47 protein-coding genes, 3 tRNA genes and 1 pseudogene (2 of these 51 running past the window's edge) are annotated in these 56,414 nt (G+C 69.3%); 16 read left to right on the top strand and 35 right to left on the bottom strand.

Translation table 11 applies throughout. The features are described from left to right. On the bottom strand, positions 1–513 hold the 5' portion of the coding sequence (locus tag F0P95_RS14645) for a class I SAM-dependent DNA methyltransferase (protein ID WP_182334840.1). 84 nt of this gene lie to the left of the window's left edge; only the first 513 of its 597 coding nucleotides appear in the window; the start codon lies at positions 511–513; its stop codon lies off the left edge, out of view. Positions 514–575: 62 nt separating this feature from the next. On the opposite strand from F0P95_RS14645, the gene F0P95_RS14640 reads away from it, so the two are divergent. After that, positions 576–1,031 carry a CopD family protein gene (locus tag F0P95_RS14640; protein WP_182334839.1) on the top strand — a complete coding sequence of 152 codons (456 nt, stop codon included), beginning with the start codon at positions 576–578 and terminating at the stop codon, positions 1,029–1,031. Between the two features lie 96 nt (positions 1,032–1,127). Here F0P95_RS14640 and F0P95_RS14635 read toward each other — a convergent pair whose 3' ends face one another. The 17 genes from F0P95_RS14635 to rpsB form a co-directional block, all read right to left on the bottom strand. Next, entirely contained in the window at positions 1,128–2,087 is a 960-nt protein-coding gene (locus tag F0P95_RS14635) for an acetyl-CoA carboxylase carboxyltransferase subunit alpha (RefSeq protein ID WP_054666848.1), read from the bottom strand. Between the two features lie 76 nt (positions 2,088–2,163). Then, complete coding sequence (dnaE, locus tag F0P95_RS14630) at positions 2,164–5,751, bottom strand: DNA polymerase III subunit alpha (protein WP_182334838.1); 3,588 nt, start codon at positions 5,749–5,751, stop codon at positions 2,164–2,166. Positions 5,752–5,840: 89 nt separating this feature from the next. Next, entirely contained in the window at positions 5,841–6,482 is a 642-nt protein-coding gene (locus F0P95_RS14625) for a ribonuclease HII (protein WP_182334837.1), read from the bottom strand. Then, entirely contained in the window at positions 6,479–7,723 is a 1,245-nt protein-coding gene (lpxB, locus tag F0P95_RS14620; RefSeq protein ID WP_182334836.1) for a lipid-A-disaccharide synthase, read from the bottom strand. The genes F0P95_RS14625 and lpxB overlap by 4 nt, the downstream gene beginning before the upstream one ends. Continuing rightward, entirely contained in the window at positions 7,720–8,511 is a 792-nt protein-coding gene (lpxA, locus tag F0P95_RS14615) for an acyl-ACP--UDP-N-acetylglucosamine O-acyltransferase (RefSeq protein WP_182334835.1), read from the bottom strand. Before lpxA ends, lpxB begins: the two co-directional genes overlap by 4 nt. 19 nt (positions 8,512–8,530) lie before the next feature. Continuing rightward, complete coding sequence (gene fabZ, locus F0P95_RS14610) at positions 8,531–8,989, bottom strand: 3-hydroxyacyl-ACP dehydratase FabZ (RefSeq protein ID WP_054666837.1); 459 nt, start codon at positions 8,987–8,989, stop codon at positions 8,531–8,533. Beyond that, on the bottom strand, positions 8,986–10,008 hold the full coding sequence (gene lpxD / locus F0P95_RS14605) for a UDP-3-O-(3-hydroxymyristoyl)glucosamine N-acyltransferase (RefSeq protein ID WP_182334834.1): 1,023 nt from the start codon (positions 10,006–10,008) through the stop codon (positions 8,986–8,988). The genes fabZ and lpxD overlap by 4 nt, the downstream gene beginning before the upstream one ends. A gap of 221 nt (positions 10,009–10,229) precedes the next feature. Beyond that, positions 10,230–12,695, bottom strand: coding sequence for an outer membrane protein assembly factor BamA (gene bamA / locus F0P95_RS14600; RefSeq protein WP_182334833.1), 2,466 nt, complete (start codon positions 12,693–12,695; stop codon positions 10,230–10,232). Positions 12,696–12,766: 71 nt separating this feature from the next. After that, positions 12,767–14,125, bottom strand: a complete 1,359-nt coding sequence (rseP, locus tag F0P95_RS14595) for an RIP metalloprotease RseP (protein ID WP_182334832.1) — start codon at positions 14,123–14,125, stop codon at positions 12,767–12,769. 26 nt (positions 14,126–14,151) lie between these two features. Then, positions 14,152–15,366, bottom strand: coding sequence for a 1-deoxy-D-xylulose-5-phosphate reductoisomerase (locus F0P95_RS14590; protein ID WP_182334831.1), 1,215 nt, complete (start codon positions 15,364–15,366; stop codon positions 14,152–14,154). A 1-nt stretch (position 15,367) separates the two neighbouring features. Next, positions 15,368–16,189, bottom strand: coding sequence for a phosphatidate cytidylyltransferase (locus F0P95_RS14585; RefSeq protein WP_182334830.1), 822 nt, complete (start codon positions 16,187–16,189; stop codon positions 15,368–15,370). Further along, a complete protein-coding gene (gene uppS / locus F0P95_RS14580; protein ID WP_182334829.1) occupies positions 16,186–16,935 on the bottom strand; it encodes a polyprenyl diphosphate synthase in 750 nt (249 codons plus the stop codon). The genes F0P95_RS14585 and uppS overlap by 4 nt, the downstream gene beginning before the upstream one ends. A gap of 27 nt (positions 16,936–16,962) precedes the next feature. Continuing rightward, positions 16,963–17,520 carry a ribosome recycling factor gene (gene frr, locus F0P95_RS14575; protein ID WP_182334828.1) on the bottom strand — a complete coding sequence of 186 codons (558 nt, stop codon included), beginning with the start codon at positions 17,518–17,520 and terminating at the stop codon, positions 16,963–16,965. Between the two features lie 162 nt (positions 17,521–17,682). Then, positions 17,683–18,411, bottom strand: a complete 729-nt coding sequence (pyrH, locus tag F0P95_RS14570; protein ID WP_182334827.1) for a UMP kinase — start codon at positions 18,409–18,411, stop codon at positions 17,683–17,685. A 109-nt stretch (positions 18,412–18,520) separates the two neighbouring features. Then, a complete protein-coding gene (locus tag F0P95_RS14565) occupies positions 18,521–20,026 on the bottom strand; it encodes a GGDEF domain-containing protein (protein WP_182334826.1) in 1,506 nt (501 codons plus the stop codon). Positions 20,027–20,207: 181 nt separating this feature from the next. After that, positions 20,208–21,089 carry a translation elongation factor Ts gene (gene tsf / locus F0P95_RS14560; protein ID WP_182334825.1) on the bottom strand — a complete coding sequence of 294 codons (882 nt, stop codon included), beginning with the start codon at positions 21,087–21,089 and terminating at the stop codon, positions 20,208–20,210. A 132-nt stretch (positions 21,090–21,221) separates the two neighbouring features. Further along, entirely contained in the window at positions 21,222–22,028 is an 807-nt protein-coding gene (rpsB, locus tag F0P95_RS14555; RefSeq protein ID WP_054666816.1) for a 30S ribosomal protein S2, read from the bottom strand. 324 nt (positions 22,029–22,352) lie between these two features. Between rpsB and map the strand changes: the two genes are divergently transcribed. From map to F0P95_RS14520, 7 genes and pseudogenes are all read left to right on the top strand, one after another. Further along, a complete protein-coding gene (map, locus tag F0P95_RS14550) occupies positions 22,353–23,144 on the top strand; it encodes a type I methionyl aminopeptidase (RefSeq protein ID WP_054666814.1) in 792 nt (263 codons plus the stop codon). Beyond that, a pseudogene (locus F0P95_RS14545) lies at positions 23,141–25,790 on the top strand ([protein-PII] uridylyltransferase). The gene map and the pseudogene F0P95_RS14545 overlap by 4 nt, the downstream one beginning before the upstream one ends. Beyond that, positions 25,790–26,836, top strand: coding sequence for a 2,3,4,5-tetrahydropyridine-2,6-dicarboxylate N-succinyltransferase (dapD, locus tag F0P95_RS14540; RefSeq protein ID WP_182334824.1), 1,047 nt, complete (start codon positions 25,790–25,792; stop codon positions 26,834–26,836). The pseudogene F0P95_RS14545 and the gene dapD overlap by 1 nt, the downstream one beginning before the upstream one ends. A gap of 46 nt (positions 26,837–26,882) precedes the next feature. Next, a complete protein-coding gene (locus F0P95_RS14535) occupies positions 26,883–27,239 on the top strand; it encodes an arsenate reductase (protein ID WP_182334823.1) in 357 nt (118 codons plus the stop codon). 13 nt (positions 27,240–27,252) lie between these two features. After that, a complete protein-coding gene (gene dapE / locus F0P95_RS14530) occupies positions 27,253–28,380 on the top strand; it encodes a succinyl-diaminopimelate desuccinylase (RefSeq protein WP_182334822.1) in 1,128 nt (375 codons plus the stop codon). Between the two features lie 336 nt (positions 28,381–28,716). Continuing rightward, the gene (gene asnB / locus F0P95_RS14525) at positions 28,717–30,402 is read left to right on the top strand and encodes an asparagine synthase B (RefSeq protein WP_182334821.1); all 1,686 of its coding nucleotides are present in this window, start codon (positions 28,717–28,719) and stop codon (positions 30,400–30,402) included. Between the two features lie 155 nt (positions 30,403–30,557). After that, positions 30,558–30,983, top strand: a complete 426-nt coding sequence (locus tag F0P95_RS14520; protein ID WP_182334820.1) for a RidA family protein — start codon at positions 30,558–30,560, stop codon at positions 30,981–30,983. 39 nt (positions 30,984–31,022) lie between these two features. Here F0P95_RS14520 and F0P95_RS14515 read toward each other — a convergent pair whose 3' ends face one another. Then, positions 31,023–33,449 (bottom strand): penicillin acylase family protein, encoded by a 2,427-nt coding sequence (locus tag F0P95_RS14515; RefSeq protein ID WP_182334819.1) that lies wholly within the window; start codon positions 33,447–33,449, stop codon positions 31,023–31,025. A 143-nt stretch (positions 33,450–33,592) separates the two neighbouring features. Here F0P95_RS14515 and F0P95_RS14510 point away from each other — a divergent pair, with 143 nt between their 5' ends. Next, the gene (locus F0P95_RS14510; protein WP_182334818.1) at positions 33,593–34,081 is read left to right on the top strand and encodes a ferritin-like domain-containing protein; all 489 of its coding nucleotides are present in this window, start codon (positions 33,593–33,595) and stop codon (positions 34,079–34,081) included. A 70-nt stretch (positions 34,082–34,151) separates the two neighbouring features. Here F0P95_RS14510 and F0P95_RS14505 read toward each other — a convergent pair whose 3' ends face one another. From F0P95_RS14505 to parC, 3 genes are all read right to left on the bottom strand, one after another. Beyond that, positions 34,152–34,811 (bottom strand): thiopurine S-methyltransferase, encoded by a 660-nt coding sequence (locus tag F0P95_RS14505; protein WP_182334817.1) that lies wholly within the window; start codon positions 34,809–34,811, stop codon positions 34,152–34,154. Between the two features lie 11 nt (positions 34,812–34,822). Continuing rightward, complete coding sequence (locus F0P95_RS14500) at positions 34,823–35,074, bottom strand: hypothetical protein (protein WP_182334816.1); 252 nt, start codon at positions 35,072–35,074, stop codon at positions 34,823–34,825. A gap of 353 nt (positions 35,075–35,427) precedes the next feature. Next, positions 35,428–37,671: a DNA topoisomerase IV subunit A gene (gene parC / locus F0P95_RS14495; protein WP_056931477.1), complete on the bottom strand. Its 2,244-nt coding sequence runs from the start codon at positions 37,669–37,671 to the stop codon at positions 35,428–35,430. Between the two features lie 207 nt (positions 37,672–37,878). On the opposite strand from parC, the gene F0P95_RS14490 reads away from it, so the two are divergent. Genes F0P95_RS14490 through F0P95_RS14475 form a run of 4 tightly spaced genes read left to right on the top strand, consistent with a single transcriptional unit; the run spans position 37,879 to position 42,581 of the window. Further along, positions 37,879–38,322, top strand: a complete 444-nt coding sequence (locus tag F0P95_RS14490) for a MarR family winged helix-turn-helix transcriptional regulator (protein ID WP_182334815.1) — start codon at positions 37,879–37,881, stop codon at positions 38,320–38,322. Further along, positions 38,319–39,821 (top strand): efflux transporter outer membrane subunit, encoded by a 1,503-nt coding sequence (locus tag F0P95_RS14485; RefSeq protein ID WP_182334814.1) that lies wholly within the window; start codon positions 38,319–38,321, stop codon positions 39,819–39,821. The genes F0P95_RS14490 and F0P95_RS14485 overlap by 4 nt, the downstream gene beginning before the upstream one ends. A gap of 10 nt (positions 39,822–39,831) precedes the next feature. Then, a complete protein-coding gene (locus F0P95_RS14480) occupies positions 39,832–41,010 on the top strand; it encodes an HlyD/EmrA/EmrK family protein (RefSeq protein WP_182334813.1) in 1,179 nt (392 codons plus the stop codon). Positions 41,011–41,021: 11 nt separating this feature from the next. Beyond that, positions 41,022–42,581, top strand: a complete 1,560-nt coding sequence (locus F0P95_RS14475; RefSeq protein WP_182334812.1) for a DHA2 family efflux MFS transporter permease subunit — start codon at positions 41,022–41,024, stop codon at positions 42,579–42,581. Between the two features lie 137 nt (positions 42,582–42,718). Here F0P95_RS14475 and F0P95_RS14470 read toward each other — a convergent pair. The 3 genes from F0P95_RS14470 to F0P95_RS14460 all read right to left on the bottom strand — a co-directional run bounded on the left by F0P95_RS14470 (position 42,719) and on the right by F0P95_RS14460 (position 43,452). After that, positions 42,719–42,803, bottom strand: a tRNA-Leu gene (locus tag F0P95_RS14470). A gap of 278 nt (positions 42,804–43,081) precedes the next feature. After that, positions 43,082–43,166 (bottom strand) — tRNA-Leu (locus F0P95_RS14465). Positions 43,167–43,367: 201 nt separating this feature from the next. Further along, a tRNA-Leu gene (locus F0P95_RS14460) sits at positions 43,368–43,452 on the bottom strand. 115 nt (positions 43,453–43,567) lie between these two features. On the opposite strand from F0P95_RS14460, the gene rnr reads away from it, so the two are divergent. After that, a complete protein-coding gene (rnr, locus tag F0P95_RS14455) occupies positions 43,568–46,021 on the top strand; it encodes a ribonuclease R (RefSeq protein WP_182334811.1) in 2,454 nt (817 codons plus the stop codon). Positions 46,022–46,084: 63 nt separating this feature from the next. Here rnr and F0P95_RS14450 read toward each other — a convergent pair whose 3' ends face one another. Next, on the bottom strand, positions 46,085–46,585 hold the full coding sequence (locus F0P95_RS14450; protein WP_182334810.1) for an RcnB family protein: 501 nt from the start codon (positions 46,583–46,585) through the stop codon (positions 46,085–46,087). A gap of 218 nt (positions 46,586–46,803) precedes the next feature. Between F0P95_RS14450 and rlmB the strand changes: the two genes are divergently transcribed. Further along, positions 46,804–47,547: a 23S rRNA (guanosine(2251)-2'-O)-methyltransferase RlmB gene (gene rlmB / locus F0P95_RS14445; RefSeq protein ID WP_054666779.1), complete on the top strand. Its 744-nt coding sequence runs from the start codon at positions 46,804–46,806 to the stop codon at positions 47,545–47,547. 62 nt (positions 47,548–47,609) lie between these two features. Here the strand turns inward: rlmB and phoU are convergent, their stop codons facing one another. The 6 genes from phoU to pstS (F0P95_RS14415) form a co-directional block, all read right to left on the bottom strand. Then, a complete protein-coding gene (gene phoU, locus F0P95_RS14440) occupies positions 47,610–48,320 on the bottom strand; it encodes a phosphate signaling complex protein PhoU (protein ID WP_182334809.1) in 711 nt (236 codons plus the stop codon). A 193-nt stretch (positions 48,321–48,513) separates the two neighbouring features. Then, the gene (gene pstB, locus F0P95_RS14435; RefSeq protein WP_054668727.1) at positions 48,514–49,344 is read right to left on the bottom strand and encodes a phosphate ABC transporter ATP-binding protein PstB; all 831 of its coding nucleotides are present in this window, start codon (positions 49,342–49,344) and stop codon (positions 48,514–48,516) included. A 34-nt stretch (positions 49,345–49,378) separates the two neighbouring features. After that, positions 49,379–50,251: a phosphate ABC transporter permease PstA gene (gene pstA / locus F0P95_RS14430; protein ID WP_054666772.1), complete on the bottom strand. Its 873-nt coding sequence runs from the start codon at positions 50,249–50,251 to the stop codon at positions 49,379–49,381. Then, a complete protein-coding gene (pstC, locus tag F0P95_RS14425; protein WP_182334808.1) occupies positions 50,251–51,219 on the bottom strand; it encodes a phosphate ABC transporter permease subunit PstC in 969 nt (322 codons plus the stop codon). The genes pstA and pstC overlap by 1 nt, the downstream gene beginning before the upstream one ends. An 89-nt stretch (positions 51,220–51,308) precedes the next feature. Continuing rightward, positions 51,309–52,394: a phosphate ABC transporter substrate-binding protein PstS gene (pstS, locus tag F0P95_RS14420; protein ID WP_182334807.1), complete on the bottom strand. Its 1,086-nt coding sequence runs from the start codon at positions 52,392–52,394 to the stop codon at positions 51,309–51,311. A 181-nt stretch (positions 52,395–52,575) separates the two neighbouring features. Further along, positions 52,576–53,589: a phosphate ABC transporter substrate-binding protein PstS gene (pstS, locus tag F0P95_RS14415; RefSeq protein ID WP_054666765.1), complete on the bottom strand. Its 1,014-nt coding sequence runs from the start codon at positions 53,587–53,589 to the stop codon at positions 52,576–52,578. Between the two features lie 257 nt (positions 53,590–53,846). On the opposite strand from pstS (F0P95_RS14415), the gene F0P95_RS14410 reads away from it, so the two are divergent. Continuing rightward, complete coding sequence (locus tag F0P95_RS14410; protein ID WP_182334806.1) at positions 53,847–55,100, top strand: porin; 1,254 nt, start codon at positions 53,847–53,849, stop codon at positions 55,098–55,100. Positions 55,101–55,232: 132 nt separating this feature from the next. Here F0P95_RS14410 and nth read toward each other — a convergent pair whose 3' ends face one another. The 3 genes from nth to F0P95_RS14395 form a co-directional block, all read right to left on the bottom strand. Continuing rightward, complete coding sequence (gene nth / locus F0P95_RS14405; protein WP_182334805.1) at positions 55,233–55,868, bottom strand: endonuclease III; 636 nt, start codon at positions 55,866–55,868, stop codon at positions 55,233–55,235. 149 nt (positions 55,869–56,017) lie between these two features. Further along, positions 56,018–56,368 carry a hypothetical protein gene (locus F0P95_RS14400; RefSeq protein ID WP_182334804.1) on the bottom strand — a complete coding sequence of 117 codons (351 nt, stop codon included), beginning with the start codon at positions 56,366–56,368 and terminating at the stop codon, positions 56,018–56,020. 11 nt (positions 56,369–56,379) lie between these two features. Continuing rightward, positions 56,380–56,414, bottom strand: the final stretch of a protein-coding gene (locus tag F0P95_RS14395; RefSeq protein ID WP_182334803.1) for an enoyl-CoA hydratase/isomerase family protein. It continues 748 nt past the right edge of the window; only the last 35 of its 783 coding nucleotides appear in the window; its start codon lies beyond the right edge, outside the window — the gene reads right to left on this strand; it ends in the stop codon at positions 56,380–56,382.

Raw genomic sequence — 56,414 nt, 5'->3', positions numbered from 1 at the left:
CTGCGCCAGCTGGCGGCGGTACCAACGCGCCGGGCGCGACTGGAATCCCTGGTGATCGCCATGGAACGCGTCCTCGGCGGCGAAGGTTTCCAGGAACGCCACGCCGCCGCACAGCTCGGCCAGCCCGGGCAGGCCCTGGCGCAGTTCGCGGCTGGGCACGTAGTGCATGACGTCGGCGCAGACCAGCAGGTCGACCGGCGCGCACGGGCGCAGCCATTGGAAATCGCCGAAGCGCGCCAGGTGCAGGTTGCGGGTGCGGCCGTAGCGCTGCACGGCGTATTCGCTGCCATCGAAGCCCATGTACTGCAGCTTCGGCCGCAGCTTGAGCAGCGGCGCACGCCACGCGCCTTCGCCGCAGCCGATGTCGAGCACGCTGCGGATCGGACGCTCCAGGTAGTACTCGGCGGTGGCCACGGCCAGGTGCACCTTGCGTGCCAGCCGCGCCGGCCCGCCGATGTCGCCGCGGCGGTACCAATGGTTGAAATAGGCGGCGTCGTATTGCTTTTCCTGCATGTGCGTGTCGGCGGCGGATGGGCGAAAATGCGGCCATCCTACGCCGCCGATGGAGCCAGTGCATGCAGTCGTATTTCTGGGTGAAGACCTTCCACATCGTGTTCGTGGTGGCGTGGATGGCCGCGGTGTTCTACCTGCCGCGGATCCTGGTCAACATCGCCGAGGCGGCCGGGCAGGCGCAGGTCGGGCAGCGCCTGCAGCTGATGGGCCGGCGCCTGTACCGTTTCGGCCACGTCATGTTCGGCCTGGCCTTCGTACTCGGCCTGGTGCTGTGGCTGGGCTACCGGGTGCTGCCGGACTTCCCGACCATGGTCGCCCCCGGCGCCGCCGGCTGGCTGCATGCCAAGCTCGGCCTGGTCGTGCTGCTGCTGGTGTATTTCATCTTCACCGGGCGCTGGCTCAAGGGCGTGGACAGCGGCCGCGCGCTGCCGTCGTCGCGCGCGCTGCGCTGGTTCAACGAGCTGCCGCTGGTGCTGTTCATCGCCATCGTCTACCTGGTGCTGGCCAAGCCGTTCTGACCCGCCTGCCGGCATGCGCACCGCACTGGAAACGGAAACGGAAACGAAAAAGGCCGGCGGATGCCGGCCTCTTTCCAGTGCCATACCGCAGCAGGCTCAGGCGGCCTCGTAGGCGCCATAGCCGCGCAGTCGCGCATAGCGCCTGGCCAGCAGCTCGTCGACCGGCAGCTTTTCCAGCGCGTCCAGTTCGTTGAGCAGGACCGCCTTCAGGCGCCGGCCCATCTGCTTCGGGTTGCGGTGGGCGCCGCCGATCGGCTCGCGCACGAGCTTGTCGATCAGGCCCAGCTGCTTCAGCCGCGGCGCGGTCATGCCCAGCTGCTCGGCCGCTTCCTTGTTCTTGCCGGCGTCCTTCCACAGGATCGAGGCGCAGCCTTCCGGGCTGATGGTCGAATAGACGCTGTATTCCAGCATCACCGTGCGGTCGCCCACGCCCAGCGCCAGCGCGCCGCCGGAGCCGCCCTCGCCGATCACGGTGCAGATGACCGGCACCTTGAGCTCGGCCATTTCCATCAGGTTGCGGGCGATGGCCTCGGACTGGCCGCGCTCCTCGGCGTCGATGCCCGGCCAGGCGCCGGCGGTGTCGATCAGGGTCAGTACCGGCAGCCCGAAGCGCTCGGCCATCTTCATCAGGCGCAGCGCCTTGCGGTAGCCCTCGGGCTTGGGCATGCCGAAGTTGCGCTTGATCTTTTCCTTGGTGTCGCGGCCCTTCTGGTGGCCGATCAGCATCACCGGGCGGCCGCCGATGCGGGCCAGCCCGCCGACGATGGCCTTGTCGTCGGCGAAGGCACGGTCGCCGGCCAGCTCCTGGAATTCGTCGCAGAAGATGCCGATGTAATCCATGGTGTAGGGGCGCGAGGGGTGGCGCGCGACCTGCAGCACCTGCCAGGAGGAGAGGTTGCGGAAGATCTGCGCGGTACGCAGGCGCAGCTTGTCCTCCAGCGCCCGGACCTCGGCCTCGACATTGACCGCCGGGCCGGCGCTGGCGCTGCGCAGCTCCTGGATCTTGGCTTCCAGATCGGCGATGGGCTGCTCGAAGTCGAGGTAATTCGGGTTCATCGGAAACCGTCTTGAATGAAAGTGGGGAAGTGTAGCCGAACGCGTCGGGCGCACCCGTACGCGGCCGTCCGGACCTTCAGCTGGCCCAGGGCGGGCTGTAGGCGAGCTTGACGCGGCGTACCGCCGGGTCCTCGCGCAGGGCGTCGAGCAGTTGCGTGCTGACCCGCACCGCACCGGCGCCGCCGAGGTCGAGCATGCCGGCGACACCGCCGTCCCTGCCCTTCAGCAGCAGGTCCAGGCGGATCGGCGTGCGTCCGGGGCGATGCGTGGCCAGCAGCGGCTCGATGCGCTGCCAGATGGGGCCGCCGCGGCCGTCCACGCGCAGCGACAGGCGCACCGCGTGGTCGGCGCACAGCTGCTCGAAATCCCAGCACTGGCGGATGCGCAGCGCATAGCCGCCGTTGAATTCGTCCTCGCGCAGGCCGCCCTTGACCACCAGGATGCGGTCCTTGGTCATCAGGTGGCCGAATTCGGCCAGGCCATCGGAGAAGGCGCTGCACTCGACCCGGCCCTTGCCGTCCTCCAGCTGCACGAACACCTGGCTGTCGCCCTTGCGGCGCATGCCCACGACCATGCCGGCCAAGATCACCTGCGCTTCCTGGCGCCAGCCGCGCTTTTCGCCGTCGCGCGGCGGCGGTGCCGGGGCCACCAGTTTGTCCAGCGCGCCCAGGTCGGTGCCGACCAGTTCCTTGACGTCGTCGGCATACGGGTCGAACGGATGGCCGCTGAGGTAGAAGCCCAGCGTCTCGCGCTCGCCGCCCAGCAGCTGCGCCACCGGCCATTCGCGGCTTTCCGGCAGGTCCAGCTGCGCGGCGGCGTTGACCGGGTCGGGCGCGCCGAACAGCGAGTTCTGGCCCGATGCCTTCTCGCGCGCCATCTGGTCGGTGGCCTTGAGCACCTCGGGCAACTGCAGCATCAGCGAAGCGCGGTTGCGGCCGAGGCCGTCGAGCGCGCCGCACTGGATCATCGCCTCCAGGGTGCGCCGGTTGAGCTTGGCCGATTCCACCCGCGCGCAGAAATCCAGCAGCGAGCCATACTCGCCGCCGCGCAGGCGCTCGGCCACCACCGCTTCGCAGGCGCCCTGGCCGACGCCCTTGATCGCGCCCAGTCCGTAACGGATGGTGTCGGCGGAGGACGCCTCGAACATGTAGGCCGATTCGTTGACCCGTGGCGGCTCCACGCGCAGGCCGAGGTTGCGTACCTCGGCCAGGAAGCCGACCACCTTGTCGGTGTTGTCCATGTCCGAGGACAGCGTCGCGGCCATGAACTCGGCCGGGTAGTGGCGCTTGAGCCAGGCGGTCTGGTAGCTGACCAGGGCGTAGGCGGCGGCGTGCGACTTGTTGAAGCCGTAGCCGGCGAACTTCTCCATGAGGTCGAAGATCTCGTCGGCCTTGGGGCCGTCGACGCCGCCCTTGGCCGCGCCTTCGCGGAAGATCTCGCGGTGCTTGGCCATCTCCGCCGGCACCTTCTTGCCCATCGCGCGGCGCAGCAGGTCGGCGCCGCCCAGCGAGTAACCGCCGACGATCTGCGCCATCTGCATCACCTGCTCCTGGTACACCATGATGCCGTAGGTGTCCTTCAGGATGGCTTCGGTGCGTGGATCGGGATAGATGATCTCTTCCTGGCCGTGCTTGCGCGCGTTGAACGAGGGAATCAGGTCCATCGGGCCGGGGCGGTACAGCGACACCAGCGCGATCAGGTCCTCGAAGCGGTCCGGGCGCGCGTCCTTCAGCAGCCGGCGCATGCCCGAGGATTCGAACTGGAACACCGCGCCGGTGTTGCCGTTGGCGAAGATGTCCTTGTAGGTGGGCGCGTCGTCGAGCGGGATCGCGGCGATGTCCACCGGCGGGATGCCGGCGCGTTCGTGGCGCCGGTTGATCGCCTTCACCGCCCAGTCGATGATGGTCAGCGTGCGCAGGCCGAGGAAGTCGAACTTCACCAGGCCCACTTCCTCCACGTCGTTCTTGTCGAACTGGGTGACCGGGTTCTTGCCCAGGCTGCCTTCGTCGTGTTCGGCGTACAGCGGGCAGAACTCGGACAGCGGCTCGGGCCCGATCACCACGCCGCCGGCGTGCTTGCCGGCGTTGCGGGTCAGGTCTTCCAGCTGCAGCGCCAGGTCGATCAGGTCGCGGACGTCGTCCTCGCTCTGGTAGCGCTGGATCAGCTCGGCCGAGGCCATTTCCGAATCCGGTCCTTCCTTGCCCTTGCCCAGCGCGTCCTTCAGGCCGATGCCGAGGATGTTGGGGATCAGCTTGGACACGCCGTCGACCAGGCCGTACGGGAAGCCGAGCACGCGCCCGGAATCGCGCACCACCGCCTTGGCCGCCATGGTGCCGTAGGTGATGATCTGGCTGACCCGCTCGCGGCCGTACTTGCGCGCGACGTAGTCGATCACCTCGTCGCGGCGGTCCATGCAGAAGTCGATGTCGAAGTCGGGCATCGACACACGTTCCGGGTTGAGGAAGCGCTCGAACAGCAGGTTGTACGGCAGCGGGTCCAGGTCGGTGATCTTCAGCGCCCACGCCACCAGCGAGCCGGCGCCCGAGCCGCGGCCCGGGCCGATCGGGATGCCCTGGTTCTTTCCCCACTGGATGAAGTCGGCCACGATCAGGAAGTAGCCGGGGAAGCCCATCTTGATGATGGTGTCGAGCTCGAATTCGAGCCGCTCGAAATAGTCCTCGCGGGTCATGCCCGGCGCCAGCGGGTTCTTCTGCAGGCGTTCTTCCAGGCCTTCGCGCGACTGCTTCTGGATCCAGGTGTCCAGGGTCTCGTCGTCGGGCACCGGGTAGTTGGGCAGGAAGTAGGTACCCAGCCGCATTTCGACGTTGCAGCGCTGCGCCAGCGCCAGCGTGTTGTCGATGGCGTCGGGGATGTCGGCGAACAGCTCGCACATCTGTTGCGGCGACTTCAGGTACTGCTCGCGGCTGTACTCGCGCGGGCGCTTGGGGTCGTCGAGCACGCGGCCGGTGGAGATGCACACCCGCGCCTCGTGCGCGTCGAAGTCCTGCGGCGACAGGAAGCGCACGTCGTTGCTGGCGATCACCGGCAGGCCGCGCTGGCCGGCGGCCATCAGCGCGAACTGGTTGAACGCTTCCTCGCCGTCGCGGCCGGTGCGGGTCAGCTCCAGGTGCAGGCCATCGCCGAACACGCGCTGCCAGTCGGCCAGCTGCTGTTCGGCCAGGTCATGGCGGCCTTCGCCGGCCAGGCGCCCGGCCAGGCTCTGGCGCCCGGCCAGCGCGAACAGGTTGTGGCAGCCGTCCTTCAGCCATTGCGGGTGGACGGCAACGCCGCCCTCGGGGCGATGGCCTTCCAGCCAGGCACGGCTGAGCAGGCGCGACAGGCTCAGGTAGCCGTCGCGGTCGCGGCACAACAGGGTCATGCGCCACGGGTCGTGGCCATCCTCGGCGATCAGCACATCGGCACCGGCGATGGGCTTGATGCCCACGCCTTCGGCGGCCTTGTAGAACTTCACCAGCGCGAACATGTTGTTCAGGTCGGTGACCGCAAGCGCCGGCGCCTGCATTTCCACCGAACGGCTGAGGAGGTTGGCCTGCTTGGCCTTCTTCGGGTCGGCCTGGTCCGGCTTGGCCGGGACGCGGATGGTGGAGTCCACCATCGAGAATTCGGTGTGGACGTGGAGGTGGACGAAGCGGGGAGTGCTCATGCCGGATCACTGCGGTGAAAGGGCAGGGTAGCGGCGGGGGCGGGAGCGGACAAGGCTTGACGGGCGGCGAATGCGCCCGCGGGCAGGGGTTACGCCAGGGCCAGGGCGTCGCGGACCGGCGCGAAACTGCGCCGGTGCTCGGGGCAGGGGCCGTGCGCGCGCAGCGCGGCCAGGTGGGCCGGGGTGCCGTAGCCCTTGTGCTGGTCGAAGCCGTATTCGGGATGGCGCAGGTGCAGGTCCAGCATGTAGCGGTCGCGGCTGACCTTGGCCAGGATCGAGGCGGCCATGATCGCGCGGTCGATGGCGTCGCCGCCGACCAGCGCTTCGGCCGGGCACGGCAGGCCCTTGGGCACCTTGTTGCCGTCGATGCGCGCGAACTGGGCCACATGGGCCACGCCCTGCACGGCCCGGCGCATGCCCTGCATGGTGGCCTGGAAGATGTTGATGTCGTCGATCTCGGCCACGTCCACCAGCACGATGCTGTGGGCCAGGGCGCGCTCGACGATACGCTCGAAGAGCTGTTCGCGGCGCGCGGCGGTGAGCGCCTTGGAGTCGTCCAGGCCGTTGATGCGCGGCCGCTGCGGGTCGAACACCACCGCGGCCACCGCCACCGGGCCGGCCAGCGGGCCGCGTCCGGCCTCGTCCACGCCGGCGGTCAGGCGCGGGCCCTGGCGGGCGGCCAGCAGGCCGTCGTCGAACAGGGCCAGCGTTGCGGCCGGGGGCCGGCTCATGCGGGTCGCGCCAGCAGCGACGCCACCGCGTCGGCGGCGCGGGCCGAGGCGTCCTGGCGCAACTGCAGGTGCAGGCGCCGGTAGTCGTCCTGCAACCCGGGCACGTGGCCGGGGTGCTGGAACCACCGCAGTACGGCCGCGGCCAGCCGGTCCGGCGTGCAGTCGTGCTGGATCAGTTCCGGCGCCAGGTCGCGCCCGGCCAGCACGTTGGGCAGGGCGTAGCGGTCGACCTTGACCAGTTTCAGCGCGCGGGCGATGCGGTAGGTCAGTTCCGACACGCGGTAGCCGACCACCATCGGCCGCTTGACCAGCATGGTCTCCAGGGTGGCGGTGCCCGACGCCAGCAGCACCACGTCGGCGGCGGTCAGCGCGTCGCGGGCCTGGCCATCGAGCACGTGCAGGCGCGCGGCCGGCAGCGCCGAGGCGGCGATCTGCTGGTCGAGCAGCTGCCGGCAGCGGGCATTGGCCGCCGGTACCACGATATGCAGCCCGGGCATGCGCTCGGCCACCTGCCAGGCGGCCTCGAAGAACGCCGGGCCAAGCCGGCCGACCTCGCCCAGGCGGCTGCCCGGCAACACCGCCAGCACCGGCGCGGTGGCCGGCAGCGCCAGCCGGGTGCGTGCATCGGCACGGTCGCTGTCCAGCGCGATCGCATCGGCCATGGGGTGGCCGACGAAGCGCGCGTCGACGCCATGGCGCGCGTAGATCGGCGGCTCCATCGGGAACAGGCACAGCACCATGTCGGCGCTGCCGCCGATCTTCTCGGCACGCTTCTCGCGCCAGGCCCAGACCGAGGGGCTGACGTAGTGCATGGTGCGGATGCCGCGCTGCTTGAGCCAGCGTTCGACGCCAAGGTTGAAATCGGGCGCGTCGATGCCGATGAACACGTCCGGGCGCCAGTCGAGCACGCGCTCGCGGAACGCGCGGCGCAGTTTCAGCAGGCGCGGCAGGTGGCGCAGGATCTCGGCCAGGCCCATCAACGCCAGCTCGCTGGCATCGAACCAGGTCTGGCAGCCGGCGCCGCGCATGGCGTCACCGCCGATACCGGCGAATTCGGCGTCGGGGAAACGCTGGCGCAGTTCGGCGATCAGGCCGGCGCCGAGCTGGTCGCCGGAGGTTTCCCCGGCCACCAGCGCGATGCGCGGGCCACGGCCCACGCGCGCGGTGGTGATGGCCGCCGCGCCGCCGCCGCCGTCCCCGGGCCCTGCGTACCCGTTCACGGTGCTGCCTTCGGCACTCATCGCTGCAGCGGACGGTCCGCGTGTTCGATGAAGTCCAGCATCTGCCGCACGTCGTCGCTGTCCCGGGCCTGTTCGGCCAGCTGCTGCTTGGCCTCGGCCAGCGGAATGCCGGCCACGTACAGGGTGCGGTAGGCGCGCTTGATGGCGCCGATGCGCGCGGGGTCGAAGCCGCGGCGCTTGAGGCCTTCGCTGTTGATGCCGCGCGGACGGCCGTGGCCGTCGATGCCGACCATGGTGAACGGCGGGATGTCCCCGGTCACCAGCGCACCCATGCCGAGGAAGGCGTGGTCGCCGATGCGGCAGAACTGGTGGGCACCGGCGAAGCCGCTGATGATCACCCAGTTGCCGACGCTGACGTGGCCGGCCAGGGTGGTGTTGTTGGAGAACACGCAGTGGTCGGCGACATCGCAGTCGTGGGCGACATGGGTGTAGGCCAGCAGCCAGTTGTCGTTGCCGATGCGGGTGACGCCGCCGCCGCCGCCGGTGCCGCGGTTGACGGTGACGAACTCGCGGAACACGTTGCGGTCGCCGATCACCAGTTCGGTGCGCTCGCCGGCGTATTTCTTGTCCTGCGGCTCGCCGCCGATGGCGGCGTGGCCGATGAAGCGGTTGTCGCGGCCGATGCGGGTCGGGCCGTGGATGCTGCAATGGGGGCCGACCACGGTACCGGCGCCGATCTCGACGTCGGCGCCGATCAGGCTGAACGCGCCCACGCGGACGTCGTCGGCCAGCCGTGCCGACGGATCGATGACCGCGGTGGGGTGGATCAGGGGGGCGCTGTCATTCATGCGCGGGCTCCGGTCGGGATCATTCGCGGGTGCCGGCGCACAGCACCTCGGCATGCGCCACCACTTCGCCGTCCACCTTGGCCTCGCCGTAATAGACGGCCATGTTGCGGATCACGCGCTTGACCTGCACGTGCAGCTCCAGCACGTCGCCGGGCACCACCTGCTTCATGAAGCGCACGTTGTCCACCTTGACCAGGTAGAACAGTTTGGACTGTGCGTCACGGCCCAGGCTCAGCTGGGTCAGCACGCCGCCGGCCTGCGCCAGCGCCTCGATGATCAGCACGCCCGGCATGATCGGCTGGGAAGGGAAGTGTCCCTGGAAGAACGGCTCGTTGATGGTGACGTTCTTGTGCGCGACGATCGTCCTTGCCTCGGTATCCAGCGCGACCACCTTGTCCACCAGCAGGAACGGGTAGCGGTGCGGGATCAGCGTGCGGATCGTGTTGACGTCGATGGGCAACGGCAGCGGTGAGTTCATTCCTTCTCCTTGCTCACAGCCAGGACCCGGCGCGCCAGGCTGTCCAGCTGCTTGAAGCGCGCGGCGTTCTTGCGCCACGTGCGGTTGTCGGTCAATGGGGTGCCGGACGAGTACTCGCCCGGTTCGGTAATGGAGTTGCGCACCACCGACTTGCCGGTGACGACGACGTGGTCGCAGATTTCCAGGTGCCCGACCACGCCGACCGCGCCGCCGAGCAGGCAGTAGCGGCCGATCCGGGCGCTGCCGGCGATGCCGGTGCAGCCGGCGATCGCGCTGTGCGCGCCGATATGGCAGTTGTGGGCGATCTGCACCAGGTTGTCCAGGCGCACGTCTTCTTCCAGTACGGTGTCTTCCAGCGCGCCGCGGTCCACGCAGGTGTTGGCGCCGATCTCGCAGTCGTCGCCGATGTGCACGCCACCCAGCTGCGGCACCTTGATCCAGTGGCCGGCATCCATCGCCAGGCCGAAGCCGTCGGCACCGAGCACGGCGCCGGGATGGATGCGCACGCGCTTGCCGAGGCGGACCCGGGTGACCAGGGTGACGCGGGCGATCAGCTCGCAGCCGGTATCCAGCGAGCAGTCCTCGCCGATGATGCTGCCGGCGCCGATGATGCAGTTCTCGCCGACCACGCTGCGCGCGCCGATGCTGACGAACGGGCCGACGTGGGCGCTGGCGGCCACCTGCGCGGACGGGTCGATCACCGCGCTGGGATGGATGCCGGGCTCGCGCAGCGGCACCGTCTCGAACAGCGCGCCGATCTTGGCGAAGGTGGTGTAGGGGTCCTTGGCGACCAGGGCGGTGCCGGGGGCGGCCTCGGCGTCATCGGCGCGCAGGACGACGATGGCCGCCCTGCTCTCGGCCAGCTGTGCGCGGTAGCGCGGATTGGCCAGGAAAGTCAGCTGCCCGGGGCCGGCATGGGCCAGCGTGGCCACGCCGTGGATGACGGTGGACGGGTCGCCGTGCACCTGCAGCCCGAAGCGGTCGGCGAGGTCCTGTGCGGTATGGGTCGGAGTATTCACGCCGGGAGTTTAGCGTCTGGAAGTGGCGCGGTCATGCGGCGGCAGCCAAGAGCCCGCGTGGGTGCGGGCAGCGGCCGGACCGTTCTGGAGGAAAGCCCCCTTTGGTGAAAGGAGGCACGCCGAAGGCGGGGGGAATCGGAAGGCAGGGGCGCGACCCATCGGTCCGCCATGGCGGACCGATGGGTACCCGGGACATTGCCCCGGGGTGCGCGGGCAGTTCGTCAGAACTGCCCGCCGAAGGTGAACTGCAGGCGCTCGATCTCGTCGCCTTCCTTCTTCTTGAGCGGGAAGGCGTAGCTGATCGAGATCGGGCCGACCGGGGCGCGCCACAGCAGGGCGACACCGGCCGAGGCGCGCAGTTCGCCCGCATCGAAGTTGTCGGTTCCGTTGTAGACGTTGCCGAAGTCGAGGAACGCCGACACGCGCGCCGAGGGGCTGTCGAACAGCTTCGGGAAGTACGCCTCGACCGAGCCGACCGTCTTCAGCGAGCCGCCCAGCGGCTGGCCGCGATAGTAGCCGCCGATGATCTCCGAGCGCGGGCCCAGGGTGTTGTCGCGGAAGCCACGCACCGAGTTGGTGCCGCCGGCGTAGAAGTTCTCGAAGAACGGCAGCCCCGACGCCTTCACCTGGCGGTGCTTGGCGGTGGGGTTGGTGGCGCAGTCCACCACTTCGGTGGTGGCCGGCGTGCCCGGCACTGCGGGGGTGTCGCCATCGGCCGGGGTGCCGGGGACCGCAGGCGTCTCGAACCAGCAGATATCGCGCACCTTGTCGTTGCCGTACGAGTCGCCGTAGCCGAACTCGACGCGGGTGTTGATCACCAGCGACGGCATGATCGGCCAGTATTTGGAGATCTGGTAGCTGATCTTGTAATACTCGGCGGTGGACCCGGGCAGCGTGGCTTCCAGGCCCAGGCGCTGGTAGGTGCCGCGGGTCGGCATGAAGTACTCGTTGCGGGTGTCGCGCGCCCAGCCCAGCTCGGTACGCCAGGAGTGGAACGTGCGCGTGCCCATCGCATCGATGTAGTCGATGATCGACTGCGGGGTGTAGGACGGGTACGTGGTGATCTGGTTGCTGTCGATGCCGAACATCAGCGAGAAGCTGTCGTTCTCGGTGATCGGCACGCCGAAGATCATCTGCGCCGAGCCGTTGGTGCTGTTGTACTGGGCGGTGTTGAAGTCCGAGTAGTCCAGCTCGCGCCAGGACAGGTTGTAGCCCAGCGAGACGCCGTCGTCGGTGAAGTACGGGTTCATGTAGGAGAAGCCGTAGCGCTGCAGGTAGCTGCTGCGCGAGGCCTCGACCGACACGCGGTTGCCGCCGCCCAGGAAGTTGTTCTGCGACAGCTGCACCGAGGTGGTCATGCCGTAGGACTGCGAATAGCCCAGGCCGAACACGAAGCTGCCGGAGGTGGTCTCCTTGACGTTGTAGACCACGTCGACCTGGTCGTTGCTGCCGGTGACCGGCGAGGTCTCGACGTCGACCGATTCGAAATAGCCCAGGCGCTGCAGGCGGATCTTGGAGCGGTCGATGGCGGCCTGCGAATACCAGGCGTTCTCGAACTGGCGCATCTCGCGGCGCAGCACCTCGTCGGCGGTGCGGGTATTGCCCTTGAACACGACGCGGCGTACCGACACGCGCGGCCCCGGCACCACCTGCATGTTGACCGCCACCGTGCGTTCGGCGCGGTTGCTGGTCGGGATCGGGTTGACCTTGGCGAAGGCGTAGCCGACGTTGGACAGGGTATTGGTGATCGCGTTGGCGCTGAACTCCAGCAGGCCGCGCGAGAACGTGTCGCCGGCCTTCTGGAACACCATGCGCTCGACATCTTCCTGCGGCAGGATGGTGTCGCCGGTGACCTTGATCTCGGAAATCTTGTACTGCTCGCCCTCGGTCACCCCGGCGGTGATGAACATGTCGCGCTTGTCGGGGCTGATCGAGACCTGGGTGGAATCGACGCTGAAATCGACGTAGCCGCGGTCCAGGTACCAGGAGTTGAGCTTCTCCAGGTCGCCGGACAGCTTTTCCTTGGAGTACTGGTCGTCGCGGCGGTACCACGAAGCCCAGTTGTGCTCCTTCGATTCCCAGGTATCGAGGATGTCCGCGGACTCGAACTTCTCGGTGCCGACCAGGTTGACGTGGCGGATCTTGGCCGCCTTGCCTTCCTTGACCGCGATGGCCACGTCCACGCGGTTGCGGTCCAGCGGGCTCACCGTGGGGGTGATCTCGACGTTGTACTTGCCGCGGTCGTTGTACTGGCGGCGCAGCTCCTGGGTCACGCGGTCCAGGCTCAGGCGGTCGAAGGTGCCGCCCTCGCTCAGGCCGATGTCGGACAGGCCCTTGAGCAGCTGCTCGCTCTTGATGTCCTTGTTGCCGGTGACCGTGAGCTTGTTGATCGCCGGGCGCTCCTTGACCGTGACCACCAGGATGTCGCCCTGGCGGTCCAGCTGCACGTCCTCGAAGAAGCCGGTCTTGTACAGGGCGCGGATGGTCTCGCCGACCTTGGCGTCGTCGACGCGGTCGCCGCGTTCCACCGGCAGGTAGGTGAAGACGGTGCCGGAAGAGATGCGCTGCAGGCCGTCCACGCGGATGTCGCTGGCGGTGAAAGGCTCGGCTGCCTGTGCGAGCGCGGGCGCGGCCAGACCGGCGGCGAGGGCGAGGGCAAGCAGGCGGCGATTGGGAAGTCGCGTCATGTCACGTCCGGTTGGAGTCGATTTCATTGTTGCGTGGGTGCCGGCGTATGACGACGTCAGCGGGAAAAAGTTCATCGCGGAAACAGCCCGAGGATGTCGTTGTAGAACGCCAGCCCCATCAGCCCGGCCAGCAGCGCCAGGCCGACATATTGCCCGGCGGCCATGGCGCGTTCGCTCAGTGGGCTCCCCTTGAGCAACTCGATAAGGTAATACAGCAGGTGACCGCCGTCCAAGATCGGGATCGGCAGCAGGTTGATGATGCACAGGCTCAGCGACAGCAGGGCCAGGAAGTACAGGAACCAGTCCACCCCGCGCTCGGCCGAGGCATTGGCGACGCGGGCGATGGTGATCGGGCCGGAAATGTTCTTGACCGAGGCGTGGCCGGTCAGCATCCGCCGCATCATGCCCAGCGAGTCGCTGGCCAGGCGGCCGCTCTCGCGCAGCGCGGCCGGCAGTGCCGCCAGCGGTCCGTACTGCTGGCGCGCGTCGTAGGCCGGCGCCTGGCCGCTGACGAAGCCCACGCCGAGCAGCCAGCGGCCGTCGCCGGCCCCGCCCGGCGCCTTGCGCGGGAGCACTTCCAGGGCCAGGCGCTGGCCGTCGCGCTCGACCTCGATCATGCCCGGGCCACCGCGCTCGCCCAGCTGCTGCACCAGCGGCGCGACCTGGTCGGCGCTTTCCACGCGCTGGCCGTCGACGGCCAGGATCAGGTCGCCGCGCTGCAGGTGGCCGCTGGCGGCGGAGTCTTCGGCGACCGAGTCGACCTGCGCCGGCTGCAGCTGGAACCGCCAGCCCAGGCCGGCCTGCGCCGGTACCGTGCGTTCGTCGAATCCGGCCGGCAGGGTGGACAGCGGCAGTACCCGGGTACGCGGGGTGTCCAGCGCGTCGAGCACCCGTACGCGGGCATCCTGGCGGTCCATGGCGGCGGTGGTCAGGGCCATGCTGGCCTCGGCCCAGGTCGCGACCGCGCGGCCGTCGATGTCGATGATGCGGTCGCCGGCCTCGAGTCCGGCGGCGGCGGCCATGCCGGTGCTGCGGCCGAGCGTGGCCGAGTAGTCCTGGCGGCCGATCACGAACATCGCCCACAGCAGGGCGATGCACAGCAGCAGGTTGGCGGCCGGTCCGGCGGCCACGATCGCGATGCGCTGCCACACGCTCTTGTTGTTGAAGGCCACGGCGCGCTCGCCGGCCGGCACTTCGACCTCGCGCTCGTCGAGCATCTTCACGTAGCCACCCAGGGGGATGGCGGCGATGACGAATTCGGTGCCGTTGCGGTTGCGGCGGCTCCACAGCGGGCGGCCGAAGCCGACCGAGAAGCGCAGCACCTTCACCCCGCAGCGCCGGGCGACCCAGTAATGGCCGAATTCGTGGAAGGTCACCAGCACGCCGAGGCTGACGATCATCCACCACACGGAACCGAGGAAGTCAGCCATGGGCGCGGCTCGGTTGGAAGACGGGGTCAGGCATGGGGCAGGCGGGCGATGGCGGTGGAGGTGACCTGGCGGGACCGTGCGTCGGCCGCCAGCAGGGCGTCCAGTGTATCGGCAGCCATGTGAGGCAGTGTGGACAGCGCGTGTTCCACCAGCGCGGGAATCGACAGGAAGCCTATGCGGCCCTGAAGAAAGGCTGAAACGGCAACTTCGTTGGCGGCGTTCAGGATCGCCGGGGCGCTGCCGCCGGCCTCCATGGCCTGCCAGGCCAGGCGCAGGCAGGGGAAGGCGTCCAGGTCGGGCGCCTCGAAATCGAGCCGGCCCTGGGCCAGCAGGTCGAGCCCGGCCACGCCCGATTCGACGCGCCGCGGCCAGCCCAGGCCCACCGCCAGGGTGGTGCGCATGTCCGGCAGGCCAAGCTGGGCCAGGGTGGAGCCGTCGATGAACTCGACCAGCGAGTGCACCAGGCTCTGCGGGTGCACCAGCACGTCGATGCGCGCACCCGGCACGCCGAACAGGTGGTGGGCCTCGATCACCTCCAGGCCCTTGTTCATCAGCGTGGCCGAATCGACCGAGATCTTCGGCCCCATCGACCACTTCGGGTGCGCCACCGCCTGCGCCGGGGTCACCGCCTCCAGTTCGGCGCGGCTGCGGCCGCGGAACGGGCCGCCGGACGCGGTGAGCAGGATGCGCCGCACGCCTGCACCCTCGACGCTGGCGTCGCGCGAGCGCAGGCACTGGAAGATGGCGTTGTGTTCGCTGTCGATCGGGATGATGTCCGCGCCGGCCGCTGCCGCTTCGCGGGTCAGCAGTTCGCCGGCCAGCACCAGCGATTCCTTGTTGGCCAGCAGCAGGCGCTTGCCGGCGCGGGCGGCGGCGAGCGTCGAGGACAGCCCGGCCGCGCCGACGATGGCGGCCACCACGGTGTCGCAGGCGTCGCCGGCGGCAAGCGCATCGATGGCCGCGGCGCCGGCGTGGGCCGCGGTCGCCAGGCCGGCATCGCGCAACCCGTCGCGCAGGCGCTCGTACAGTGCCGGATCGGCGATGGCGGCGTGCTCGGGGCGGTGGCTCCGGCACAGCGCGATCAGCGCGTCGACGTTGTTGCCGGCGGCCAGCACGCTGGCGCGCATCTGCCCCGGGTGGCGGGCGATGACGTCCAGTGCCGAACTGCCGATCGAGCCGGTGGCGCCCAGGATCGCGACCCGTCGCGGGCCGGCCTGGTGGGGAAGCGGGTTGGCGGACATGTCAGAAGCCGAAGATTTCCTTGCCCAGCGCGAACACCGGCAGTGCGGCCAGTACGCCGTCGATGCGGTCGAGCACGCCGCCATGGCCCGGGATCAGGCTGCCCGAATCCTTGAATCCGGCGTGGCGCTTGAGCAGGCTTTCGAACAGGTCGCCGAGCACCGAGGCCAGCACCGTGACCGCGGCCACCAGCAGCAGCCAGCCGATGGCGCCGGGCTGCACGCCGGCCAGCCAGCCGAAGCCGACGGCAACGACCAGGCCGGCAACCAGCCCGCCCAGCAGGCCCTCGATGGTCTTGTTCGGGCTCACCCGCGGCGCCAGCTTGTGCCGGCCGAACGCGCGCCCGGCGAAGTACGCGCCCGAATCGGCGGCCCATACCACCGCCAGCGCGGTCAGCAGCCAGCGGTTGCCGTGCGGCTCGCCGGCATGGATCAGCACCAGCGCCGCCCAGGCCGGGACCACCGCCAGGGTGCCCGCGGCCAGCTTGAGCATGCGCGCGGCGCTTTCCTCGTGCGCACCGAAGTCGAAGAAGCGCAGCCACAGCAGCGCCAGCAGCCAGAAGCCGACCCCGACCAGCGAGGCCAGCTGGAACAGCACCAGGCTGCCGGCCGACGCCCATACCAGCAGCACCATCAGCAGCAGGTTCAGCACCAGCAGCACGGTACGCGGCAGCCCGTCCACGCCGGCCATCCGGAACCATTCCCACAGGCCGGTCAGGAACACCAGCGCGGCGGCGGCGGCCAGCCATTGCGGGGGCAGCAGCAGGATCGCGCAGATGGCCGTCGGGGCCATGATCAGCGCGGCGATGACTCGGGTCTTGGTCATGGGGAAACGGTCTCCGGGGCCGCCGCGGCGACCTGTGCGCTGGTCAATCCATAGCGGCGTTCGCGCCGCGCGTAGTCGTCCAGGGCCTGCTGCAGGACGCCGGCGTCGACATCCGGCCACAGCACGTCGGTGAACCACAGTTCGGTATACGCCAACTGCCACAGCAGGAAATTGCTGATGCGGGTATCGCCGCCGGTGCGTATGAACAGGTCCGGCGGCGGCAGGTCGGTGAGCGCGACATGGCGGCCGATCAGGTCTTCGTCGATCTGTTCGGGCCGCAGGGTGCCGGCGGCGACCTGCTCGGCGAGCAGCCGCGCGGCATGGGCGATGTCCTGGCGGCCGCCATAGCTGGCGGCCACGCTCAGGGTCATGGCGCCGTTGCCGGCGGTGCGCTGTTCGGCCCGCTGCATGCGCTGGACGATGCCGGCGGCAAAGCGCGAACGTTCGCCGATGAAGCGCACGCGCACGCCGCGGCGGTCGAGTTCATCCACCTCGCGGTCGAGCGCGCCGAGGAACAGCTTCATCAGTGCATCCACTTCTTCCTGCGGCCGCCCCCAGTTCTCGCTGGAGAACGCGAACAGCGTGAGCGCGGCGATGCCGCGCTCCAGGCAGAAGTCGATGGTGCGGTTGACCGCGCGCGCGCCGGCGCGGTGGCCGATCATGCGCGGGCGGCGCCGCTGCTGCGCCCAGCGGCCGTTGCCATCCATGATGATGGCAACGTGCGCGGGCAAGCCGGGTGCTGGCATGCCGTTGGGCATGGCGGACGGCACCGGTCAGACTGCCATCAGTTCCTGTTCCTTGAGCTTGACCACTTCGTCGACGTCCTTGATCGCCTTGTCGGTCAGCTTCTGGATCTCGTCCTGCGCGCGGCGGTCCTCGTCCTCGGTGATCGCCTTGTCCTTGAGCAGCCTGGCCACTTCCTGGTTGGCGTCGCGGCGGACGTTGCGGATGGCGACCTTGCTGTCCTCGCCTTCCTTGCTGACGGTCTTGGCCAGCTCCTTGCGGCGCTCCTCGGTCAGCGGCGGCAGGTTGAGGCGGATGGTGGTGCCCACCGTGGTCGGGGTCAGGCCCAGGTCGGAAGCGTAGATGGACTTCTCCACTTCCTTGATCATGCTCTTGTCGAACAGGGTGATGACCAGGGAGCGGCCTTCGGAGACGCTGATGCTGGCCACCTGGTTCAGCGGCGTGTCGGTGCCGTAGGCCTTGACCTTGATGCCGTCCAGCAGGGCCGGCGACGCGCGGCCGGTACGGATGGTGGTGAGGGTGTGGCGCAGAGCGTCGATGCTCTTGGCCATGCGCGCCTGCGCATCTTGCTTGATGTCGTTGATCATCGCCGGAATCCTGGATGTTTCTGGAACCGGCCGATTATAGGCGAACAGCCCTGCTGGCCGGGCGGGAATCGTGAAGCGGGGCGCGGCCGATCCCCGCGCGCCCGGTGCGTGGCGCCGCGCGCGGCGGCCGCCGCCGGCATGGCCCGCAGCGCGGGCCGGGGGTCAGTGGGCGTCGCGGCCGTGCACCAGGGTGCCGATGTTCTCGCCGCGCAGGATCTTCAGCAGTTCCCCGGGCTGGCCCATGTCGAACACGCGCAGCGGCAGGTCGCTGTCGCGGGCCAGGGCGAAGGCGGCGGTGTCCATGACCTCCAGGCCCTGGCTGATCACCTGGTCGTAGCTCAGGGTGTCGTAGCGCACCGCGTCGGCATGCTTGTTCGGGTCCTTGTCGTAGACGCCGTCGACCTTGGTGGCCTTGAGCAGCAGGTCGGCGCCGATCTCGATGGCGCGCAGCGCGGCGCCCGAGTCGGTGGTGAAGAACGGGCTGCCGACGCCGGCGGCGAAGATCACCAGCCGGCCCTTCTCGAGGTGGCGGATGGCGCGGCGGCGGATGTAGTCCTCGCACACGTCGTTGATCTTGATCGCGCTCATCACGCGCGCCTTGGCGCCGAGCTTCTCCAGCGCGTCCTGCATGGCCAGCGCATTGATGACCGTGGCCAGCATGCCCATCTGGTCGCCGGTGACGCGGTCCATGCCGCCGGCGGCCAGGCCGGCACCGCGGAAGATGTTGCCGCCGCCGATGACCAGCGCCACTTCGGCGCCGGCCTGCTGCGCCTCGATGACCTCGCACGCCAGGCGGTTGATGACCTTGGGGTCGATGCCGTAGTCCTCGTCTCCCATCAGCGCCTCCCCGGAAAGCTTCAGAAGGATGCGTTGGTAGGCGAGCTGGGACATGGGCGACCTCGATGGCTGGAAAACGCGGGAATTCTAACGGATTGGAGGCCTGCCGGGCAGCGCTTTTGTTGCACTGCAATGACGAACTCCGCTTCGCGTCCGCCCGTGTTCAGCCGGAAGCCGGTTGCGGCTCGGGGGCGCGGGCGATCACCCGGTTGCGGCCCAGGCTCTTGGAGCGGTACAGCACGTCGTCGGCGGCCCTGAGCAGGTCCTGCACGTTGGCGAAGCGCTCATAGTCGCCATGGGTGGCCACGCCGGCGGAAAAAGTGATGTGCAGCGGCGCGCCTTCGATCTCGGCCATCGGCGTGTGGGCGATGGTGTCCAGTACCCGCCGCACCACTTCCAGCGCGATGCGCTCGTTGGTGTCGGGGAACAGCACCACGAACTCCTCGCCGCCGAAACGGGCCACGGTGTCGCTGGTGCGCAGCTGCTCCTGCAGGTGCGAGGCGAAGGACTGCAGCACCCGGTCGCCGGCCAGGTGGCCGTGGGCGTCGTTGATCTTCTTGAAATCGTCCAGGTCGATGAAGGCGATCGACAGGGGCCGGTTCATGTGCGCGGCGCGGGCGAACTCCTGCTCCAGCACGGTTTCCAGGTGCCGGCGGTTGAGCACCCCGGTCAGGGCGTCCAGGTGCGCCTGTTCGGCCAGGCGCCGGGCCATCAGTTCGAAATCGTCGGCACGCCGGCGGGTGGCCGAGGCATCCTGCAGCTCGCGCAGGTTGCGCAGCTCCTTCAGTTCCTCGGCGTGGTCGAGCAGGAAGCGCAGGCGCGCGGAGCTGGGCACCGGCACGTCGAGCAGGGCGCACAGCTCGGGCAGCATCTGGCTGATCCGCTGCAGCACCTGCTCGAAGCCCTGGCTGTCCATGCCCAGCTCCCGGTAGGCCCGCTGCAGCGCATGGCTGCGCGCGGCGTCGGCATCGGCCGCCAGCCAGATCTCGGCCACGCAGCCGGACAGGGCGATGCAGCGCTGGAACAGGTCTTCCGGTTCGGCCGGCGGTTCGCTGTTGGCGATGGCCTGGACAAGGTAACGCGGCAGGTGCCACTGCTCGCACAGCTGGGCGCCGGCATCGGCATGGCTGCAGCCGAGGATCGCGCGCTCGTGGACGAGCAGTTCCTCGTTGCTGGTGGCGTTGTCGAACAGCGCCGGGTAGGTGTCCGGGCTGGCCTGCATCAGCGCCAGCGTGCCCACGTCCTGCAGCAGCCCGGCGAGCATCAGTTCCTCGACGCGGCGCACCCCGCTGCCGAGGCCGAGGAACCGCGCGGCCAGCGCGCACAGCACGCTGCGGCGCCAGATGCGCTCCAGCAGGCGCGGGTCCAGGCCTTCCTTGTCCACCGCATTGGCCAGCGAGAAGCCGAGCGCCAGCTGCAGGGTCGCGTTCAGCCCGAGCATGGTCAGCGCCTGCCCGAGGTTCTCGATGCGGCGCCGGCTGGCATACAGCGGGGAGTTGGCGATGCGCAGCATCCGCGCGCTCAATGCCATGTCCATCGCGATGGCGTCGGCCGCGGTGGCGATGTCGGTCTCCGGGTCCTGCGCCAGCTCGATGATGCGGATGGCGATGCCCGGCGGCGAGGGCAGGTTGCGGCAGAGTGACAGCGCTGCGTTGAGCTCGGGGGACATGTCGGGGAGGTGTTCAGCAGGCCATCAAGGATACAGGCGGGGCGGGTACGGGGATGTTTGCGCCACAGTATCGGGCAAAGGGACTTGAAGTCCACTGGAAAAGCCGGGGTGGCCCCGGATGGCGGAAAAAAAAGAAGCCGCGGAGTCCGCGGCTTCTTCTGGGTTCCGGATCGGGGTCTGGTCAGACCTGCATCGCCTTGGCGACTTCGGCGGCGTAGTCCTCGACCACCTTCTCGATGCCTTCGCCGACCACCAGGCGCTGGAAGCCGACGACGTCGCCACCGGCGGCCTTCACGGCCTGCTCGACGGTCTTGTCGCTGTCCAGCACGTAGTTCTGGCCGTACAGGGTGACTTCGCTGATGATCTTGTTGATCTTGCCGCTGATGATCTTCTCCAGGATCTCGGCCGGCTTGGCCTTGTCCTTTTCGCTCATCTTGGCCAGCTCGATTTCCTTTTCCTTGGCCACGAACTCGGCCGGCACGTCGGCGGCCTTGTTGTGCGGCGGGTTCATCGCGGCCACGTGCATGGCCAGGCCGTTGGCCAGCTCGGCGTTGCCGCCGGCCAGGTCGACCAGCACGCCGATCTTGCCGTTGCTGTGCACGTAGGCGCCGACGGTGTTGTTGCCGTCGACCTTGGCCAGGCGGCGGATCTGGATGTTCTCGCCCAGCTTCTGGATGGCGGTGGTGCGGGATTCCTCGACGGTCTCGCCGGTAGCCAGCTTGGCCGACTTCAGCGACTCGATGTCGCTGGCGCCGGAGGCCAGGGCGGCAGCGGCGACGGCGTCGACGAATGCCTTGAAGTTGACGTCGTTGGCAACGAAGTCGGTTTCCGAGTTCACTTCGACCAGCACGGCCTTGCCACCGTTCAGGGCGACGCCGATGCGGCCTTCGGCGGTGACGCGGTCGGCCTTCTTGTCGGCCTTGGCGGCGCCGGACTTGCGCAGGGCTTCGGCAGCGGCGTCGATGTCGCCGTTGTTTTCGGCCAGGGCCTTCTTGCATTCCATCATGCCGGCGCCGGTGCGCTCGCGCAGTTCCTTGACCAGGGAAGCGGTGATTTCAGCCATGGGATTACCTCAACGATAGAAAGGGGCAGGCCGGCGATGATCGCCGGCCGTTGTTACGTGGCCCTGTCAGTGGCCGGCGCCGCTGGGCGTCGCTGCAGGGAGGGCGGGCGCCGGGCGCCCGCCGGGTGTGCATCAGGCCGAAGCCTCGTCGCCCTTCTTGGCGCCCTTCTTGGCCGGAGCGCGGCGGGCCGGCTTGGCTTCTTCGGCGGCAGCGGCGTCGGCGAACTCTTCCTCGCGCACCGAAGCGGCGTTCGGGGCCGAGGCCTTGCCTTCCAGCACGGCGTCGGCGGCGGCGCGGGCGTACAGCTGCACGGCGCGGATGGCGTCGTCGTTGCCCGGGATGGCGTAGTCCACCAGTTCCGGGTTGTAGTTGGTGTCGACCACGGCGATCACCGGGATGCCGAGCTTCTTGGCTTCCTTGATGGCGATGTCTTCATGGCCGATGTCGATCACGAAGATCGCGTCGGGCAGGCGGTTCATGTCCTTGATGCCACCCAGCGAGGCTTCCAGCTTGTCGCGCTCGCGGCGCAGGCCCAGCACTTCGTGCTTGACCAGGCGCTCGAAGGTGCCGTCGGTTTCGCCGGCTTCCAGTTCCTTCAGGCGGGCAACGGACTGCTTGACGGTGCGGAAGTTGGTCAGGGTGCCGCCCAGCCAGCGCTGGTTCATGAACGGCATGCCGCAACGCTCGGCCTCTTCCTTGATGGCATCGCGCGCGCTGCGCTTGGTGCCCAGGAACAGGATGGTGCCGCGCTTCTGGGCAACGGACGAGATGAAGTTCATCGCGTCGTTGAACAGCGGGACGGTCTTTTCCAGGTTGATGATGTGGATCTTGCCGCGGGCGCCGAAGATGTACGGGGCCATCTTCGGGTTCCAGTAACGGGTCTGGTGGCCGAAGTGGACGCCGGCTTCCAGCATCTGGCGCATGGTGATCTGGGACATTGCAGAACTCCTGACGGGGAACCGGCGATTCCGCCCGCGGGCAAAGTGTGCGGGACGCGTGGAAGCGCGATGGGTTCCGGGGTTGGGCTTCCCTGTTGCCTCCGTGGCCGAACTCCTTGCGGAGCACCCCGGCACGGATGGGGGCAGCAGGTGTGGATTCACCGGTGACGCCCGGTGTGGGCGGCCCGCGCTGGCATGGGGTCGGCAGCGGAGCCGCGGAATTATAGGGCGCGCGGGGCCGTGGCGCAAATTGCCCGCCTGGCCGGGCGGAGGGGGCGCGGGAAAACTCGTTCAGGCAGGCGCCGATGGGTGATAATGGCGGCCATGAGCGTGAACCTGAAAACCCCCGAAGAAATCGCCAAGATGCGCATCGCCGGCCGGCTGGCGGCCGAAGTGCTGGACATGATCGGCGCGCACGTCAAACCCGGTGTCACCACCGAGGAACTGGACCGCATCTGCCACGACCACATCGTCAACGTGCAGGGTGCGGTCCCGGCCAACGTGGGCTACCGCGGCTTTCCCAAGACCCTGTGCACCTCGGTCAACAACGTCATCTGCCACGGCATCCCCAGCGAGGCCAAGGTGCTCAAGGACGGGGACATCGTCAACATCGACGTGACCGTCATCAAGGACGGCTGGCACGGCGACACCAGCCGTATGTACTACGTCGGCACGCCCTCGGTGATGGCCAGGAGGCTGGTGGAGACGACCCGCGAAGCCATGTGGCGCGGCATCCGCGCGGTGCGGCCCGGGGCCACGCTGGGCGACATCGGCCATGCGATCCAGGAATACGCCGAATCCGAGCGCTTCAGCGTGGTGCGCGAGTACTGCGGCCACGGCATCGGCAAGGTCTACCACGACGAACCGCAGGTGCTGCATTACGGCCGCCCCGGGCAGGGGCTGGTGCTCAAGCCGGGCATGACGTTCACCATCGAGCCGATGATCAACGAGGGCACCCGTTACACCAGGGTGCTGCCCGATGGCTGGACGGTGGTCACCAAGGACCGCAAGCTTTCGGCGCAGTGGGAGCACATGGTGGCGGTGACCGAGGATGGCGTGGAGGTGCTGACGCTGTCGCCGGCCGAGGCCGAACACGCGCGATCCGGGGCGGCATGAGCCCACTGCCGGCGGATCTGGTCCAGCACGTACCGGACGCGCCGGCCGACCCCGCGGGCGACGCGCAGTGGGCGGCCGCGGCGCGGCAGTCGCTGGCCCAGGCCGATGCGCGGTTGTGCCGGCGCTTCGAGCAGGGCGACAACATCGAGCGGCTGCTGGCGCTGCGCGCGCGCAGCGTCGACCAGTTGATCCAGCAGGCCTGGCGGCGCTGCCTGGCCGCTGATGACGGCCTGTCGCTGTTCGCGGTCGGCGGTTACGGCCGCGGCGAACTGTTCCCGCGCTCGGACATCGACCTGCTGGTCCTGGGCGAGCCGCACGTGCAACAGGCCAGCGAGGCCGCGCTGGCGCGGCTGTTCGCGCTGTTGTGGGACGCCGGGTTGCCGGCCAGCCATGCGGTGCGCTCGGCCGCGCAGTGCGTGCAGGCCGCAGCCGACCAGACCGTGCTCACCGCGTTGATCGAGGCACGACCGCTGTGCGTCGCCGCGGGGGCGCAGCAGGCGCTGGCGCGCGCGGTATCGCCGACCCTGATCTGGCCGGCGCGCGACTACTTCCTGGCCAAGCGCGAGGAACTGCTGCTGCGCCACCAGCGGTTCGGTGACACCGCCGACAACCTGGAACCGGACATCAAGGATGGCCCCGGCGGCCTGCGCGACCTCAACACCCTGGGCTGGATGGCGCTGCGCGCGTTCGGCGTGAGCGACATCGACGCGCTGGTCGGGCTCGGCCACCTGGGCCTGGACGAGGCCGCCGCGCTCAAGCGCGAGCGCGCGGTGCTGGCACGGCTGCGCTTCGGCCTGCACCTGGTCGCGCAGCGCGCCGAGGAACGGTTGCGCTTCGACCACCAGAAGGCGCTGGCCGAACGCATGGGGTTCGCCGACGACGCCGGCAACCTGGGCGTGGAAAAGATGATGCAGGGCTTCTACCGCAGCGCGGCGGTGGTGCGCCGGATCAGCGACCGCCTGCTGCAGCGCTTCGAGGAACAGTTCGACGGCGAGGCGTCGCCCGAACCGGTCGGCGACGGTTTTTTCGCTGCGCCGCGGCTACCTGTCGGCCGACGATCCGCTATGGCCGCATGGCGACATCGCGCGCATCTTCGCCCTGTTCGCCTGCTGGGCGCGCACGCCGCAGGTACGCGGCCTGCATTCGCTGACCGCGCGCGGCCTGGCCGAGATGCTCGACGAGATTCCCGCCTATACCGAAGTGGACGCGGCGGTGCGCGAGCAGTTCATCGCCCTGCTGCGCGGCCCGCGCGCGGTGGACACGCTGGCGCGCATGGCGCGGCTGGGCGTGCTCGGGCAGTGGATACCGGCCTTCGCGCAGGTGTCCGGGCGCATGCAGTTCGACCTGTTCCACGTCTACACCGTGGACCAGCACACGCTGATGGTGCTGCGGAACATCGGCGTGTTCGCCGCCGGCCGCGCCGATGAGCGGTTCTCCATCGCCCATGAAGTCTGGCCGCGGCTGCGCAAGCCCGAACTGCTGCTGCTGGCCGGGCTGTTCCATGACATCGCCAAGGGCCGTGGCGGCGACCATTCCGAACTCGGCGCGGTGGACGCGCGCGCGTTCTGCGCCGCGCACGGCCTGAGCGCCACCGACACCGAACTGGTGGCCTGGCTGGTGGAGCAGCACCTGCGCATGTCGGTCACCGCGCAGAAGCAGGACATCACCGACGCGGAGGTGATCCACCGCTTCGCCGGGCTGGTCGGCAGCCGCGAACGGCTGGACTACCTGTACCTGCTGACCTGCGCCGACATCGCCGGCACCAGCCCGAAGCTGTGGAACGCCTGGAAGGACCGGCTGCTGGCCGACCTGTATTTCGCCGCGCGCCGCGCCCTGCGCGAGGGCCTGGAGCAGCCGCTGCCCGAGGCCGAGCGGGTGCTCGAGGCGCGCGCCAGCGTGCGCGAGCTGATGCGCGCGCTCGGCCATGCCGATGCGGTGATCGAGCGCCAGTTCAGCGCGATGCCGGACGAGAGCTTCGTGCGCTTCCGCCCCGAGCAGCTGGTGTGGCAGGCCACCTCGCTGATGGAAGTGGCGCGTGGCGGCACCCTGGTCAAGGCACGCCGGATCGCGCCGGAAAGCGACGCGCTGGAAGTGTTCGTGCACTCGCCCGACCGCGACGGCCTGTTCGCCGCGATCGTGATGACCCTGGATCGCGCCGGCTACAGCATCCACCGCGCGCGCGTGCTCGACGGGCCGGAAGACACCATCTTCGATACCTTCGAGGTGACCCCGGCCGGCAGCTTCGCCGACGGCGACACCGCGCGCCTGGAACTGCTGCTGCGCAAGGCGCTGGCCGGGAACATCCTGGTGCTGCGCCCGGCACGGCGGGTGATTCCGCGCCAGCTCCGGCATTTCCGCTTCGCGCCGCGCATCGAGTTCATCGAGAACGCCGAGCATGCGCGCACGGTGCTGAACCTGGTGGCGCCGGACCGGCCGGGCCTGCTGGCCGATGTCGCGCACGTGCTGCGCGACCAGCAGCTGCGGGTGCAGGATGCGCGCATCGCCACCTTCGGCGAGCGCGCCGAGGACCAGTTCCAGCTGACCGACCGCCACGACCGCCCCCTTACCGAAACCTCCCGGCAGGCCCTGCGCGATGCATTGCTGGCCTGCCTGGAGCCCGACAGAACGCCAGGAGACCCCCGCTGATGGCCACCCGGAAGCCCGCCGCCAAGAAGTCCGCCCCGACCAGGGCCGCCGCGAAAAAGACTGCGCCCAGGAAGGCCGCGCCGAAGAAGGCCGCCGCTGCGGCGGCGCCGGCCACGAAGCCGGCGAGGACCGCACCCGGGAAAGCGCCGGCGGCCCGGCCGAAGGCGATCGAATCGATCGGCCCGCGCAGCCTGCGCAAGCCGCCGGCGCCGGGCGTGGCGGAAATGAAGTTCGGCATCGAGAGCGCGTTCGAGCGCCGCGCGATGCTGACCATGGACGAGATCGAGGGCTACACCCGGCCGCTGGTCAACCGCGTCATCGACGGCCTGGAGTCGGGCGAATTCCGGGTCGCCGAGCCGGACGGCAATGGCGGCTGGAAGGTCAACGAGTGGTTGAAGAAGGCGGTACTGCTGTACTTCCGCGTCAACGACATGAGCGTGATGGATGGCCGCCCGGCGCCGTTCTGGGACAAGGTCGAGTCGCGCTTCGCCGGTCATGGCGAGGCCGAGTTCCGCGCTGCCGGGGTGCGCGTGGTGCCCGGCGCCATCGCCCGCCGCGGCTCCCACTTCGGCCGCGACGTGGTGTTGATGCCGAGTTTCACCAACATCGGCGCGTACGTGGGCGAGGGCACCATGGTCGATACCTGGGCCACGGTCGGTTCCTGCGCGCAGGTCGGCAAGCACTGCCACCTGTCCGGCGGCGCCGGTATCGGCGGCGTGCTGGAACCGCTGCAGGCCAGTCCGACCATCATCGAGGACCACTGCTTCATCGGTGCGCGCTCGGAAGTGGTGGAAGGCGTGGTGGTCGGCCACCACAGCGTGATCGGCATGGGCGTGTTCCTGAGCCAGAGCACGCGCATCTACAACCGCGCCACCGGCGAAGTCAGCTACGGCTACATCCCGCCCTACAGCGTCGTGGTGTCCGGCTCGCTGCCGAGCAGGGACGGCACCCACTCGCTGTACTGCGCGGTGATCGTCAAGCAGGTCGACGCCCGCACCCGCAGCAAGACCAGCGTCAACGACCTGCTGCGCGGCCTGGCCGACTGATGTTCCTCCTCTCCCTCGCCGGAGAGGGCAAGCCCTGGATCCTGCAATGACCACTCTCTACGGACTCAAGAACTGCGACACCTGCAAGAAGGCCAGCAAGTGGCTGGACCGTTTCGGCGTCGCTTACACCTTCATCGACTACCGTGACCAAAAGCCCAGCCCCGAGACCCTGCTCGAATGGGCGGGCAAGGCCGGTGGTTTCGAGGCACTGGTCAACAAGTCCTCGACCACCTGGCGGCAGCTGCCCGATGCGCGCAGGGCGCCCGGCTCCGAGGCCGAGTGGAAGCTGCTGCTGCGCGAGTACCCACAGCTGATCCGGCGCCCGCTGGTCGTCACCAGTGATGGCGCCTTGAGCCAGGGCTTTTCCGACAACGGCTTCAAGCAGCGCTTCGGCGTGGGCTGACGGCATGCGGCCGATGAGCGATGTGGTGGAGCTGGCCTGCGAACTGATCGCGCGGCCGTCGGTGACGCCGGACGACGCCGGCTGCCAGCAGCTGGTGGCCGACCGCCTGCAGGCGGCCGGTTTCCAGTGCGAACACCTGCGCCTGGGCGAGGTCGACAACCTGTGGGCCACCCACGGCAGCGGCGCGCCGGTACTGGTGCTGCTCGGCCATACCGACGTGGTGCCCAGTGGCCCGGTCGCGGCATGGCGCAGCGATCCGTTCCGGCCGGAGGTGCGCGATGGCGTGCTCTATGGCCGTGGCGCCGCCGACATGAAGGGCAGCGTGGCCGCGTTCGTGGTCGCCGCCGGGCAGTTCGTCGCCGACCACCCCGACCATCCCGGCACCCTGGCGGTGCTGCTGACCAGCGACGAGGAGGGCGATGCCATCGATGGCGTGCGCCACGTCGCGCGCCTGTTCCGCGAGCGCGGGCAGCGCATCGACTGGTGCATCACCGGCGAGCCCTCGTCCACCGCGACCCTGGGCGACCTGCTGCGCGTGGGCCGCCGCGGCAGCCTGTCGGCGAAGTTGCAGGTCAGGGGCGTGCAGGGCCATGTCGCCTATCCCGACAAGGCGCGCAACCCGATCCACCTGGCCGCCCCGGCGCTGGCCGAACTGGCGGCGCGGCACTGGGACGATGGCTACGGGAGCTTCCCGCCGACCAGCCTGCAGATCTCCAACATCAACGCCGGCACCGGCGCCGGCAATGTCATCCCCGGCGACCTGCAGGTGATGTTCAACCTGCGCTACAACCCGCACTGGGACGCCGGGCGGCTGGAGGCGGAGATCGCCGCGCTGCTGGATCGCCACGGCCTTGATTACACGCTGCAATGGCACCGCAGCGGCGAGCCGTTCTATACCCCGGAAGGCCGCCTGCGCAGCGTCGCGCACGAGGTGCTGGCCGGGTTCGCCGGCGCCGCGCCCGAGGAAAGCACCGGTGGCGGCACCTCCGATGCCCGCTTCATCGCGCCGCTGGGCGCGCAGTGCATCGAGGTGGGGCCGGTGAACGCCAGCATCCACCAGGTGGACGAGCACGTGCGACTGGACGACCTGCGGGCGCTGCCCGACCTGTACCGGCAGTTGATCGCGCGGTTGCTGGCCTGATCCGCCCGCGGCGGCCGCGGGATCGCGCGGACGGGCGCATCGGTTGCCCACGAAACAGTTGCACGCCGTCGCAGGGCCACGCTATCGTCGGCCCCATGAACCGCAACGCCTGCGCCAACGTGAACGTGTCGAACAATCGCAATAATGCGATTGCGAACAATCGCGCGCGGCCGATGCGGGTCTGCGACTGAGCCACAAGCACCATACGCCCAGTGACCAGAAAACCCGCATCGGCCGATGCGGGTTTTTTGTTGCGCGCGTGGGTCCCTCCACAAGAACCCGGCCCTCCGTGGCCGGGGATTCAACGAAACACCCCCACAACCAGGAGCAGTCCCCATGTGTTCCATCTTCGGCATCTTCGGCCTGCAACCGGGCGATGACCTGCAGGCATTGCGCCGGCAGGCACTTGTGCAATCGCAGCGCCAGCGCCATCGCGGCCCCGACTGGAGCGGCGTGTACGTGGACGAGCGCGCCATCCTCGTGCACGAGCGCCTGGCCATCGTCGACCCGGCCGGCGGTTCGCAGCCGCTGCTGTCCGAGGACGGCACGCTGGCGCTGGCGGTCAACGGCGAGATCTACAACCACCGCGAACTGAAGCAGGAACTGGTGCAGCCCTATGCGTTCCAGACCGGCTCGGACTGCGAGGTGATCAATGCGCTGTACCGCGAGGACGAACCTGCGTCGTTCCTCAACCGGCTCAACGGCATCTTCGCCTTCGCCCTGTGGGACAAGCGCGCCGGACGCGCGATCATCGCCCGCGATCCGATCGGCGTGGTGCCGCTGTACTGGGGCCACGACAAGCAGGGCCGCCTGTGCGTGGCATCGGAGATGAAGTCGCTGGCCGATACCTGCGCCGACGTGGCGCAGTTCCCGCCGGGCCACTGGTACGACAGCGCCACCGGCGCGCTGACCCGGTACTACGAGCGGCCGTGGCGCGACTACGACGCGGTGCAGGGCGTTGAGGTGTCCCGGCAGGAACTGCGCGAAGCCTTCGAGGCCGCGGTGCACCGCCAGCTGATGACCGACGTGCCCTATGGCGTGCTGCTGTCCGGCGGCCTGGATTCGTCGCTGGTGGCGGCGGTGGCCGCGCGCTACGCACGCCATCGCATCGAGGATGGCGACCGCAGCGAGGCCTGGTGGCCGCGCCTGCACAGCTTCGCCATCGGCCTTGCCGGGTCGCCCGACCTGGCCGCGGCGAAGATCGCCGCCGACATGCTCGGCACCGTGCACCACGGCTTCGAGTACACCTTCGAGGAAGGCCTGGACGCGCTGCCGGAAGTGATCCGCCACATCGAGACCTACGACGTCACCACCATCCGCGCCTCCACGCCGATGTTCCTGCTGGCGCGGCGGATCAAGGCGATGGGGGTGAAGATGGTGCTGTCCGGCGAGGGCAGCGACGAGATCTTCGGCGGCTACCTGTACTTCCACAAGGCGCCGAACGCGCGCGAGTTCCACGAGGAGCTGGTGCGCAAGCTCGACGCGCTCAACAACTACGACTGCCTGCGCGCCAACAAATCGATGATGGCCTGGGGCGTGGAGCCGCGCGTGCCGTTCCTGGACCGCGCCTTCCTCGACGTGGCGATGCGCATGGACGCCAGCCACAAGATGGTGGACAAGGCCAGCGGCCGCATCGAGAAAGCGGTGCTGCGAGAGGCGTTCGAGGGCTACCTGCCGAAGGAAATCCTGTGGCGGCAGAAGGAGCAGTTCAGCGATGGCGTCGGCTACGGCTGGATCGATGGGCTGAAGGCGCATGCCGAGGCGCAGGTGAGCGACCGCGAGCTGGCCGCCGCCGACAAGCGCTTCCCGTACAACCCGCCGCAGACCAAGGAGGCGTACTACTACCGCAGCCTGTTCGAGCAGTTCTATCCGACCCCGGCCGCGGCCGAGACGGTACCGGGCGGCAAGTCCATCGCCTGTTCCTCGCCGGCGGCGATCGCCTGGGACGCGAGCTTCGCGGCCATGGCCGACCCGTCCGGCCGCGCGGTGGCCGGCGTGCACGCGCAGGCGCTGGCGGGATGAGCAGGGCGGCGGCGCGCTGCTGCGCCGCCGGTCTTTCCTCATCGCACGGCGCGTCTGTCCCTGGAGCCGGCGCGTCCGTATCCATCGCGACGACGGCGGTCCCTGCCCGGAGCCGCTGCCGCTCATCTCACTGTTGCGCTCAAGGGGGTTCTTCGATGCGTGCGTATTCGTTGCTGGTGTCCGGTCTGTTGTGCGCTGCGCCTGCCGCTGCCGCGGAGGTGCCGCTGGAGCGCCACGCGCTGGGCAGCTGGGAAGCGGATATCGGCTATGCCGGCGTGGTGCGCGACGGCGACACCCTGCATGTCTCCGGCGTGCCCTGCCGCGGGCAGGACATGCAGGCGGCGGTACAGGCGTGTTATGGCGCGCTCACGAAGATCCTGCAGCGGTTCGGTGCCGACAGCAGCCAGGTGGTGAAGGAAACCGCGTATACCACCGACATGGATGCACTGGTCAAGGCCATTCCCGCGCGCAAGGCGTTCTTCGCCGACGGCAGGTACCCGGCCGCGAGCTGGGTGCAGGTCAGCCGCCTGTTCAACGCGGAGGACATGCTCGAGATCGAGTGGACGGTGCGCCTGGAATAGCCCCGTCGCCCTGCGGGCCGGCATGCCGCCCGCGCTGTTTCAGCGCGGGCGCAGTACCAGGGTGTGGGTGGTGGCGCCGGGCAGGAACGGTGTCGGCCGGCCCTGTACCCAGTCGTCGTGGCCGGCGCCCCAGAACGGCGACAGCGGATGTCCGCTCTGGCCGCCGGGCATGTGCACGATGCCGTCGGCCTCGAAGCCGGGCGAGACCACCATGCGCTCGGATGCGCCGAAGTCCGGCGTCTGTACCCGCGGCATGTTGCCGTCGCCGGGCAATGCCTGCGCCGGCATGCACAGCCAGCGCTTGAACAGGGCGGGCAACGCGCGCGACAGCGGATGGCAGATGGCGGCGGTGTTGCGCTCGCCCCAGGTACGCGCGCCGAGGTCGTCGCCCTGTGCAGCCAGGTCCGCTTCCAGCTGCCGCGCGCTGTGCGCCAGCAGTTCGTCCCAGCGCTTGAACGGCGGTGGCAGCAGGTGCGGCGGGCGCTGTTCCAGCAGCGGCCAGGCCACGCCTTCCAGTTGCGGCAGGCGCGGCGCCACGAAGTCCTCGCCCAGCCGCTGGCGCGCAGGGGCCAGGAGGCCGGTTTCCAGCGTGTCCAGGGTGATGCCGCGGAAGCCGCGGGCGATGCGGTAGCTGGCCGATTCGACCGCGGCGCGGCCGTCCCACTGGCGGCTGGCCGCTTCCAGCCGGCGCAGCGCCGGATCGTCGCTGTGCTCGACGGTGGCGCGCAGCAGTTTCCACCAGCGCTCCATCAGCACGGCACGATCGTCGAGCTGGATGGCGAGCAGGTCGCGCTCGTCGAACTGTTCGCGCGCGAACAGGCCATCGCGGACCTGGCGTGCCCGCGCGCCCAGGTCGTAGCCGCCATCGCCGGCCCCGGCCAGCATGGCGCCGTCGAGCACGCGGCCATTGGCGGTCCACAGGCGGTGGTTGGCGGGATCGACCAGCGACGGGGCCTGATCCGTGCGCAACGGCCACGGATGGCAGGGCTCGTTGAAGGGCGACGTGTCGGGCGGCAACGGCGCGTCGGGCATGTTGGCGATGCCGTCGGCGGTGCACGTCCCGCTGCGATCCGGGCGTGCGCCGACCAGCCGCCAGGCGATGCGGCCATGGCGGTCGGCCAGCAGCAGGTTCTGCGCGGGAATGCCGGCGCGGTCGGCCACTGCCAGTGCGGCGTCCAGGTCGGCGGCGCGGGCCATGTCGGCGAAGTCCAGGCGCACCGCGCCCGGCAGCTGCGCGGTCCAGCGCAGCGCCAGCCGGCTGCCATCGGCGTTTTCATGCAGCACCGGGCCCCAGTCGCTTTCGCGCACGACCAGGGTGTCGGCCGGCGCACCGGCCACGGCAATGGTCTCGCGATACTCGCGCAACGGCGCGGTGGCCGGCAGGCGTGCGAAATCGGCGGTGTCGATGTAGCTGTTGGTGAAGCCCCAGGCGACGTGGGTATTGCTGCCGACGATGACCACCGGCAGCCCGGGCAGGCTGAAGCCGGCCACGTCGACCTTGCCGCCCGGCGCGGACGCATCGGGATGGCGCAGGCGCACGCGGAACCAGAGGTTGGGCGCGCGCAGGGCCAGGTGCATGTCGTCGGCCAGGATCGCGCGGCCATCGCGGGTGAGCGCGCCGGCGACGGCGAAGTTGTTGCTGCCCGGCGAGCTGTCGGCCGCCACCGGTGGCCCGCCGATCCCGCTGTCCCGCAGCGGCGCGGGGGTGCGGGCAAGGCGGGCGGCCGTGGCGTCGCCGCCGCCACCGCCGGCCAGCTGGCGCAGGTCCAGCGTCGCGGCATCGGGCAGCGGCGCATCGCCGCGCGCGGCGCCGAACAGCGGCGCATCCCAGCTGCTGCCGTCGTGCGCGAGCAGGGCGTAGAGCGCGGGCGGTACCACCTCGCGGATGCGGGCCAGGGCCAGCTCGCGGCTGTTGCCGGGGTCCTGCAGGTCGGCGTACATCGCCAGCCCGGCCAGCACCGAGTCCTCCAGGCTCCAGGCGCGCGGCCGCTGGCGCAGCAGCAGGTAGGGCCAGGGCCGTACCGGCAGCGCCGCCAGCCCGGCGTTGACGCCGTCGCGGTAGGCCTCGAGCACCGCGCGGCGGTCGCCCAGGGCGATGTCCAGGTCGTCGTGCGCGCGCGTGCGCAGGCGGTGCACGCGCATGCGCCGGTCCAGCGGCAGGGCATTGGCGCCGAACAGTTCGGACAGTTCGCCGGCGGCCGAGCGCCGCATCAGGTCCATTTCGAAGAAGCGTTCCTGCGCATGCACATAGCCCAGCGCGCGGGCCATGTCGCGCTCGTCTGCGGCATCCACCGTGACCATGCCGTTGCCGTCGCGCTGCACCTGGACCGGGGCCGACAGCCCGGGCAGGGCGAGCTCGCCGTCCAGTTCCGGCAGGCTGCCGCGCAGCAGCAGCCAGATACCACCCGGCACAAGGATCGAAAGCCCCAGCAGCACCCACAGCGAACGCAGCAGCCAGCGCCTCATGCGCCTCTCCCCCGGTCCCAGGAAAGGGCGATTGTAGGGGAGGGCGCTGCCGCACGCAGGGCGCAACTGAAACTGATTCCGATTAGATCATCGCCGCCCCGGATCGGGCATCCTGTGCGCATACGAACATCAGGAGCACCCCCATGCAGGGACACCCGGAAGTCATCGAATGCCTGAAGGAGCTGCTGCGCGGCGAACTGGCCGCGCGCGACCAGTACTTCATCCATTCCCGCCGTTACGAAGACCAGGGCCTGCATGCGCTGTACGAGCGCATCGGCCACGAGATGGAAGAGGAAACCGGGCACGCCGACGCGCTGCTGCGGCGGATCCTGTTCCTGGGCGGCGACCCGGACATGCGTCCGCCCGTCTTCGCCCCCGGCAAGAGCGTGGTCGAGATGCTGGAGAAGGACCTGCAGACCGAGTACCAGGTGCGCGCCAACCTGGCCGCGGCGGTCAAGCTGTGCGAGTCGCACGGCGACTATGTCAGCCGCGACATCCTGATCGCGCAGCTGCGCGACACCGAGGAAGACCATGCCTGGTGGCTTGAACAGCAGCTGGGCCTGATCCGGCGCATCGGCCTGGAGCTGTACCAGGCCAGCAAGATCGACGCGAAGGGCACGCCGGCGCATTGAGCCGCGACGGACGCATCGCGCAGGCAAGGCCGGGGATTCCCGGCCTTTTGCGTTCATGCGGGGCGGAATTTCAGCCGGCGTTGCGCCGCATGCGGTAGACCGCGGTGGACAGCGCGCTCACGCCTTCGGCGCGGAAGCCGGGCTCGTGCGCCAGGATGTCGCGGCGCTCGGCCAGTTCCACCTGCCAGGACGGCGCGAACGCGTCCACTTCCGCCTGCGCCACCGAGAACGGCGGGCCGGCCTTCTCCGCCTGCGGGTACTCGAGGGTGATCAGCAGCGCGCGGCAGCCGGCCGGCAGCCGCATGTATACGGTGTCGCGATAGCGCTGGCGCAACGCCGGCGGCAACGCGATCAGCGCGGCGCGGTCGTAGAGCCCGGCGATGCCGGCCAGGGTCTGGTCGTCGAGGGTGAAGGCGTCGCCGAGGAGGATCTCGATCGGTCCGGCGCTGAAATGCTCGCCCAGCGCGCTGCTGCGGCGTTCGGGCCGCAGCCCGGCCTCGTCGAAGAACTGCTGCACCGCCAGCGGCGAGAGCTCGACGCCGAGCACGCGGTAGCCCTGCGCGGCCAGCCAATGCATGTCCAGGCTCTTGCCGCACAACGGCACCAGTACCCGGCTGCCGGTCGCCACCTGCAGCGATGGCCAGTGTTCCTGCAGCAGCGGCATCACCTGGTCGCGGTGGAAGCCGATCTGTCCCTGTTGCCAGCGTTGCAGCCAGAAATCGGGTTGCATGGGGGGGCTCCTCAGCGGGTCTTGCGCCAGCCGTTCTCGGGGGTGATCCGGGCCAACGCCTCGTTGCCGGCGTAGAAGCGGACCAGACCGCAATCGCGGCAGACGACACTGCGCATCTTGGCACTGGCGAACACGCCGCTGGCGCCGGGCAGCAGGTCGGGGCCGTAGCCACCGCGGGCATTGACGCCGCCATGGGCATACAGATTGTCGCCATGGCATTCGGGGCAGGTGCTCTGCGCTGGGGTATCGTGCGGTGTCGTCATGGGGTTCCCTGTAGAACGGATTCGGCGGTTGTTGCCATGGCCGCTGCACAGTATGGATCGCCATGCCGCGCAGCGGTGAAACGGCCTGCTGCCGGTCCAGGCCGCGCCACGCATGCACATGGCGACGACGATGCCGGCCGCGCCGCCGCGCGCCAGTGAACCGGCTTACTGGACGACGAGTCCCTCGACTTTCTGCCGCGCCACGCATGCACATGGCGACGACGATGTCGGCCGCGCCGCCGCGCGCCAGTGAACCGGCTTACTGGACGTCGAGTCCCTCGACTTTCTGCCGCGCCACGCATGCACATGGCGACGACGATGCCGGCCACGCTGCTGCGCGCCAGTGAACCGGCTTACTGGACGTCGAGCCCCTCGACCTTCTGCCACCCCCTCGGCAACAAGTGTCCTCGCGAGGCCCGCGCACCCACGTACGCATCCAGTTCCTTGAACGACAGGTTCATGGTGCGCTGGCCGCTGCGGACCTGCAGGGTGGCGCCCGGCGATACCGCGACCACCGCGACCACGCGTTCGGTGGCGAGCTTGGCCTTGGGGATCTCGATGATCTTGTTGCCCTTGCCCTTGTCCAGCTCGGGCAGTTCGGTGGCCGGGATGGCAAGCATGTTGCCGGCGCTGGTGACCGCGACGATGCGATCGGCCTGCGGGTTGGCCACCACCATCGGCTGCAGCACCGCCGCACCGGGGGACAGGTTGAGCATGGCCTTGCCGGCCTTGTTGCGGCCGGTGAGGTTCTCGAAGCGGGTGACGAAGCCATAGCCGTGCGAGGAGGCGAGCACGAAACGGGTGTCGTTGTCGCCGCTGGCCAGGGTGACGAAACTGCTGCCGGCGGCCGGCGAGAAGCGGCCGGTCAGCGGCTCGCCGTTGCCGCGTGCCGAGGGCAGGGTATGCGCCGGCGTGGAGTAGGCGCGGCCCTCGCTGTCGAGGAACGCCACCTGCTGGGTGCTGCGCCCGCGCACCGCCGCCAGCAGGCTGTCGCCTTCGCGGTAGGACAGGCCGGCGGCGTCCACGTCATGGCCCTTGGCCGCGCGCACCCAGCCCTTTTCCGACAGCACCACGGTGACCGGTTCGCTGGCCACCAGTTCGGTCTCGTCGATGGCCTGGGCGGCATCGCGCTGCACCAGCGGGGAACGGCGCGCGTCGCCGAACTTCTTTGCGTCGGCCAGCAGTTCGTCCTTGACCAGTTTCCTGAGCCTGGCGGCGCTGCCGAGGATGGACAGGATCTTCTCGCGCTCGGCGGCCAGTTCGTCCTGCTCGCCGCGGATTTTCATTTCCTCCAGGCGCGCCAACTGCTTGAGCTTGGTCTCCAGGATGTACTCGGCCTGGTCCTCGGACAGGCCGAAGCGGGCGATCAGCGCCGGCTTCGGCTCATCCTCGGTGCGGATGATGCGGATCACCTCGTCCAGGTTGAGGAAGGCCACCAGCAGGCCTTCCAACAGGTGCAGGCGGCGCTCGACCTTCTGCAGCCGGTGGTTGAGGCGGCGGGTGACGGTGTCCTGGCGGAAGCGCAGCCACTCGCCCAGCAGCTGCCGCAGGTTCTTGACCTGCGGGCGGCCGTCCAGGCCGATGACGTTGAGGTTGACCCGGTAGCTCTTCTCCAGGTCGGTGGTGGCGAACAGGTGGCCCATCAGCTGCTCGGCGTCGACGCGGCTGGAGCGCGGGATCAGTACCACGCGCACCGGGTTGGCGTGGTCGGATTCGTCGCGGATGTCCTCCAGCCAGGGCAGCTTCTTGGCGCGCATCTGCTGGGCGATCTGCTCGATCACCTTGGACGGCGACACCTGGTGCGGCAGCGCGGTGATGACGATGTTGCTGGCTTCCTTCTGGAACGTGGCGCGGGCACGCACGCTGCCATTGCCGGTCTCGTAGAGCTGCCGCAGGTCGCTGGCCGGGGTGATGATCTCGGCGGTGGTCGGGTAGTCCGGGCCCTTCACGTGCTCGCACAGGTCGGCGACGCTGGCGTCCGGGTCGTCGATCAGCCGCACCAGCGCGCTGACGATCTCGTTCAGGTTGTGCGGCGGCACGTCGGTGGCCATGCCCACGGCGATGCCGGTGGTGCCGTTGAGCAGCAGGTGCGGCAGCCGCGCCGGCAGCCAGCTCGGCTCCTCCAGCGTGCCGTCGAAGTTGGGCGACCAGTCGGTGGTGCCCTGGCCCAGTTCGCCCAGCAGCACTTCGGCGATCGGAGTCAGCTTGGATTCGGTATAGCGCATGGCCGCGAACGACTTGGGGTCGTCGCTGGAGCCGAAGTTGCCCTGGCCGTCAATCAGCGGGTAGCGGTAGGAGAACGGCTGGGCCATCAGCACCAGCGCCTCGTAGCAGGCGCTGTCGCCGTGCGGGTGGTACTTGCCGATCACGTCGCCGACGGTGCGCGCGGACTTCTTCGGCTTGGACGCGGCGTTCAGGCCCAGCTCGCTCATCGAATAGATGATGCGGCGCTGCACCGGCTTGAGCCCGTCGCCGATGAAGGGCAGGGCGCGGTCCAGTACCACGTACATGGAGTAGTCGAGATAGGCGCGCTCGGCGTACTCGCGCAGCGGCTGCTGCTCGAAGCCGTGGAAGGCGGGGCGTACGAGTTCGGTCATGCGGGGCTGTTACCTGGTGCTGGGGGGCGGCGACGGCCGTCGCCCCCGCGAGCCGGTGATTATCCGGATGCGGTCGGGGATGCCAAGCCACGGGCCGTGCCCCGGCCCGCCAGGGGGCGGGATTGATCCAGTGCTGCAACAGCGCATTTCATGCCGGATGGAATATTTCCATTGAGAATTATTCCGGATGGAATAAAATCCCCGCCCATGATCTGCGCGACCTCCAATCCCCCCAGCTTCGGCCTGCTGCTGCGCCAGACGCGCGATGGCCTGGCCCGGCAGCTCGACGCCTCGATGGCCGAAGAGAACATCGGCATCGGCTTCACCCATTTCGTGGGCCTGAAGACGCTGGCGCACATGGCCCCGTGCACCGCCAACGAACTGGCGCAGGCGCTGGACCAGGTACCCAGCGCGGTGACCCGCCTGCTGGACAAGCTCGAATCGCTGGGCTGCGTGCGCCGCGAAGCGCATGCGCAGGACCGGCGCGCACTGCAGATCGTGCTGACCGAGCAGGGCCGCGAGCTGTGCGCGCGGCTCAAGAAACGCGGCGACGCGGTGATGGATTACGCGATGCGTGACCTGAGCCCCGACGAACGCGAGCAGCTGATGTCCCTTCTCACCCGCATCCGCGACTCCCTGACGCCCCCATGACCCTCTCTTCCCTCTCCCCCTCCCTGCGCCGCCGTGGCCGGACGCTGTTGCCGGCAACGCTGGTGCTGGCGCTCGCGGCCTGCGCCAGCAGCGGCGGCCTGCAGCCGCAGGGGCGGCTGCTCGATGCCGACAGCCTGCACAGCGAACGCACCCTGGCGACCAGCGACCTGTCGGTGGCCGGGTTCCCGGCCAGCGACTGGTGGCGCGCCTTCGGCGACCCGCAGCTGGATGCGCTGGTGGCCGAGGCATTGGCCGGCCATCCCAGCCTGGATGCGGCCGATGCGCGCCTGCGCCAGGCCCAGGCCCAGGCCGGCGTCGCCCGCGCCGACCGCCTGCCCAGCCTGTCCGTCTCCGGCGGCTACACCGGCGTGCGCCTGCCCGAATCGATGGTCGGCGAGGAGCTCGGCGGCCGCTACATGGGCAGTAGCCAGGTCGCATTCGATCTCAGCTATGGCTTCGACCTGTGGGGCGGCAAGCGCGCCAGCTGGGAAGCGGCGGTGGACACGGTGCATGCCGCGGCCGTCGATGCCCAGGCCGCGCGCCTGAAGCTGGCCTCGGGCATCGTCCAGGCCTATGTCGAACTGGACCGGGCCTGGCGCGCCCACGACATCGCCGAGCAGGAACTGGAGCGTGCGCGCAAGGCCCTGCAGCTGGTGCGCCAGCGCCGCGCCGCCGGCATCGACAGCGACCTGCAGGTGCGGCAGGCCGAAGCCCGCATTCCCGCCGCGCAGCAGCAGCTGCAGGCCGCGCAGCAGCAGATAGACGCCGCGCGCACCGCACTGGCAGCGCTGCTGGGTCAGGGCCCGGACCGCGGCCTGGCCATCGCCCGTCCGCAGGCGCTGGACGTGGCCGCGCTGCAACTGCCGGGCGTGCTGCCCAGCGAACTGCTCGGACGGCGCCCGGACATCGTCGCCGCGCGCTGGCGCGTGGAAGCGGCCGGCAAGCAGATCAAGGTCGCCAAGGCCCGGTTCTACCCCAGCTTCAACCTGACCGCGCTGGCCGGCGTGGTCGCGCCCAACGTCGGCGACCTGCTCAGGAGCGGTTCGACCTTCGCCTACCTCGGCCCGGCGCTGAGCCTGCCGATCTTCGAGGGCGGGCGCCTTCGCGCCGGCCTGTCCGGTGCCGACGCCCAGTACGACCTGGCGGTGGCCGGCTACAACCAGGCGCTGGTCGATGCGCTGCGCGAGGTGGCCGACCAGGTCAACGCGGTGCGCTCGCTCGAACAGCAGGTGCAGTCGCAGCAGCAGGCGGTGGCCACCGCCGGCTCGGCCTTCGAGCTGGCCGGCCAGCGTTACCGCGCCGGCATCGGCAATTACCTGGACGTGCTGTCCGCGCAGTCGCAGCTGCTCGGTGCGCAGCAGGCGCTGGCCACGCTGCATTCGCAGCAGCTGCTGGCCGCGGCGCGGCTGGCCCAGGCCCTGGGTGGCGGTTACGCGCCGCCGGCCGACGGCGTTGCCGCCCCGGCGTCTTCCTCCTCCTCCGTGTCCCCGCATTCCTGAGAAACACCCCATGAGCCAGACCCACACTCCTGAAGCCCCCGTCGTTGGCAGCCGCCGTGGCCGGCTGCTGCGCGGACTGCTTGCCATCATCATCCTGCTGCTGGCGGCGTTCGCGCTGTGGTACTTCGCCTTCGGCCGCTGGTTCGAGGAAACCGACGACGCCTACGTGCAGGGCAACCAGGTGCAGATCACCCCGCAGGTGGCCGGCACCGTGGTCGCCATCGCCGCCGACGACGGCATGCGCGTCGAGCAGGGCCAGCTGCTGGTGCAGCTGGACCCGGCCGACACCGAGGTGGCGCTGCAGCAGGCCGAAGCCAATCTGGCCCGCACCGTGCGCCAGGTCCGTGGCCTGTACCGCACCGTGGAGGGCGCGCAGGCCGACCTGAACGCCCGCCAGGTCACCCTGCGGCGCGTGCGCGAGGACTTCGCCCGGCGCCGTGATCTGGCTGCCAGCGGCGCGATCTCCAACGAGGAACTGGCCCATGCCCGCGATGAGCTGGCCGCGGCCGAAGCCGCTGTGGCCGGTTCGCGCGAGACGGTGGAGCGCAGCCGCGCGCTGGTCGACGACACCGTGGTCGCCACCCAGCCTGACGTGAAGGCCGCCGCCGCGCAGCTGCGCCAGGCGTGGCTCAACAACGCCCGCGCCGGTATCGTCGCGCCGGTCGCCGGTTATGTCGCGCGACGCTCGGTGCAGGTCGGCCAGCGCGTGCAGCCGGGCACCGCGCTGATGGCGGTGGTGCCTGCCGAGCAGATGTGGGTGGATGCCAACTTCAAGGAAACCCAGTTGCGGCACATGCGCCTGGGCCAGGAAGTGGAGCTGCGCTCGGACCTGTACGGCGGCGACGTGAAGTACAAGGGCCGCATCACCAGCCTCGGGCTGGGGACCGGGTCGGCGTTCTCGCTGCTGCCGGCGCAGAACGCCAGCGGCAACTGGATCAAGATCGTGCAGCGCGTACCGGTGCGCATCGCCATCGATGCCAGGCAGCTGGCCGAGCATCCGCTGCGCATCGGCCTGTCGATGAAGGCCGAGGTGAGCCTGCGCGACCAGAAGGGCGAGGTGCTGCCGGCCACGCCGGCCAAGGGCAACGTGTTCGACACCGACGTCTACGCCAGGCAGCTGCATGATGCCGATGCGGCGATCGCGCGGATCATCCACGACAACCTGCCGCGCCAGGCCCAGGCCGGCTGAGGTCGCCACGCATGTCCGCTCAAGCTCCGGCCCTGCCGCAGCCGGCCGCCGGTTTCGCACCGCCCAGCGTGGCGCTGTGCACCATCGGCCTGGCGATGGCTTCGTTCATGCAGGTGCTCGACACCACCATCGCCAACGTCTCGTTGCCGACCATCGCCGGCAACCTCGGCGCCAGTTCGCAGCAGGCGACCTGGGTGATCACCTCGTTCGCGGTCAGCACCGCCATCGCGCTGCCGCTGACCGGCTGGCTCAGCCGCCGTTTCGGCGAGCGCAGGTTGTTCGTGTGGGCGACGCTGGCCTTCGTCATCACCTCGCTGCTGTGCGGCCTGGCCCAGAGCATGGGCATGCTGGTGCTGTCGCGTGCGCTGCAGGGGTTCGTCGCCGGTCCGATGTACCCGATCACGCAGTCGCTGCTGGTGTCGATCTACCCGCGCGAGAAACGCGGCCAGGCACTGGCGCTGCTGGCCATGATCACGGTGGTCGCGCCGATCTGCGGGCCGATCCTCGGTGGCTGGATCACCGACAACTACAGCTGGGAATGGATCTTCCTGATCAACGTGCCGCTGGGCATCTTCGCGGCGCTGGTGGTCGGCAGCCAGCTCAAGGGCCGGCCCGAGCACATCGACACGCCGAAGATGGACTACGTCGGCCTGGTCACCCTGGTGATCGGCGTCGGCGCGCTGCAGCTGGTGCTGGACCTGGGCAACGACGAGGACTGGTTCGCCTCGACCAAGATCGTGGTGCTGTCGTGCGTGGCGGTGGTCTCGCTGGCGGTGTTCCTGATCTGGGAACTGACCGACAAGGACCCCATCGTCGACCTGCGCCTGTTCCGCCACCGCAACTTCCGCGCCGGTACCCTGGCGATGGTGGTGGCGTACGCGGCGTTCTTCAGCGTGGCGCTGATGATGCCGCTGTGGCTGCAGCGCGACATGGGCTACACCGCGATCTGGGCGGGCCTGGCGACGGCGCCGATCGGCGTGCTGCCGGTGATCCTGGCGCCGCTGGTGGGCAAGTACGCGTCGCGCTACGACATGCGCATGCTCGCCTCCATCGCCTTCGTGTTCCTGTCGTTGACCAGCTTCATGCGCTCGGGCTTCAACCTGCAGGTCGACTTCCAGCACGTGGCCGGGGTGCAGCTGATCATGGGCGTGGGCGTGGCCCTGTTCTTCATGCCGGTGCTGCAGATCCTGCTGTCGGACCTGGACGGGCGCGAGATCGCCGCCGGCTCGGGCCTGGCCACCTTCCTGCGCACGCTGGGCGGCAGCTTCGCCGCGTCGCTGACCACCTGGCTGTGGGCACACCGCACCCAGCAGCACCATGCGCACCTGACCGAGCACGTCTCGGCGTATACGCCGGGCATGCAGGAGCAGGTGCTGGCGATGGGGCGTGGCGACCTGCAGCACGGCGCGGCGCTGTTGAACAGCATGATCGACCACCAGGCCTCGCAGATGGGCTTCAACGACATCTTCTACTTGCTGGGCTGGACCTTCCTGGCGATCATCGCGTTCCTGTGGCTGGCCAAGCCGCCGTTCGGCGCCGGTGCCGGCGCGGCCAGAGCCGGCGGCCATTGAGTCACCGCGATCCCCGCCGGCAAGGCGGGGATCGTCGTATCCGGGCAGGGTTGCTGGGCTGGACGCAACGCCGACGGAGTCGCAGCGGACCGCAGATACGAAAAAACCCGCTTTCGCGGGTTTGATCTGTTGAGTCGTGGTGCCCAGGAGAGGACTCGAACCTCCACGGTTTTACCCGCTAGTACCTGAAACTAGTGCGTCTACCAATTCCGCCACCTGGGCGACTCAGGGCGGCAATTGTGCCGATGGCCGGACGCGGTGTCAACGCTTCGTGCAGGCGTTCGCACGCAGGGTGCAGCCGATGGCGCAGGAAAGGACGCGTGCGATGCAGGGCGTGCGCGCCGAAGCGGAAGCGTGCACGGGCGCCGCCTGTCGATGGCCGCCCGAAGCGTCATGGAGTGGAGCGCGTGCAGCCGCTTTCCAGGGAATCGCACGCAACATGGCGCACGCGGCCGCAGATACGAAAAAACCCGCTTTCGCGGGTTTGATCTGTTGAGTCGTGGTGCCCAGGAGAGGACTCGAACCTCCACGGTTTTACCCGCTAGTACCTGAAACTAGTGCGTCTACCAATTCCGCCACCTGGGCGACTCAGGAGCGGAATTATGCAGGGCATTGGCAGGGGCGTCAACAACAAAATGCGGTGCGGGCCACGGCCTTCCGTCGCCCGCGCCACGGGCGGCATGCCTCGGTTCCGGTCCCCGGCGCAGGCCGCCGCGTGCGGCCCGGGCACGGGCCTGGCGCGGGCAACAAAAAACCCGCTTGCGCGGGTTTCTTCGTCTCGAATCGTGGTGCCCAGGAGAGGACTCGAACCTCCACGGTTTTACCCGCTAGTACCTGAAACTAGTGCGTCTACCAATTCCGCCACCTGGGCGATCCGAGCCGGTAATTCTGCTGACCGTGCCTAGGTTTGTCAACGTGTTTCGGGATGGCGGCGGCCGCGTGGCGTACGCACTTCATCCACGCCGCAGCGGGTACCATGGGGGCTGATGAAAAACAAAAAGACCCCCGGGGCCGGCAAGGCCCCCAAGTCCGCCCCCGGCGCAAAGCCGGGCACGCCCCGCAAGTCGGCCAAGCTGCCGCCGTGGATGCCGGAGAGCCTGGCCACGCCCGCCAAGGGCGGCCGCGGCAAATCCCGCGACAGCGCGCCACCGAAGAGTTTCGTGCGTGGCCGCTCGCGGCCGGCGCCGGCCGCTGTCCTCGACGACCCCTATGCCGCGCGCGAAGCCGAGCGCTACGCCCAGCCCATTGCCAGCCGCGAGGCGATCCTGCAGCTGCTGGACCGCTGCGACGGACCGCAGAACGCCGAGGAGATCGGCGCGCGGCTCGGCCTGACCGAACCGGAGCGCGCCGACGCGCTGGCCAAGCGCCTGGGTGCGATGGTGCGCGACGGGCAGCTGGTGCAGAACCGCCGCGGTGGCTTCGCCCCGGTGCTGGTCACCAACCTGATTCCCGGCGTGGTCATCGCCAACCCGGAAGGGTTCGGCTTCCTGCGCCCGGACGAGGGCGGCGACGACCTGTTCCTGCCGCCGTACGAGATGCGCAAGGTCATGCATGGCGACCGCGCGCTGGCCAATGTCACCGGCATCGACCGCCGCGGCCGCCGCGAAGGCAGCATCGCGCGCGTGCTCGAGCGTGGCGTCAACCGCCTGATCGGCAACTTCAGCGTGGAGCTGGGCATCAACTACGTGGTGCCCGACGACAAGCGCATCCAGCGCAGCATCCAGATCCCGGCCGACGCCACCGGCGGTGCGAAGGACGGCCAGCTGGTGGTGTGCGAACTGACCCAGGCGCCGGATACGCGGCGCCCGCCGATCGGCAGGGTCATTGCCGTGCTCGGCGACAAGCTGACCCCGTCGCTGGTGGTGGAAACCGCCATCCACGGCCACGACCTGCCGCATGAGTTCCCGCCGGAGGTGCTGGACGAGGCGACGGCGATCCCGATGACGGTGGACCCGACGATGATCGGCACCCGCGTGGACCTGCGCGCGCTGCCGCTGGTGACCATCGACGGCGAGGACGCCAAGGACTTCGACGACGCGGTGTTCTGCGAGCCGAACCGGGACGGCTTCCGGCTGGTGGTAGCCATCGCCGACGTCTCGCACTACGTGCGTCCGGGCACGCCGCTGGACGATGAGGCGCTCAGGCGCGCCACCTCGGTGTACTTCCCCGGCTACGTGGTGCCGATGCTGCCGGAGACGCTGTCCAACGGCATCTGCTCGCTGCGGCCGAAGGAAGACCGCATGTGCTTCGTCTGCGACATGCAGGTGGACCGCAAGGGCGAGGTGGTGCAGTCGCGCTTCTACGAGGCGGTGATGAACTCGCATGCGCGCCTGACCTACACCCAGGTGTGGAACGCGGTGGGCGAGGACGACGCCGACGCCAAGGCCTTCATCGGCCCGCTGCTGCCGCAGATCCAGAGCCTGCACCAGCTGTACCGCATCCTGGCCAAGGCGCGCGAACGCCGTGGCGCGATCGAGTTCGAGTCCTCGGAAGTGCGCTTCGTGCTGGACAACCGCGGCGAGGTCACCCAGGCCGGCATGCTGGTGCGCAACGACGCGCACAAGCTGATCGAGGAGTGCATGATCGCGGCCAACGTCGAGGCCGCGCGCTACCTGCTTGCGACCCACATCCCGGCGCCGTTCCGGGTGCACGAGCGGCCGCCGGAATCCAAGTTCGCCGACCTGCTGGAGTTCCTCAAGGAATTCAAGCTGAGCCTGCCGGCGTGGAGCAAGGTGCAGCCGGGCGACTACACCCGGCTGCTGAAGAAGGTACGCGAGCGCCCGGACGCGGCGCTGCTGGAGTCGGTGCTGCTGCGCAGCCAGTCGCTGGCGGTGTACTCGCCGGACAACAACGGCCACTTCGGCCTGGCGCTGGAGGCCTACGCGCACTTCACCTCGCCGATCCGGCGCTATCCGGACCTGCTGGTGCACCGTGCCATCAAGTACGCGCTCACCGGCGGCCCGCGCGACAAGTACACCTACACGCCGCGCGAGATGGCGGCGCTGGCGCTGCAGTGCTCCGAGCGCGAGCGCCGTGCCGACGAAGCCGAGCGCGAGGTGGACGAGCGGTTCCGCGCGGCCTGGATGGAGAAGCACGTCGGCGGCCAGTTCGATGGCGTCATCAGCGGCGTGACCAGCTTCGGGCTGTTCGTGGAGCTGGACGAATCCAAGGTCAACGGGCTGGTGCACGTCACCCAGCTGCCGCACGACTACTACCAGTTCGATCCGATGCGCAAGACGCTTACCGGCGACCGTCGCGGCAACCAGTTCCGGCTGGGCGACCGGGTGCGCATCCTGGTGCTCAAGGCCAGCATGGAGGACCGCAAGATCGACTTCCGCCTGGTCGAGCGGCTCGATGGCGACGCCAGCGCGGCGGACCAGGGCCTGCCACCGCTGCCGCCGCGCGGCAAGCCGGCCAAGCGCGCCAAGCAGAAGTACTGAGGCACGCAACGGCCGGTGCCCTGCACCGGCCGTCGCCGTCACGCTCGCGGGGCCGCGTGGCGCTCAGAAGAACAGGCCGTAGACGACCTGTTCCACCCGCCCGCTGCCCAGGTCCACCAACAGCGCGTCGTGGCCGTAGCGCACCCATTCGCAGCCGACCGGCGGTGTTTCCAGGTTGAACAGCCAGTAGTCGCCAAGCCGGTATTCGGGCGCGAAGAACGCATCCGGCAGCAGGTCGCCGAAGTACCAGGTGCGCTCCACCCAGCCGGGCGGCGGCAGGTAGGGGCCGATGCCATAACGGCGGTGGGCGCGGAAATTGTGGTTGAAGTGGTCACGGTCGATCCGCTCCGGGCGGCGGTCCCAGCCCAGCGGCGGGCTGACCGGGCGGTAGCCGCGGGGGCCGCGGAAGGCTTCCGGCGCGTGCTCGCGCCCGGCGACCGGTGGATGCCCGGTGCGCGGGTGTGGGTGCGCCGGGTCGTAGCCCTGGGCCGCGGCGGCCGCGGACAGCGTGCCCGCCAGCAGCACGGCCCAGGCCATGGGCGGAGCAATGCGTATGCCAGTCATGATCGCGCTCCTGTCGTGTCGATGGAGCCGGGCGGCAGTGCGGTCGGCAGGGTCGCCCCAGCGCCTTCACCCTGCGCGCCGCTGCGTTAGGCCTGGCGCAGGAACCCATTAACGCGGGTTAATTCCGGGCCGCCGGCGGGCGTCCGTTCAGCCGGCGCGGTACCGGCCGGGCCGATGCACTACCATTACGCGCCCAACTCCCCCTTCGCGCGGTCGCAATGAGCAAGCAGAACCAGTGGATCGTCGGCGTCAATGCCGTGGCTTCGTCGATCGAGAAGGACCCGGACAACGTCCGTGAGGTGCTGATCGAGGCCGGCAGCAAGAACGCGCGGCTGGTGGAGATCGAGGAGAATGCGCGGCGCAAGGGCATCGACGTGCGCCGCGTGGCCGCGCAGGCGCTGGGCGGCGTGGCCGGGCAGGTGCGCCACCAGGGCGTGGTCGCGCGCTACGCCGCGGCGAAGCTGTGGGGCGAGAACGAGCTGGAAGGGCTGGTCGAGGCCGCCGAGGGCAAGGCGCTGCTGCTGGTGCTGGACGAGGTGCAGGACCCGCACAACCTCGGCGCCTGCCTGCGCAGCGCCGCCGCCGCCGGCGTCACCGCGGTGGTGATTCCCAAGGACAAGAGCGCGCCGGTCAACGCCACCGTGCGCAAGACCAGCGCTGGCGCGGCCGACCGCATCCCGGTGGTGGCGGTGACCAACCTGGTGCGTTGCCTGAAGGACCTGCAGAAGCAGGGCGTGTGGCTGTACGGGCTGGCTGGCGAGGCGGAGCAGACCATCCACCAGCTGGACCTGCGCGGCAACGTGGCGCTGGTGATGGGCGGCGAGTCCGACGGCCTGCGCCGGCTGACCCGCGAGACCTGCGACGGCCTGGTGCGGATCCCGATGCCGGGCGACGTGGAAAGCCTCAACGTATCGGTGGCCACCGGCGTGGCGCTGTTCGAGGCGGTGCGCCAGCGGCTTTGAGCAGCGCCGGCAACTGACCGACGCCGCACGCGGAACGCCGGGCCTGGCCCGGCGTTCGCGTATCAGGTGTGATCCACCGAACTGGTCTCGTCGCGCTTCTCGCGCGGCGGCAGCGGCACGTCGCCGTGGACCAGGAACCATACGTTCTCGGCGATGTTGGTGGCGTGGTCGCCGATCCGCTCCAGGTTCTTGGCCATGAACAGCAGGTGCGTGCACGGGGTGATGTTGCGCGGGTCTTCCATCATGTAGGTGAGCAGCTCGCGGAACAGCGCGGTGTACTGCGCGTCCAGCCGGGCGTCGTCCTCGCGCAGCGCCTGGGCGGCCTCGGCGTCGTTGCCGCGATAGGCATCGAGCGCGCGCCGGACCTGCTGCGCGGCGAGCCGGCCCAGGGCGCGCAGGCCCTGGACCTGCGGCAGCGGCGGTACCGCGGCCAGCGCGATGGAGCGCTTGGCGACGTTGGCGGCGTAGTCGCCGATGCGCTCGATGTCGGCCGGGATGCGCAGCCCGGCGAGGATCTCGCGCAGGTCGCGCGCCATCGGGCCGCGCAGGGCCAGGCGCATCACGTCGTGGCTGATCTGCTGCTCCAGCGCGTCGATGGCCTCGTCGTTGGCGATGATGCGCCGCGCGGCGCTCTCGTCGCGGCGCTCGATCACGTCCAGCGCGGCCTCGAGCTGGGCGACGGACATCTCGCCCATGCGCACGATCTCGGCCACCAGGCGGTGCTGTTCTTCGTCGTAGCTTCTCACGATGTGGTCGTTGGGATGGGTGTTCATGGGCGTCTCTGGGCTATGACGGAAGCAGGAGTACGGAAGGTGGATTGTTCGAGGCGGATCGCCGCTGCCGCATCGTCAGCTGATTCGCGCCGGCCGTGGCGGCGACAGCGCCCGGGCGCGTGGCCGGTGGACTGCGCGGTGCGGCCTGGCGGTCGTGGCCGATGCCGGCGGGGCAGCGGCCAGGCGCGCGCCCTCAGCCGAATCTGCCGGTGATGTAGTCCTCGGTCTGCTGCCGGGACGGGTTGGAGAAGATCACGTCGGTGCGGTCGTGCTCGATCAGGTCGCCCAGGTACATGAAGGCGGTGTAGTCGGACACGCGCGCGGCCTGCTGCATGTTGTGGGTGACGATGGCGATGGTGTAGTCGTTCTTGAGTTCCTCGACCAGCTGCTCGATGCGGCTGGTGGAGATCGGGTCCAGCGCCGAGGTCGGCTCGTCCAGCAGCAGCACGTCGGGCTTGAGCGCCACCGCGCGGGCGATGCACAGGCGCTGCTGCTGGCCGCCGGACAGGCCCAGCGCGCTCTGGCCGAGCTTGTCCTTGACCTCGTCCCACAGCGCGCCCTGGCGCAGCGCGTGCTCGACGCGGTCGGCCATGTCGGCCTTGGACAGCTTCTCGTGGTGGCGGATGCCGTAGGCCACGTTCTCGAAGATGGTCATCGGGAACGGCACCGGCTTCTGGAACACCATGCCGACCTTGGAGCGCAGGCGGTTCATCGGGTATTTCGGCGAGAGGATGTTCTCGCCGTCCAGCAGCACCTCGCCGCGGGCTTCGAGCTTGGGGTACAGCGCGTAGATGCGGTTGAAGATGCGCAGCAGGGTGGACTTGCCGCAGCCGGACGGCCCGATCAGCGCGGTGACGCGCTTTTCCGGGATTTCCAGGTTGATGTTCTTCAACGCATGGAACTGGCCGTAGTAGAAGTCCAGGCCGCGCGCGGCGAGCTTGACCGGTGCCGGGGTCTGCAGGTCCTGGTGCGCGGAGGGCACGGCGATGCGCTGCATCGGCACGGCATTGGTGAGGTCGTTCATGGGCAGGTCCATGGAAGGAAGTCGGTCGTTCGGATCAGTCGTTCGAGATGCGGTTGCGCAGCAGCAGGCCGCGCGCGGACAGGCTGACCAGCAGCACGAACACGGTCAGCACCAGGGCGCCGGCCCAGGCCAGCACCTGCCACGATTCATAGGGGCTGCCGGCGAACTGGTTCATCACCACCGGCACCGAGGCCATCGGCTGGAACACGTTGCTGTTCCAGTACTGGTTGCCGAAGGCGGTGAACAGCAGCGGCGCGGTCTCGCCGCTGATTCTTGCCAGGGCGAGCAGGATGCCGGTGACGATGCCGGCCATGGCGCTGCGGTACAGCACCTGCACGATCACCTTCCACTGCGGCACGCCCAGCGCCAGCGCCGCCTCGCGCATCTGCACCGGCACCAGCCGCAGCATCTCGTCGGTGGTGCGGATGACCACCGGCAGCACGATGAAGGCCAGCGACAGCGCGCCGGCGAAGGCCGAGAAATTGCCGCCGGTCTGCATCACGTACAGGGTGTAGACGAACAGGCCCAGCACGATCGACGGCGCCGACAGCAGGATGTCGTTGACGAAGCGCACCACCGTGCCGGCCTTGCGCGCATTGCCGTACTCGGCCAGCCAGGTGCCGGCGGCCACGCCCAGCGGGGTGCCGATGGCGATGGCCAGAGCGCACATCACCGCACTGCCGAAGAAGGCGTTGAGCAGGCCGCCTTCCTGCATCGGTGGCGGCGTCATCCGGGTGAACAGGTCCAGGTTGATGCCCGGCAGGCCCTTGGACAGCAGGGTCCACAGGATCCAGCCCAGGAACAGCAGGCCGAACGCGGCGGTGGCACAGGCCATCAGCAGCGCCGCGCCATTGACGATGCGGCGGCGCAGGTACAGCGCGTCGCTGGTTTTCATGGCGGCGGACATCAGTTGCCCTCCTTGCGGGACAGGCGCAGCAGCATCAGGCGGGCGATGGCGAGCACCACGAAGGTGACGATGAACAGCACGAAGCCCAGCAGCAGCAACGCCGAGCGGTAGGTTTCGGTGGCTTCGCCGAAATCGTTGGCGATCAGTGCGGCGATGGTGGTGCCCGGCTCCAGCAGCGACGGCGTCAGGCGCACGCTGTTGCCGATCACGAAGGCCACGGCCATGGTCTCGCCGAGGGCGCGGCCGAGGCCGAGGAAGACGCCGCCGATCACCGCCGAGCGGGTGTAGGGCAGGACGATGTCCCAGCTCACTTCCCACTTGGTCGAGCCCAGCGCATAGGCCGATTCCTTCAGGCGGGTCGGCACGGTGAGGAACACCTCGCGCATCACCGAGGAGATGAAGGGGATCACCATGATCGCCAGCACGAAGCCGGCGGTGAGCATGCCGATGCCCAGCGGCGGGCCCTGGAACAGCACGCCGATCACCGGCAGTTCGCCCAGGTGGTCATTGAGGAACGGGGTGACGTACTCGGTCATCACCGGCACCAGCACGAACAGGCCCCACATGCCGTAGATGATCGAGGGAATGCCGGCCAGCAGCTCGATGGCGGTACCGACCGGGCCGCGCAGCCAGCGGGGGGCCACCTCGGTCAGGAAGAAGGCGATGCCGAAGCTGACCGGCACCGCGATCAGCATGGCGATGACGGCGGTGACGATGGTGCCGTAGATCGGCGCCAGCGCCCCGAACCGGTTTTCGACCGGGTTCCAGTCGGCGGTGTAGAAGAAGCTCAGCCCCTGTTCCTGCAGGGCGTGGCGTCCGCCCCACAGCATCGACAGCGCGGCGCAGGCCAGTGCGGTAAGCACCAGCACCACGGTGACGATCAGGAACCCGCGGAACAGGCGGTCGTTGCGGGCGTCGCGCTGGTCGCGCGTGCTGGGCAGTGCAAGGGACGATGCGGTGGCGTTCATGGCTGCGGCATGGCCTGTGGGGGAGGGTGGCGGGAGGTGGAGCGGAACGCCGCGCGCGGAGGGCGCGGCGTCCTTTCACGGGGTCCCGGTCACTTGAACTCGCTGGCCCAGTAGCCCTCGATCTGGGTCACCAGTTCGGCCGGCAGCGGCACGTAGTGCAGGTCGTTGGCTTGTTGCCGGCCGTTCTCGAACGCCCACTTGAAGAACGCCAGCGTGTCCTGGTTGCGCTTGGCATCCTTGGGCTGCTTGCGCATCAGCATGAAGTTGGTGGCGGTGATCGGCCAGGCGTTGGCGCCCGGGGCATTGGTGATGACCAGGTTGAAGTCCCTGGCACTGGCCCAGTCGGCGCTGGCGGCCGCGGCGGCGAAGGTCTCGGCGGTCGGCTGCACCCAGTTGCCGGCGGCGTTCTGCATCGACGCGTACGGCATGTTGTTCTGCAGCGCATAGGCCAGCTCGACGTAACCCAGCGAGCCCTTGATCTGCTGCACGTAGGAGGCGACGCCTTCGTTGCCCTTGCCGCCGACGCCGTCCGGCCACTGCACCGAGGTGCCTTCGCCGACCTTGTCCTTCCACTCGCCGCTGACCTTGGACAGGTAGTTGGAGAAGTTGAAGGTGGTGCCCGAGCCGTCGGAGCGGTGCACCAGGGTGATCTTGGTGGCGGGCAGGGCCACGCCGGGGTTGGCGGCGGCGATGGCCGCGTCGTTCCAGGTCTTGATCTTGCCCAGGAAGATGTCGGCCAGCAGCGCGCCGCTCAGGCGCAGCTGGCCCGGCTGCAGGCCTTCCAGGTTGACCACCGGGACCACGCCGCCGATCGCCGACGGGAACTGGCCCAGGCCGGCCTGCGCCAGCTCCTCGGAGGACAGCGGTTTGTCGGACGAGCCGAAATCCACGGTGCCGGCCTTGATCTGGGCGATGCCGCCGCCCGAGCCGATGGACTGGTAGTTGATCCTGGCGCCGGTGGCGGCGTTGTAATCGGCCGACCACTTGGAGACCAGCGGGAAGATGAACGAGGCGCCGGCGCCGGAGATCTCGGCGGCGACCTTGTCGCCGGCGGCCGGTGCCGCTGCCGTTGCGGCCGCCTGGCCGCTGCTGGTGTCGCTGTTGCCGCCGCAGGCCGACAGGCCCAGCGCGATGGCCAGGGAAAGGGCGGCAAGGCCGGTCGTGTGCAGTTTCATGCGGGGCTCCATGACGGGAGAAGTGCCGGCGGCGCCAGCGGATGCGGCTATGAAATGATGTTTTTGTTACAGGCTGATTACATGGCCCCGGGCAGCGGGCCGGCGCCCATAAAAAAGGCGCGGATCACTTGATCCGCGCCCGAGGCGACGAGGGAGAGGGACCCGCCGGCTCTTTGCCCGCTTACTTCAGGTTCTGCTGGTTCCAGTAGGTCTCGATCTGGCGCACCAGGGTGTCCGGCAGCGGAACGTAGTCCAGCGCCTTGGCCTGGTTCTTGCCGCTGCTGTAGACCCAGCGGAAGAAATCGGTGGTGTTCTTCAGGCTGCCCGGCTTGGAGCGCTTGCGCACCAGGATGAAGTTGGTGGCGGTGATCGGCCAGGCGTTGGCGCCCGGGGCGTTGGTGATCACCAGGTTGAAGTCGCGGGCATTGGCCCAGTCGGCGCTGGCGGCCGCGGCGGCGAAGCTGTCGTCGCTGGGCTGCACGAAGCGGCCGGCGGCGTTCTTCATCTGGGCGTAGGCCAGGCGGTTCTGCAGCGCGTAGGCCAGTTCGACATAGCCGACGCCGCCGCGGATCTGCTTGACGTAGGCGGCCACGCCTTCATTGCCCTTGCCGCCGATACCCACCGGCCACTGCACGGTGGTGCCTTCGCCGACCTGCTTCTTCCAGTCGGCGCTGACCTTGGACAGGTAGTTGGTGTAATTGAAGCTGGTGCCCGAGCCGTCCGAGCGGTGCACGACGGTGATCTTCAGGTCGGGCAGGGCCAGGCCGGAATTCAGTGCGACGATCGCCGGATCGTTCCACTTGCTGATCTTGCCCAGGAAGATGTTGGCCAGGGTCGGGCCATCCAGCTTCAGCGCGCCCGGCTGCAGGCCCGGCACGTTGGCCACCGGCACCACACCGCCGATCACCGACGGGAACTGCGCCAGGCCCGAGGACGCCAGGTCTTCGGACTTCAGCGGCGCATCGGACGAACCGAAGTCGACGGTGCCCGCCTTGATCTGGGCGATGCCGCCGCCCGAGCCGATGGACTGGTAGTTGACCTTGTTGCCGGTGGCGGTGGCGTAGTCGGCCGACCACTTGGACATCACCGGGAAGACGAACGACGCACCTGCGCCGGTGATATCGGCGGCCTGCGCGGCCAGGGCGAACGATGCAATGGCGGCGCCGGTGAGCAGGCGGAGTTTGAAGGAAGACATCGCGGTGTGGCTCCTGAGGGTAGTGGTGACCGGCGCTGGCCGGCAGACCGCTATTGCAGGGGCTGTCGATGAATCTTTTGCGACCCGGCGATGACGGTTCGATGACAGGCGTTACGCTTGGCGCTGTCGTGCCCGCGTCATCGCGTTGTCGCATTGCTGTCACATGGTTAACGGAATCTTCGCAAAACGCTTGCCCGGCGGTCGTGCTGGACGGGCGTCCACCTGAAGCCCTTCCACATCCCTTGGAGAGATCCCCGATGCGTTCCCATTCGCTCGCCCTGGCAGTCGCCGCCAGCCTCGGCCTGGCCTCGGCGCCGGCCCTTGCCGCCGGCCCCGCCGTGACTCCCGCGCAGATCGAGCAGTTGCAGGCGCAGATCGCCGCCCTGCAGGCGCAGGTGCAACAGCTGCAGAACCAGTCCGAATCGCTCCAGGCCCAGTCCGACGCGCAGTCGGAAGTGAACATCACCCAGGCGCAGGCGCTGGAATCGGCGCAGAAGACCCAGACCAACGTCGACAAGCTGGCCAAGCTGGTCAACGACAACAAGATCGGCGGCCGCATGTTCTTCGACGTCAGCAGCATCGACCAGAAGACCAACGGCAAGAAGACCGATGCCACCGGCACCGGCTTCGACGTCAAGCGCTTCTACCTGACCGTCGACCACAAGTTCAACGATATCTGGTCGGCCAACCTGACCACCGACTTCCAGTACAGCTCGGCCATCGGCAATACCGAACTGTTCATCAAGAACGCCTACGTGCAGGGCACGTTCGACCCGGCCTTCGTGCTGAAGGTCGGTGCGGCGGGCATGCCGTGGACCGGTTACGTCGAGAAGTACTACGGCATGCGCTACGTCGAGAACACCCTGACCGACCGCCTGAAGTACGCCAACTCGGCCGACTGGGGCGCGCATGCCAGCGGCGACCTCGGCAACGGCTTCAACTACGCCGTGGCGGTGGTCAACGGCGCCGGCTACAAGAACCCGAGCCGCAGCAAGGGCGTGGACGTGGAAGGCCGCCTGGCGTGGGAAATCACGCCGGAGCTCGCGGTCGCCGTCGGCGGCTACAGTGGCTACCTGGGCCAGGAGAAGCAGAACAACGGCGCCGAGAAGCGCTACAGCCGTGGCGACGTGATGGTCGCCTATGCCGGCCCGGTGTTCCGCCTGGGTGGCGAGTACTTCACCGCCAAGAACCTGGCGCAGGTGCAGCAGACGGCGGTGCCGGCGGTCAGCGACAAGGCCACGGGCTGGTCGCTGTGGAGCAGCGTGCGCCTGGCGCAGACCGCCAATGGCGATGTCAGCGTGTTCGGCCGCTACGACAACACCGACACCAGCAAGACGCTCAACCCGTTCCGCGAGGACAAGTACTGGAACATCGGTGTCGAGTACCCGGTGCTGAAGAGCTTCAAGCTGGCCGCGGTGTACAAGGACACCGACGCCACCGTGGGTTCGCTGGCCAGCCCGTCGCAGACCAAGACCAAGGAACTGGGCATCTGGGGCGACCTGAAGTTCTAAGCCCCGGCTCCGCGCTGCAGGCACACGACGGCGGGCTTCGGCCCGCCGTCTTCGTTTCCAGCAGCCGGCCCGCAGCATTGGACCGGCGTCATCGGGGTCGATGCCGCGCCCGCGGCTGGCCCTGCCGCCGCATCAGGCGACGGTCTTGTCCTTGTAATGGCACAGGTCGCGGATGACGCACTGCGGGCAATCCGGTTTGCGTGCTTTGCACACATAACGGCCATGCAGGATCAACCAATGATGCGCATCCTGCAGGAACTCCCCCGGAATCACCTTCAGCAGGCCATCCTCCACCGCGCGCACGTCCTTGCCCGGCGCCAGCCCGGTGCGGTTGGAGACACGGAAGATGTGGGTGTCCACCGCCATGGTCGGTTCGCCGAAGGCGGTGTTGAGCACCACGTTGGCGGTCTTGCGGCCGACCCCGGGCAGGGCTTCCAGCGCGGCGCGGTCGGCGGGCACTTCGCCGCCGTGCTTCTCGACCAGGATCGCGCAGGCGGCGATCACGTTCCTGGCCTTGGCGTTGAACAGGCCGATGGTGGAGATGTAGGGCTTCAGCCCGTCTTCGCCGAGGGCGAGGATGGCCTGCGCGGTATTGGCCACCGGGAACAGCCTGCGGGTCGCTTTGTTCACGCCGACGTCGGTGGCCTGCGCCGACAGCGTCACCGCCACCAGCAGTTCGAACGGCGTCTGGTACTCCAGCTCGGTGGTCGGGTGAGGATTCAGTTCGCGCAGGCGCGTGAACATCTCGCGTACTTCCGCGCCGTTCATGCGCCTGGCGCGGGACGCGCGCGCGACCGGCAGGCTGGATGCCGACCCGGGGCGTGGGCGCCTGGTCTTTGCCGCGGTCTCCGCACCGGCCCGGGCCGTGGCGCCCGCCTTGGCCCGGGCGCGGGGCGTCGCCGGCTTTGGCGGCGGGGTCATGGCTGCCTCGCCTTTGCCTGGGCACGGGCCAGGATGGCCGCCGCGGCCGGGGGCAGGGCGGGCTTGCGGTCCGGGGCCGGCGGCGGTGCGCGGCGTGCCTCGCGCTCGGCCGCGCGCCGCGCCAGGCGCACGGCGCGGGCGCGGTAACGGGCGCGTGCGGCCCAGGCCGTGCGCAGGCGCTGCTGGGCCTGCGCCAGCCGTTGCGGCAGGTCCGGGTGCCGCGGGTCCAGCAGCGCGTCGCCGGGCCGTGGCGCGTAGTCCATCAGGCCTGCGTCCAGCGCGGCGTCCAGGTCGTCGTCCAGCACGTACTGCAGCAGTTGCCGGGGGGATGCGGGAGGAGCGTGCATCACGGCGCGGGTCAGCAGTTGTGGAATTCCGGGGCGCGGCGTTCGA

Source organism: Stenotrophomonas acidaminiphila (assembly GCF_014109845.1).
GTDB lineage: Bacteria > Pseudomonadota > Gammaproteobacteria > Xanthomonadales > Xanthomonadaceae > Stenotrophomonas > Stenotrophomonas acidaminiphila.
The sequence above is the reverse complement of the archived record's forward strand: the minus strand, read 5'-3'. Positions and strand labels throughout refer to the sequence as shown.

Excerpts from the sequence above, each read along its gene's own strand:
- F0P95_RS14410 (WP_182334806.1), top strand. The coding sequence starts at position 53,847 with ATGCGTTCCCATTCGCTCGCCCTGGCAGTCGCCGCCAGCCTCGGCCTG.
- lpxB (WP_182334836.1), bottom strand. The coding sequence starts at position 7,723 with ATGAGTGCCGAAGGCAGCACCGTGAACGGGTACGCAGGGCCCGGGGAC.
- pstA (WP_054666772.1), bottom strand. The coding sequence starts at position 50,251 with ATGTCCGCCGCCATGAAAACCAGCGACGCGCTGTACCTGCGCCGCCGC.
- pstS (WP_054666765.1), bottom strand. The coding sequence starts at position 53,589 with ATGTCTTCCTTCAAACTCCGCCTGCTCACCGGCGCCGCCATTGCATCG.
- F0P95_RS14585 (WP_182334830.1), bottom strand. The coding sequence starts at position 16,189 with ATGACCAAGACCCGAGTCATCGCCGCGCTGATCATGGCCCCGACGGCC.
- F0P95_RS14505 (WP_182334817.1), bottom strand. The coding sequence starts at position 34,811 with ATGCAACCCGATTTCTGGCTGCAACGCTGGCAACAGGGACAGATCGGC.
- uppS (WP_182334829.1), bottom strand. The coding sequence starts at position 16,935 with ATGCCAGCACCCGGCTTGCCCGCGCACGTTGCCATCATCATGGATGGC.
- map (WP_054666814.1), top strand. The coding sequence starts at position 22,353 with ATGAGCGTGAACCTGAAAACCCCCGAAGAAATCGCCAAGATGCGCATC.
- F0P95_RS14520 (WP_182334820.1), top strand. The coding sequence starts at position 30,558 with ATGCGTGCGTATTCGTTGCTGGTGTCCGGTCTGTTGTGCGCTGCGCCT.
- pyrH (WP_182334827.1), bottom strand. The coding sequence starts at position 18,411 with ATGTCCCAGCTCGCCTACCAACGCATCCTTCTGAAGCTTTCCGGGGAG.
- bamA (WP_182334833.1), bottom strand. The coding sequence starts at position 12,695 with ATGACGCGACTTCCCAATCGCCGCCTGCTTGCCCTCGCCCTCGCCGCC.
- nth (WP_182334805.1), bottom strand. The coding sequence starts at position 55,868 with ATGAACGGCGCGGAAGTACGCGAGATGTTCACGCGCCTGCGCGAACTG.
- F0P95_RS14625 (WP_182334837.1), bottom strand. The coding sequence starts at position 6,482 with ATGAGCCGGCCCCCGGCCGCAACGCTGGCCCTGTTCGACGACGGCCTG.
- parC (WP_056931477.1), bottom strand. The coding sequence starts at position 37,671 with ATGACCGAACTCGTACGCCCCGCCTTCCACGGCTTCGAGCAGCAGCCG.
- frr (WP_182334828.1), bottom strand. The coding sequence starts at position 17,520 with ATGATCAACGACATCAAGCAAGATGCGCAGGCGCGCATGGCCAAGAGC.
- F0P95_RS14450 (WP_182334810.1), bottom strand. The coding sequence starts at position 46,585 with ATGACTGGCATACGCATTGCTCCGCCCATGGCCTGGGCCGTGCTGCTG.
- tsf (WP_182334825.1), bottom strand. The coding sequence starts at position 21,089 with ATGGCTGAAATCACCGCTTCCCTGGTCAAGGAACTGCGCGAGCGCACC.
- F0P95_RS14400 (WP_182334804.1), bottom strand. The coding sequence starts at position 56,368 with ATGCACGCTCCTCCCGCATCCCCCCGGCAACTGCTGCAGTACGTGCTG.
- dapE (WP_182334822.1), top strand. The coding sequence starts at position 27,253 with ATGAGCGATGTGGTGGAGCTGGCCTGCGAACTGATCGCGCGGCCGTCG.
- F0P95_RS14490 (WP_182334815.1), top strand. The coding sequence starts at position 37,879 with ATGATCTGCGCGACCTCCAATCCCCCCAGCTTCGGCCTGCTGCTGCGC.
- pstC (WP_182334808.1), bottom strand. The coding sequence starts at position 51,219 with ATGAACGCCACCGCATCGTCCCTTGCACTGCCCAGCACGCGCGACCAG.
- fabZ (WP_054666837.1), bottom strand. The coding sequence starts at position 8,989 with ATGAACTCACCGCTGCCGTTGCCCATCGACGTCAACACGATCCGCACG.
- F0P95_RS14640 (WP_182334839.1), top strand. The coding sequence starts at position 576 with ATGCAGTCGTATTTCTGGGTGAAGACCTTCCACATCGTGTTCGTGGTG.
- F0P95_RS14485 (WP_182334814.1), top strand. The coding sequence starts at position 38,319 with ATGACCCTCTCTTCCCTCTCCCCCTCCCTGCGCCGCCGTGGCCGGACG.
- F0P95_RS14590 (WP_182334831.1), bottom strand. The coding sequence starts at position 15,366 with ATGTCCGCCAACCCGCTTCCCCACCAGGCCGGCCCGCGACGGGTCGCG.
- F0P95_RS14635 (WP_054666848.1), bottom strand. The coding sequence starts at position 2,087 with ATGAACCCGAATTACCTCGACTTCGAGCAGCCCATCGCCGATCTGGAA.
- rseP (WP_182334832.1), bottom strand. The coding sequence starts at position 14,125 with ATGGCTGACTTCCTCGGTTCCGTGTGGTGGATGATCGTCAGCCTCGGC.
- phoU (WP_182334809.1), bottom strand. The coding sequence starts at position 48,320 with ATGAACACCCATCCCAACGACCACATCGTGAGAAGCTACGACGAAGAA.
- rnr (WP_182334811.1), top strand. The coding sequence starts at position 43,568 with ATGAAAAACAAAAAGACCCCCGGGGCCGGCAAGGCCCCCAAGTCCGCC.
- lpxA (WP_182334835.1), bottom strand. The coding sequence starts at position 8,511 with ATGAATGACAGCGCCCCCCTGATCCACCCCACCGCGGTCATCGATCCG.
- rlmB (WP_054666779.1), top strand. The coding sequence starts at position 46,804 with ATGAGCAAGCAGAACCAGTGGATCGTCGGCGTCAATGCCGTGGCTTCG.
- F0P95_RS14535 (WP_182334823.1), top strand. The coding sequence starts at position 26,883 with ATGACCACTCTCTACGGACTCAAGAACTGCGACACCTGCAAGAAGGCC.
- F0P95_RS14565 (WP_182334826.1), bottom strand. The coding sequence starts at position 20,026 with ATGTCCCCCGAGCTCAACGCAGCGCTGTCACTCTGCCGCAACCTGCCC.
- dapD (WP_182334824.1), top strand. The coding sequence starts at position 25,790 with ATGGCCACCCGGAAGCCCGCCGCCAAGAAGTCCGCCCCGACCAGGGCC.
- F0P95_RS14475 (WP_182334812.1), top strand. The coding sequence starts at position 41,022 with ATGTCCGCTCAAGCTCCGGCCCTGCCGCAGCCGGCCGCCGGTTTCGCA.
- F0P95_RS14510 (WP_182334818.1), top strand. The coding sequence starts at position 33,593 with ATGCAGGGACACCCGGAAGTCATCGAATGCCTGAAGGAGCTGCTGCGC.
- dnaE (WP_182334838.1), bottom strand. The coding sequence starts at position 5,751 with ATGAGCACTCCCCGCTTCGTCCACCTCCACGTCCACACCGAATTCTCG.
- F0P95_RS14515 (WP_182334819.1), bottom strand. The coding sequence starts at position 33,449 with ATGAGGCGCTGGCTGCTGCGTTCGCTGTGGGTGCTGCTGGGGCTTTCG.
- F0P95_RS14500 (WP_182334816.1), bottom strand. The coding sequence starts at position 35,074 with ATGACGACACCGCACGATACCCCAGCGCAGAGCACCTGCCCCGAATGC.
- asnB (WP_182334821.1), top strand. The coding sequence starts at position 28,717 with ATGTGTTCCATCTTCGGCATCTTCGGCCTGCAACCGGGCGATGACCTG.
- pstB (WP_054668727.1), bottom strand. The coding sequence starts at position 49,344 with ATGAACGACCTCACCAATGCCGTGCCGATGCAGCGCATCGCCGTGCCC.
- pstS (WP_182334807.1), bottom strand. The coding sequence starts at position 52,394 with ATGAAACTGCACACGACCGGCCTTGCCGCCCTTTCCCTGGCCATCGCG.
- rpsB (WP_054666816.1), bottom strand. The coding sequence starts at position 22,028 with ATGTCCCAGATCACCATGCGCCAGATGCTGGAAGCCGGCGTCCACTTC.
- F0P95_RS14480 (WP_182334813.1), top strand. The coding sequence starts at position 39,832 with ATGAGCCAGACCCACACTCCTGAAGCCCCCGTCGTTGGCAGCCGCCGT.